Origin of the sequence: Streptomyces sp. AM8-1-1 (assembly GCF_032229325.1) — a bacterium.
GTDB classification, from domain to species: domain Bacteria; phylum Actinomycetota; class Actinomycetes; order Streptomycetales; family Streptomycetaceae; genus Streptomyces; species Streptomyces achmelvichensis.
This window is the reverse complement of the sequence record NZ_CP135086.1, coordinates 5,245,485-5,302,213: the sequence shown is the minus strand read 5'-3', so window position 1 is coordinate 5,302,213 and position 56,729 is coordinate 5,245,485. Positions and strand designations below refer to the sequence as shown.

Sequence of the window (56,729 nt, the reverse complement as noted above, 5' to 3'; positions counted from 1 at the left end):
GTAGGTGAGGACGTAGACGACGACGGCCGCGGCGATGAGCACACCGGTCCACACGGCGAGGGAGCGGGAGTGGTCCCCGATCACATCGTCGATGACGATCTTGGTGATGAGGGGGACGAGCGCCATGACGGCCATGCCGCCCAGGGACGAACCGAGCGCGAGCAGCACATTGCGCCGGTACCGCCAGGCGTAACCGGCCAGGCGCCGGGCCCACCCCTCATTCGCCGCCACGTAGTGCCTCCCGTTGAAATTGATCCACCGGAAGGCACCAACGCGGCGAGCAGCGGATTTCATCCCGCCGCAACAAACGGATACGGCTCCCGCGGGTCGGCGGGAGCCGGTGAGGCCGGTCAGCGGGGGGCCGGAATCGCTTCCTTCGCCGCGCGCTCCGGCGTGGCCGGGACGGCCTCGTGCGGCACGGCCGGGGGCACGAACGCGCTGCGCGCGGGCGCTGTCGGGTTGAGGTCCTTGTGGATCGCCCGGGCGACGGCCTGGATGGTGTTCACACCGTCGTTCATCGTCGCGTTGTCGTGGGTGAGAACGGTGATCTGGTAGTTGTGACCGGGGCCCGTGAAGGCACCGATGCTGTGCACGCGCCAGCCGTGCGTGGCCCGCTCGAGCCAGCCGTTCTTCACCTGGACGGTGGCGGTGGCGGGCGCCCCGGCGGGGGTGCCCCAGCGCTGCGAGGCGACGACGTTCCGCATCAGCTTGAGGGCGTAGGTCCGGTTGGCATCGCTGATCACGGTGTTCTTCGCGGTCAGCATGCCGAGCAGCTTCTGCTCGTCGCGGGCGTTGATCTGGGTGAGGCCCCAGTAGCCGTCGGCGCCCGGCACGGTCTTCGTCATACCGGCCGCGGTGAGGAAGCGCTTGATCTTGGTGAGGCCGAGCTGCTTCCACAGGGCGCTGGTGGCCGCGTTGTCCGACTTGGTGATCATGTCGCTGGCGAGGGTGAACTCGCGCTTCGTGAAGCCGCGCTTCTGGAACTGCACCTCCTGGAGGAGGGCGGCGAGCACGGTCACCTTGACGACGCTGGCCGAGTCGTACTGCTGGTCCGGACGCAGAGTGCAACTGGTCTTGGTGATGCGGTCGTTGAGCAGCACGGCCGTCGTCGACTTCCGGCCCTTGAGGGCGGCGGTGATGTCGGCGGTCAGCTTGGCGGCGAGACCGGCCTGCTGGGAGGTGCACGCGACCTGCGGCGGCGCGGCGGCAGCGGGCGCGGTGGCGGCGGCGAGCGGCACGAGTGTCGCGACGGCGACGACCCCGGCCGCGCTTCTCGCGCGACGCGACGGACGGCCGGTTGCGCGGCCGGATATTCGGTGGTGAGTCATGAAGCTTCCCCGTCCCCTGAATGCCTGTGCGGGGCGCCTCCCCGACGCCCCCGCAGCACTTGACTCACGGCGGGCGGAAAAGTTGTACGCCGTTACCGCACGGTGAGCAGGTCAGTGGCGGGGCAGCCGCGCGGTCAGCCGGTAGAAGCGGGTGATCTGGGCGGCGTTCTCGTTGTCGTCGCTCGCCAGCAGCAGCCGCAGCCGCCCGTCGCGGGTGTGCCCGGTGACGGCGAGGGCCTCGATGTTGTCGAGCAGCGGATTGGGCTGGGGCTGCTTGGCGGGCGCTCCGAGCGAGGGGCAGTCGGCGAGGTCGGCGAGGAGCGTCTTGTCCGCGAGGCGGACGTCCGGCCGGCCGGTCAGGTTCTCGACACCGCTCACATCGCGGGCCCGGGCGGTGTCGGCCAGATACAGCCGGACGGTGTTGCCGACGCCCGCGGTGAAGCCGCGCTCCAGCACGAGGAGCCGGCCGTCGCCGGTGGCCGTGATCTCGCTGACGCCGAGGGCGGTGTCGGTGCGGTAGCCGTACTGGGCGGCGAGCCGGAAGGCGTGCCGCGGGCCGTCCCGGTGCCAGCTCTGGAGCCGGACGATCCCGGGGGCGTCGCCGCTGATCGCCCCCTCCATCGCGGCGACGAGCCGCCGGCCGCCGCTGTCCAGGGTCAGCCCTTCGAAGGTGGCGTTCCGGGTGGCCCGCCCGGCGGGTGCGACCTGGAGGGCGTCCGGCACGGGCAGCCGGCCGAGGATCTTCCCGTGCCGGCTGTACCGGCGTACCGAGGGCTCGGTCTCACTGGCGACCAGCCGGCTGCCGTCCCGCTCGACGACGAGCCCTTCGGAGTCCAGCGGCGCCCCGCTCTCGTCCGCGAGCCGCACGACACCACTCGGCCGCAGCCCTGTCCCGCGCAGCCGGAACAGCTCGGACCGGTCGGAGAGCGCGGCGATCTGCCCGTCACGATCGACGGCGAGGGCGGAGAAGTTGCCGACGAAGGTGTCCCGGAAGCGGGTCTTGTCGAGGGCGTCGGAGTAGCTGTCGATCCCGACCCGCGGCGAACACCCCCGATCGGCCGGGCGGGCGAGGGCGGGCGCGGCGGCGGCGAGACAACCGGCGACGGCCACGGCGGCGGTGACGGAGGCGAGGAGCGGGCGCAGACGCATGGGGGACACGGTAGGGGGCGGGGATGGAGGCCGGGGGGACTCGATGTGAACTCCGGTCTTCACATCATCTCCTCATGCACCCCTCCTCGGCGCTACGGTTCATCACGTAGCAGGGAGTGCGACGTACGTCACAGATCGACGTCGTCCGGCAGCTCCGCCTGCGTGAAAACAGCTGCACGTCCTGGGGGGACAGCATGCGCGAGATGGTCAAGGGCGCGAACGTGGGCCTGTCGGACCTGAGTGACGACACCGGATCGGTGATCGTGAGCCTGCGCTGGAGCAGCGCGACCGGAGACGGGGACGCGGACGTCTCGGTGATGCTGCTCAACGGCGACGGGAAGGTACGCGGCGACACGGACTTCTTCTTCTACAACCACCCCGCCGCGCCCGACGGCAGTGTGCAGTTGCTGGGCAAGGCGCCCACCGACGGTGGCAGCGAGGACCGGATCAGTCTCGATCTGACGGCGGTGCCGCCGGACGTGGAGCGCATCGTGGTGGCGGCCAGCCAGTACGGCGGGGCCTGCTTCGGTGAGCTGGACGACCTGCGGGTGACCGTGGCCGACCGCGGCGGCGAGACGCTGCTCGGTTTCTCCATCGACGACGCCGGAGTGGAGAGCGCCTTCCTCTTCGGCGAGCTGTACCGGCGGGGCGAGGAGTGGAAGTTCCGGGCGATCGGCCAGGGGTACGAGTCCGGACTGGCCGGTCTCGCGACGGACTTCGGCATCGACATCGTCGACGACAGCGCCGACGAGGAAGCCGCCGAGGGCGACCCCGGATCCGGGCCGGCCGCGGTGGAGCAGGAGCCGGCGCCACAGGCATCACCCTCGGCGGCCGCCGAGCCGCGCGTGACGCTCCCCGCGCAGGACGCACGCGGGGAACAGCCCGGCGCGGGGACGACACCCAGGCGCACCCCTGGACCCCGGACCGCCAAGAAGAAGGTCACGCTGCCCAAGGTGGCGAAGAAGTCTCTCGCCGAGAACGAGGCGTGGAGGCCGGCACGGCTGTTCCCCGCACCGACGCTCAAGAGCGACAAGGAGCGTGAGTTGCGGGCGACATCCGTCCTGCTCTCGGTGATGGCCGAAGTTCCGGAGTTCGGGCGGCGGCTGACGGCGCCTTTCGGCGCACCTGCCGGTCGCATGCAGACGTTCACCGAGGTCACGCTGCCCTACGGAGAGACTCCCAGGCGTCCCGACGGGGTGATCCGCGTGGAGCGGGCCGGGAAGCTGTGGACGGGTCTGGTCGAGACGAAGACCAACGGGAACCCGCTGCGGCCCGAGCAGGTCCAGGACTACATGGACATCGCCGCACGGCGGGGCTACGAGGCCGTGATCACGCTGTCCAACGACGTCGCCCTCGAAGGGTGTCCCCCGGTGGCGGCCAAGACCGACGGACGGCGCAAGCACAAGGTGGCCCTCTGGCATCTCTCGTGGGCCGAAGTGGCGCACCAGGCGCAGATGCTGATCCGCCACGAAGGCGTCGGCAACGCCGCACACGCGTGGCTTCTCCAGGAGCTGCTGTCGTACCTCCAGCACGAGAACTCCGGCTGCCACGGATTCCAGAACATGGGGCCCGCCTGGGTGCCCGTGCGCAACGGCATCGACACGGAGACCCTCTGCCAGGGCGACCGGCGCGCCATCGAGGTGGTGGAGAGCTGGGAGCAGCTCATCCGCCAGGTCTGCCTGCGCCTCGGGGGTGAGCTCGGCCAGAAGGTCCTGCCGGTGCAGCGCGCCAGGCGGGGTGTCGATCCGCAGACCCGCCGCGCCGTGCTCGCCGACGGGCTCTGCGAGGACGGCCGGCTGACAGCCGAACTGCGCATCGACAGCACACCCGGTGTTCTCACGATCGTGGCCGACCTGCGGACCGGCAAGCTGCGGACCTCCATGGAGGTCCGGGCGCCCGAGGGCAGCTATCCCCTCACCTCGGCGAAACGGCTGCTGCGCATGCTGGCCGAGGCACCGGCGGATCTGCATGTGGAGACCCTGGTGGAGGGGGGCCACGGGCCGCGCGGCACGTTGGAGCGCCTGCGCCCGGAGCCGGCCGACATGCTGCCGAAGGACGGCACACGGGCGACGGGCTTCCGGCTGTCGCTGTTCAAGGGCATGGGAGTCACCCGAGGCAGTGCGGAAACAGGATTCATCCGCAGCGTCGACGACGTGGTGGACCGGTTCTACGCCCAGGTGGTCGCCCAGCTGGGCCCCTTCGAGCGCCGTCCGGCGGCCCGGTCGCAGCCCGCGGAACCGGCGGTCGCGGGGGCCGGGGCGTAGGAGGACGGGGCGGGGACCGCCGGCAGACCCTGGGGTCGGCGCCGGCACGGGACTGCGGGCCGGGGCGGTCGGCGGACGGGCCCCCAGGCCCTCGGGCGCACGCGCCTGCCGGGCTGGGGCCCTGACACCTGCGCGGCCGCCTGCGCGCGGCCCTGCCGCCGCGCCCGTCACCGCCCCGTCCCGCCCTCCCCGTCCCCCGACCAGACCCTCACCTGATGCCGGGAACGCGGGGACGCGGCAGGGTGGGCTCGGCAGGAACTTCCCGCACAGACGAGGATCATCCATGTCCGTGACCCACTCCCGGCGTCTCGCCGGTGCCGCCGGGGCGGCGTTCCTGGTTGTCGCCGTCGCGGGCTGCTCCGGCCTCGGCCGCAACGCCGCGGGCACCCTCGCCTACGAGACCGCCGACGAGCGGCATGTGAGCGTGTCGAACCCCCTGGTGACGGGCTGTCACCGGCTCGACGCGCCGGGGGCCGTCTCGGTCACCAACAACACGCTGGTGGACCTCGTGCTCTACCCGACCCAGGACTGCACGGGCGAGGACACGATCTATCTGCCCACCACCGTGTCGGACATCATCGCGCCCGGCGCCCGCCCGTGGCAGAGCTACACCATCGTCCACTGAGCCCGGGCGCCGTCTCCCGCTCCCGCATCCCGCCGGACGGGTGATCGCCCGCCGGCCCTCTCAGGCGTCCCGCCGCGCAAGGGACCGGCCGCCCGCCCACAGCGCCGCGCCCACCCACAGCGCCAGCACGCCGAGACCGCTCCACGGGCCCAGCGTGCCCGTCGCGTCCTGGAGCAGGATCTGCCGGCCCGCGCGGTCGGGAAGGAACTCCACCGCGCCCCCGACCTCAGAAATGTCGCCGACGACGAAGGACAGCATCAGCAGGAAGGGGATGAGGAGGCCCATCACCGCGGGCGCGCTGCGGAGGACGGCCGCGAGGCCCGCCGAGAACAGGGTGATGAGGCACAGGAAGATCCCACAGCCGATCACGGCGCGCACAGCGCCGGGGTCGGTGAGAGCGAGGCCGCGGTCGCCGAGGGAGGACTGCCCGGCGAGGAAGCAGGTCAGGCTGGTGAGGAGGCCGACCCCGAGGGACAGCGCTCCGACGACGGCGAGTTTCGACGCCCAGAACAGACCTCTGCGTGGCACGGCCGTCAGGGACACGCGGATCGCGCCGCTGCGGTACTCCCCCGCCACGGCCAGGGCTCCGAAGGAGATGGCCGCGATCTGTCCGAATTCGAGGCCGAAGAAGGACGTGCGCAGCGGGTCGAAGTCCGGCCGCGCGGACTCCTGCGGGTCGAGGGTGGCGCACGCCAGGACCGAGAAGGCGACGGTGGCCACGAAGACGGCGGCGAGCGTGGCGCACAGGGACCGCAGCGAGCGGATCTTCAGCCACTCGGCGTGCAGGACGGGCTTCGGGTTCACGGTCGTACCTCCTGGGCGGCCGGGCGGGTGGCGGCGAACTCGGTCCGGTCCGCGGTGAGGGCGAGATAGGCCTGTTCCAACGTGGCCTGCTCTCCGGCGAGTTCGAGGATCGGGATGCCTTCCCGCGCGGCGAGTGGGCCGATGTCCGTCACCCGTGCGCCGTCGACCGTCCAGGTGCCGTCCTCGCCGGCGACGGGGGTGAAGCCCTTGCCCGTGAGCACGGTCCGCAGCCGCTCGTCGTCGGTGGTGCGCAGCCGTACCCGTGGGGTGGTCCAGGCGTCGATGAAGTCCCGCATGCCGGTGTCGGCGAGCAGCCGTCCCCGGCCGAGGACCACGAGGTGGTCGGCGAACGAGGCCGTCTCGCCCATGAGATGGCTGGAGACGAGCACGGCCCGGCCCTCCGCGGCCTGCCGGCGCATCAGTTCGCGGATCCAGATGATGCCCTCGGGGTCGAGGCCGTTGGACGGCTCGTCCAGCATCAGGACCGCCGGGTCGCCGAGCAGGGCCGCGGCGATGCCGAGGCGCTGGCGCATACCGAGCGAGAAGGTCCTGATCCGGCGGTGTGCGGCGGAGGCGATCCCCGACTGCTCCAGCACCTCGTCGATGCGCCGGGGTCCGATCCGGCCCGCCGCGGCGAGGATGCGCAGATGGTCGCGGGCGGTACGGGAGCCCTGCGCGGCCCCCGCGTCGAGCAGCGCGCCGACGTGGCGCAGCGGTTCGTCGATCGCGGCGTAGGGCCGTCCGCCGATGGTGGCGGTGCCGGACGTGGGGCGGTCCAGGCCGAGGATCAGCCGCATGGTGGTCGACTTCCCGGCGCCGTTCGGCCCGAGGAAGCCGGTGACCCGGCCGGGGTGGACGGCGAACGTGAGCCCGTCCACGGCCCGGGTCGCCCCGTACCGCTTGGTGAGGTTGGTGACGTCGATGCTGGTCATGGGGCCAGCGTGGCCGCCGGCCACGGGCCGGGGCCTCCCCCGCCGGTGGAAAGAGGCTCCCCCGCACGGGGGAGCCGCCCCGGCCGGCGCGCTGGCACGATGACGGGATGCTCCTCGGCCTCCTGCGTCCGCTGATCCGCCCGGTCACCTACACCCGCTGGCTCCATCTGATCATCGGCACCGTCTTCTTCGGCATGTACCTGTTCGTCGACGAACACCGGCTGTACATCCCCTTCGTGCTGCTGGGACTGCTGGGGCTCGTTCCGGCGGTACGGCTCGCCGAAGGGCTCCAGGCGCGGCTGCTGCTGTCGCCGCACAGCTACAAGGACGCGTCCTCGGGCATCGCCGCCGCGTCGTCCGCCACCTGGGCAGACCGGGGGCGTACGGCGCTGTGGCTGGAGATCCGGCTCGGGCTGGGACTGCTCTGCGGTCTGGTCACGGTCCAGTTGCTGGGGGTGGTGGTGAATCTGGTCTCGGCGGCGTCCGGACCCGGCCCGGCACGGGTCCTGACGCTCCAACTGCCGGGCGGCCACGGGTGGTACGCGCTGCTGGTACCCCTGCCGCTCGCCGCGCTCGCGGCCTTCGTGGTGGGCGTCGGGGAGCTGATCACGGCGATCGCCCGGCGGCTGCTCGGCCCCTCCGCGGCGGAACGGCTGGCCGCGCTGGAGGAGCGCACCGAGCAGTTGCTGGAGCGCAACCGGATCGCGGGCGAGCTGCACGACTCGATCGGGCACGCGCTGACGGTGGCGGTGGTGCAGGCGGGGGCGGCCAGGGCCGCGGGGAACGCGGAGTTCACGGACCGCGCGCTCGGTGCCATCGAGGAGACCGGGCGGGCGGCTCTGGAGGACCTGGAGCGGGTCCTGCTGGTGCTGCGCGAGTCCGGGCAGCCGGTGGGCAGCCGCCCCACGCTGGCCGACGCGGACCGGCTGCTGGAGTCCGCGCGCGCGTCCGGCGCCGAGGTGGTGGCGGAGGTGAGCGGGCCGCTGGCACTCGTGCCCGGGCCGGTCTCCCGCGAGGGGTACCGCATCGTGCAGGAGGCGCTGACCAACGTCCTGCGGCACGCGGGCCCGGTGCCGACGCGGGTGCGGATCGAGGTCGCCGCCGGGCGGCTGGAGCTGGAGGTGAACAACTCCCTGGTGGAGCCCGCGACTTCAGGCGGCCGCGGCAGCGGGCTGCGCGGTATACGGGAGCGGGCCGCGCTGCTCGGCGGCCACGCCACGGCCGGTCCGCACGAGGGCCGGTGGAGGGTGCGGGTCGGCCTGCCGCTGGACGGCCTACGCTGACCGGGTGCCGATCTCCGTACTCCTCGTCGACGACGAACCCCTGGTCCGGGCCGGGCTGCGGGCCGTCCTGGAGGCGCAGCCGGACATCGAGGTGACCGGTGAGGCGGCCGACGGCGCGGCGGTGATACCGCTGGTGCGCCAACTGCGCCCCGATGTGGTGGCGATGGACGTCCGGATGCCCCTGCTCGACGGCATCGAGGCGACGCGCGCCGTGCTGCGGACGGTCGCCGATCCGCCGAAGATCCTGGTCATCACGACCTTCGAGAACGACGAGTACGTCTACGAGGCCCTGCGTGCCGGCGCCGCGGGCTTTCTGCTCAAGCGGGCCCGCCCCACCGAGATCGTGCACGCGGTCCGGCTCGTCGCGGAGGGCGAGTCGCTGCTCTTCCCGGCCGCGGTGCGTTCGCTGGCCGCGGAGTACGGCAGCGGCACCGCCCGTGCGGCGATGGAGCGCGCCGCGCTGACCGAGCGGGAGGCGGCGGTGCTGCGGCTGATGGCACGCGGTCTGACGAACGCGGAGATCGCCGCGCAGCTGGTCGTCGGCACGGAGACGGTCAAGACCCATGTCAGCGCCGTACTGGGGAAGCTGGGGGCCCGCGACCGTACCCAGGCGGTCATCGCCGCGTACGAGTCGGGGTTCGTCACGCCCGCCTGAGCGGCCGCGCACAGACCTGCGCCCCGCCGCTCTCGGGGGAGTGAACGGCGGGGCGCAGGGGTTCGGTACGGGCCGGTCCGGACGACCGGCCGTCAGGGACCGGCCCTCAGAGGTGGGTCGGCGCGAACATCCTCAGGACCGCCGGGAGGACGACCACCGACGGGCCGGGCTCCGCGAAGGACTTGGCGAGGTCCTCCGTCAGCGACTCGGGCGTCGTACGGACGGCCGGCACACCGAAGGACTCGGCGAGCGCCACGAAGTCCGGTCGGGCGAGCTCGGTGGCGGTCGCCTCGCCGAAGGCGTCGGTCATGTACTCGCGCAGGATGCCGTAACCGCCGTCGTCCACGATCAGCCAGGTGACGGGGAGTCCGTACTGCCGGGCGGTGGCCAGTTCGGCGATCGAGTACATCGCCCCGCCGTCGCCGGAGACCGCGAGGACCGGCCGGGTCGGGTCGGCGGCCGCCGCGCCGAGGGCGGCGGGGAAGCCGTAGCCGAGGCCGCCGGCGCCCTGAGCCGAGTGCATCGTGTTCGGGTGGCGGGCGTCGAACGCCGACCAGGCCCAGTACGCGAGGATCGTCATGTCCCAGAAGCTGGGCGAGGTGTCCGGCAGGGCTTCCCTGACGGAGGCCAGCAGCCGCTGTTCCAGGGTGAGTTCCTGGGCGTCGATGCGTTCGCGTACGGCGGCCAGGACCGTGCGCACCCGCTCGGGCGCGGTCTCGTCCTGACGGGGCTCCACCGTCTCCAGCAGGGCCGACAGCGCGAGCCGCGCATCCGCGTGGATGCCGAGGCAGTCGTGGTTGGAGCCGAGCTTGCCGGCGTCCGCCTCGATCTGGATCACCCGGCCGCGCGGGGCGAACGTGTGGTAGTTCGAGGACAGTTCGCCGAGTCCGGAGCCGACGACCAGCAGGACATCGGCGTCCTCCAGGAAGTCGGTGGTGTGCCGGTCCTCCAGCCAGGACTGGAGCGAGAGTGGGTGCTCCCAGGGGAAGGCGCCCTTGCCGCCGAAGGTCGTGACGACCGGGGCGTCGATCCGCTCGGCGAGCGCGAGCAGCTTGCCGCAGGCGTCGGAGCGCACGGCACCGCCGCCCGCGATGATCGCCGGGCGCCGGGCGTTCGCCAGCAGATGGGCCGCCACGGCGGTCAGTTCGGGCCGGGGCACGACCTCGTCGGGCGTCGCGTCCATCGCGGTGACGACCGGCAGTTCCGTCTGCGCGAGCAGGACGTCCTGCGGGATCTCGACCCAGACCGGGCCGTGCGGCGCGGTGAGCGCCGACTCCCATGCGGCGGCGATCGCCGAGGGGATCTGGGACTGGGTGCGGGCCGTGTGGACGGACTTCACCACGTCCCGGAACGACGCCTGCTGGTCGCGCAGTTCGTGCAGATAGCCGTGGCGTCCGCCGCCGAGTCCGGCGCTCGGCACCTGGCTGCCGACGGCGAGCACCGGCGCGGAGGCGGCGGCCGCCTCCTGCAGCGCGGCCAGCGACATCAGCGCACCGGGTCCGGTGGACAGCAGCAGCGGGGCCACCTCTCCGGTGATCCGGCCGTAGGCGTCGGCGGCGAAGCCGGCGTTGTTCTCCACGCGCAGCCCGACGTAGGAGAGCGACGAGCGGCGCAGGGCGTCGAACATGCCGAGCGCGTGCTGGCCGGGCAGCCCGAAGACGGTGGTGGCGCCGAGGCCCTGGAGCGTCTCGACGACGAGGTCACCGCCGTTGCGCCCGGCCGGCGGGTTGAGCGCGGCCTGCGTCTGCTGCGGTGTGGGCCGCAGGACGATGTCGTGGTCGTGCGTCACTTCGCCCCGCCCGTCTCGCGGGCGGCCGCGATCTGCCGGGACATGATCGTGGTCAGCTCGTACGCCGTGTGGGAGGCGGCGACGGAGGTGATCTCGGCGTGGTCGTACGCGGGGGCGACCTCGACGACGTCGGCGGAGACGAGGTTGCAGGAGGACAGGCCGCGCAGGATCTCCAGCAGCTCGCGGGAGGTCATGCCGCCGGCCTCGGGGGTGCCGGTGCCGGGGGCGTGCGCCGGGTCGAGGCAGTCGATGTCGATCGAGATGTACAGCGGGCGGTCGCCGATGCGGGCGCGCAGCTGGTCGGCGACCTCGTCGGCGCCCCGGCGGTAGACGTCGGCGGAGGTGACGATGCCGAAGCCGAGCTTCTCGTCGTCGGTGAGGTCCTGCTTGCCGTAGAGCGGCCCGCGGATGCCGACGTGGGAGAGCGCCTCGGTGTCGAGGATGCCCTCCTCGACGGCGCGGCGGAACGGCGTGCCGTGCGTGTACTCGGCGCCGAAGTACGTGTCCCAGGTGTCGAGATGCGCGTCGAAGTGCAGCAGCGCGACCGGGCCGTGCTTCTTGGAGACGGCGCGCAGCAGCGGCAGCGCGATGGTGTGGTCACCGCCGAGGGTCATCATCCGGGCGCCGGTGCCGAGCAGGTCGTCGGCGGCGGCCTCGATGGTCTCGACGGCCTCGTTGATGTTGAACGGGTTCGCCGCGATGTCGCCGGCGTCGGCGACCTGGGCGAGCGCGAAGGGCGAGGCGTCCTGCGCCGGGTTGTAGGGGCGCAGGAGCCTCGACGCCTCACGGATGGCGTTGCCGCCGAAGCGCGCGCCGGGACGGTAGGAGACCCCGGCGTCGAAGGGCACACCGACGACGGCGACGTCGGTGGTGCCGACCTCGTCGAGCCGTGGCAGCCGGGCGAACGTGGCGGGTCCGGCGTACCGCGGGATGCGGGACGAGTCGATCGGGCCGCGCGGCTGCTCGTTGCTGCTCATGTGAAATGCCTTCTTTCCTACGCTTCGTTGCGGTTACGACTTTAGCTGGGGACCGGAGCGGCCTCGGCCGGTGTCTCTTCCTCGCCGCCGCGGCCCGCCAGCCGCTCGCGCCAGTTCGCGAGCGTCGCCTCGTCGGTCGGCGGGGTCACGAGGCTCACGACGATGTAGACCGCAAGCGAGGCGAGCAGCCCGTAGTAGATGGGCTCGTTGGCGAGGATGCCGTACGTCGCCATCAGACCGATGACCGAGAGACCGCCGACGATCACCGCGGCCAGCGCGCCGGCGACCGTGCCGCGCTTCCACAGCAGCCCGCCGAGGATCGGCACCAGCAGCCCGCCGACGAGCAGGTTGTAGGCGACGGTGAGGGCCTCGACGACGTTGTTCAGGGCGATGGCGATACAGATGACCGCGATGCCCATGGCCAGGATGAACATGCGGTTGTCCTTGACCTCGTCGGCCTCGCCGTGTTCCTTGGCGCCGCGCGAGGTGAGCCCGCGCAGCCGCGACCAGATGTCGTTGTTGGCGACGGTGGCGCAGGCGATGAGCGCGCCGGACGACGTCGACATGACGGCGGCGAGGGCGGCGGCGAGCACCAGACCGCGCACACCCATGGGCAGTTCGTCCTTGACGATGGTCGCGAAGGCGTCGTCGGCGTTGGGCAGCTTCGGGTAGAGGACCTTGGCCGCGGTGCCGATCACGGCGCCGGCGAGGGCGTAGACGAGGCAGTAGGTACCGGCGACGGTGCCGCCGTAGCGGGCGACCTTGTCGCTGCGCGCGGTGAACACCCGCTGCCAGATGTCCTGGCCGATCAGCATGCCGAAGGTGTAGATCAGGACGTACGTGAAGATCGTCTCGCCGCCGATGCCCAGCGGGTCGAAGTACTCGGTGGGCAGCTTGGCCTTCATCTCGCTGAAGCCGCCGGCCTTGACCACCGCGATGGGCAGCAGGAGCAGCAGCACACCGATCGTCTTCACGACGAACTGCACCATGTCGGTGAGGGTGATCGACCACATGCCGCCGAGCGTGGAGTACGCGACGACGATCGCGCCGCCGAGGATGATCGACGCGGTGCGGTTGATGTCGAACAGGACGTCGAAGATCGTGGCGTAGGCGATGGTCGAGGTGACCGCCAGCATCAGGGTGTACGCCCACATCACGACACCGGAGATGAGGCCGGCCCGGCCGCCGTAGCGCAGGTCGAGCATCTCGGAGACGGTGTAGACCTTCAGCCGGGCGATCCGCGCGGAGAAGAACACGGAGAGCGCGAGCAGGCCGAGGCCGATGGTGAAGACCATCCAGGCGCCGGAGAGGCCGTACTTGTAGCCGAGGCCGACGCCGCCGATGGTCGAGGCGCCGCCGAGGACGATGGCGGCCATGGTGCCCGAGTACATCGTGGGGCCGAGGCGGCGGCCCGCGACCAGGAACTCACTCTTGGACTTGGCGCGGCGCATGCCCCACCAGCCCATGCCGAGCATGCCGGCCAGATAGACGACGATCACTGCGTAGTCGACAGCCATCGGCTTTCCCTCCGTCTCGTCCCCCGGGTCCTCAGGTCTTGTCGACAGCTGACGCTAGGTGGCCGGAAAGAAACGCTGAAGTGTACGTTTCATCCATTGTCGACCTCGTCTATGGATGGACTGTCCATGCCGGAGACCGCAGCGGCACCTCCCACCCCACCGGTCCCGCTGACCGCACTGCTGGCGCGTGAGGATCTCGGCCTGCGCCAGATCGCCGGGCCGCGGGAGCCCGGTGCGGTCATCCACATGGTGCACACCTCCGAGATGGCGGATCCCTATCCGTATCTGCTCGGCGGAGAACTGCTGCTCAGCGCGGGCGTACTGCTGGAGGATCCCGACCGCTACGTCTCGCGCATCGTCGCGGCGGGGGCGGCGGCGCTCGGTTTCGGCGTCACGCCGGTGTACGACACGGTGCCCGCCGAGCTGGTCGAGGCGTGCGACCGGCACGGCCTGCCGCTGCTGGAGGTGCCGCCGCCGACCACCTTCACGGCCGTGGCCCGGGCGGTGTGGCGGTTGATGGCGGAGGCACGCCATCGCGAGCTGCGGAGGGTGACACAGGCACAGCAGGGCCTGGCCGCGGCGGCCGCCCGCCCGGACCCGGTCCCGGCCGTCCTCACCCAGCTGGCGTCCCGGGTCGGCGGCCAGGCCGTGCTGCTGGCCGCGGACGGTACGGAGCTGTCGGCCGCCGGCCGCGCCCCGTCCCCGGGGGCCCGCCGGGCCCTGGCGCGGCTCGCCGGCGTGGTGGGCCCGGGCAGCCCGCCTGTGCCGGAGGCCGCGGAGGGCAGTGCACGGCCCGCGCCGAGCTCCGCCAGCGACACCGTCGACGGCATCCACCTCGCCGCGTACGCCCTCGGCGGCAGTCAGGGGCTCGTCCTCGGGCTCTGCGCCCCCGGGCGTGAGCCGGGTGACCACACCGTCGCCGGGGTCGCCGTCGTGCTGCTGTCCCTGCTCACCGCGCCCCACCAGGGCGTCGACGCGACGGGCCGCAGCGCGGCCCTCGTACGGCTGCTGCTGGGAGCCGGGCCCGCGGAGGCCGCGCCGCTGCTCGGGGCCGAGCGGTGGACCGTGGTGCACGCGCGCGGCGGGCGCGGCACCCCCTTCGACGCGTCCGCGCTGGGAGCCGCCCTCGGCAGCGCGCTCGTGGATCCGGCGGACGACGGCACGGTACGCATCCTGCTGCCGGCCGGCCGCGAGGTGACCGCCCAGCCGGGCTGGGTGCTCGGCGTGAGCGACCCCGTGGCCCCGCAGGATCTCGGAGCCGCCGACACCCGCGCGGCGCGGGCGCTGCACCGGGCCGTGGCCACCCGCAGCGAGCTGGTGCGCCATCGCGGCACCTCGCTCGCCGCACTGCTCTCCCCCGAGGAAGCGGCGACCCACGCCCGGCTGCGCCTCGCCCCGCTCGCGGACTCCCCCGCCCTGGTGGAGACCCTGCGCAGCTGGCTCTCGCTGCACGGCAGCTGGGACCGTACGGCCGCCGCGATGGAGGTCCACCGCAACACGGTGCGCCAGCGGATCAGCCGCTGCGCGGCGCTGCTGGACGAGGACCTGGACGACGCGGACGTACGGATGGAGCTGTGGTTCGCGCTGCGCTGGCTCTGAGGCGCGCCGGGCGGCGCGGTGTGTGATGTGCGCGACCACCGCGGGACCGCCCTGGACAGGCTTGACAACCGCCCGGTAACTTAGCCTGAGCAAGCGCTTAGACAATCGACGAAGGAGGGCGTCCCGTGCGCCGCACCGTTTTCAACGAGGACCACGAGGCGTTCCGGGAGACCATCCGGGCCTTCATCGAAGCCGAGGTCGTTCCGGTCTACGACGAGTGGTTCGCCGCCGGTCAGGCACCGCGCGACTTCTACCACAAGCTCGGTGAGCTGGGCGTCTTCGGCATCCGCGTCGACGAGGAGCACGGCGGCGCCGGCATCGAGTCACACAAGTACGAGGCCGTGATGTACGAGGAGACGGCCCGCGCGGGCGTCTCGTTCGGCGGCTCCGGTGTGCACGTGCTGCTCGGCCTTCCGTACATCAAGATGCTCGCCTCCGACGAGCAGAAGAAGCGCTTCCTGCCGAAGTTCGCCACCGGCGAGGAGATGTGGGCGCTGGCGATGACCGAGCCGGGCACCGGCTCCGACGTCGCGGGCATGAAGACCACCGCCAAGCTCTCCGAGGACGGCAGCCACTACGTCCTCAACGGCGCCAAGACCTTCATCACCGGCGGTGTGCACGCCGACCGTGTGATCGTCTGCGCCCGTACGTCCGCGCCCCGCGAGGACGACCGCCGCTTCGGCATCTCCCTGTTCGCGGTGGACGCCAAGTCCGCGGGCTACTCGGTGGGCCGCAAGCTCGACAAGCTCGGCCTGAAGGTCTCCGACACCGCCGAGCTGGCCTTCGTCGACGTCAAGGTCCCCGTCGAGGACCTCCTCGGCGAGGAGAACAAGGGCTTCTACTACCTCGGCCAGAACCTGCCGTCCGAGCGCTGGGGCATCGCCTTCGGTGCGTACGCGCAGGCCAAGGCCGCCGTCCGGTTCGCCCAGCAGTACGTCCAGGACCGCACGGTCTTCGGCAAGCCGGTCGCGTCCTTCCAGAACACCAAGTTCGAGCTGGCCGCCTGCCAGGCCGAGGTGGACGCCGCCGAGGCGGTCGCCGACCGCGCCCTGGAGGCCCTCGACGCGGGCGAGCTGTCCCCCGCCGAGGCCGCGTCCGCGAAGCTGTTCTGCACCGAGGTCGCGCACCGCGTGATCGACCGCTGCCTCCAGCTGCACGGCGGCTACGGCTACATGAACGAGTACCCGATCGCGCGCCTGTACGCCGACAACCGCGTCAACCGCATCTACGGTGGCACCAGCGAGGTCATGAAGTCGATCATCGCCAAGTCCATGGGCCTGTAGGGCAGTTACCTTCCTTCCATGAGCACAGCACTTGACGACCTGCTCGATCTGCTCGACCTGGAGCAGATCGAGCAGGACATCTTCCGGGGCCGGTCCCGTTCCGCGGTCGTGCCCCGGGTCTTCGGCGGACAGGTCGCGGCCCAGGCGCTCGTCGCCGCGGGCCGCACCGTCCCCGACGACCGCACCGCGCACTCCCTGCACGCGTACTTCCTGCGGATGGGCGACCCCGGCGCACCGATCGTCTACACGGTCGACCGCATCCGTGACGGCCGCTCCTTCACCACGCGCCGGGTCGTGGCCGTCCAGCACGGCCAGCCGATCTTCCATCTGTCGGCCTCCTTCCAGACGTACGAGGAGGGCCTCGACCACCAGTCGGAGATGCCGGACGCGCCCGCGCCCGAGACGCTTCCGACGGCGGCCGAGATCATGCCCGCGTACGCCGGGCACTTCGTCGACCCCGGCATCGTCGAGCGAATGCTGGAGGCACGGGCCGCGGTCGATCTGCGCTATGTCGACGCGCCGCCGTACGGCAGCGTGGGCAAGCCGAGAAAGCCCCGATCCCAGGTGTGGTTCCGCGCCAACGGCAAGCTGGCCGACGACCCCCTGCTGCACGTCTGCCTCGCGACCTACGTCTCCGACATGACGCTGCTCGACTCGGTGCTGCTGGCCCACGGCCGCGGCGGCTGGGCGGTCGGCGACGTGGTGGGCGCCTCGCTGGACCACGCGATGTGGTTCCACCGGCCGTTCCGCGCGGACGAGTGGCTGCTGTACGACCAGGAGTCCCCGTCGGCGTCCGGCGGCCGCGGCCTCGGCCAGGCCCGCATCTACACCCAGGACGGGCAGCTGGCCATCTCGGTCATCCAGGAAGGCGTGGTGCGGGTCCCCCGCTGACCTCGGGCAGCGGCTCCCGCGGACCGGCCCGGACGGCGGGGCCAGGACAGCCCGGGGTCGCCCTGCTGCTGACCGTCCTGCCTACCGGCCCGCCAGCCCCGCGGCGTCCAGCAGGTACTCGGTCATCGGGTCGTAGAACCGCGGGTCCGTGACGTGGTCGTCCAGCGGGACGGTCACCTGGAGGGTGCCCTCGGCCTCCCCGATGAACAGCGCGGGGTCGTTGCAGTCCGCGTACCCGACGGAGTCGAGCCCCCGCTGGCCCGCGCAGCCGGCCCAGCCGTGGTCGGCGACCACGAGGTCGGGCTGCGGGCTGCCCTCGCGCTCCAGGCCGTCGAGAATGGCGGCCATGGGCGCCGGGGAGTGGGTGTGCCACAGGGTGGCCCCGCGCTCCAGCATGGCGACGTCGGCGAACTGGAAGACCATGCCCTCGTCCGCGGTGAGCCCGCCGGGAATCCGGACGATCTCGCAGCCGGCCGCCCGCAGGGCGTCCGCGGTTCTCCGGTGCACATCGAGCAGCCCGCCCGGGTGCCCGGTCGCGAACAGCACGCGCTCCTGCCCGGCGACGGCCTTGCGCAGCCGCCCGGCCATCCGCTCCAGGGCGTCGACGGTCAGCTCCGGGTCGATGGTGTCCTGCCCGGTCCGGTGCTGCGGATCGTCGTTGACACCGCACCGCTCGGCCATGACGGCCAGCACGTCCTGCTCGTCCGTCCAGCGGTCGCCGAGCTCGAGACCCAGCCAGTAGTGACGGTCGCCGTTGGCGAGCTTGCGGTAGTGGGAGAGGTTGTTGTCGCGCGGTGTGGCGACGTCTCCGGCGATACGGGTGCGGACGAGATGATCGACAAGGGCGGCACGGCTGGGTATCGGCATACCTCCCATTGTGCCGTCAGCCGCCGTCGCCGCGCGGGCCGTCCCGTACCCCGGACGGCCGGGGCGCCCCGCGCGTCAGGCCGTGAGCGAGGCGAAGGCTCCGTGCGCGAGGCGCCGCAGCAGGGTCTCGGTCGCCGCCCGGCCGGGCAGACCGCTGCCGTACGAGCCGAGGTGCGGTGTCGAGTTGAGCAGGCCGAACACCGCGTGGACCGCGGCACGCGCCTCCGACTCGGCCACCTCCGGGTGCAGTTCGCGCACCGCCGTCACCCACAGCTCCACGTACTGCCGCTGCAACTGCCGCACCAGCTTGCGGTCGGTGTCGCGCAGCCGGTCCAGTTCGCGGTCGTGGAGGGTGATCAGCGGGCGGTCGTCCAGGGCGAAGTCGATATGGCCGTCGATCAGCGCGGCCAGCAGCACCTCGGGGTCCGCCGGCGACTCCTCGACCCGCAGCCGGCCCCCGCTCAGCAGCCGCTCGCTGATGCCCACCAGGAGCTCGGCGAGCATCGCGTCCTTGCCCGGGAAGTGGCGGTACAGGCCGGGACCGCTGATGCCGACCGCCGCCCCTATCTCGTCGACCCCCACGCCGTGGAACCCGCGCTCGGCGAAGAGGCGAGCGGCCTCTTTGAGGATCTGCTCGCGGCGGGTCGGCGCATCCATCCTGGTGCTCATGCAGCCGATTCTAGACAACACAGTTAGCGCTCGTTAACCTGAGGGAAACGCGTTAACGCTCATTAACCGAAAGTCGTACGGGCAAGGGGGCTCGACACGATGCAGCAGGCACCCGTGCTGACCAGCACGGCAGACCCCGCATCACCGGCCTGGCAGGCCAATGAGGTCGCACATCAGGAGCTCGCCGACGCCCTGCGCGCCAAGCTGGCCGCGGCCCGCCTCGGCGGCGGGGAGAAGGCCCGCGCCCGGCACACCGCACGCGGCAAGCTGTTGCCGCGCGACCGCGTGGACACCCTCCTCGACCCGGGTTCGCCCTTCCTGGAGATCGCTCCACTCGCAGCCGACGGGATGTACGACGGCCAGGCACCGGCCGCCGGTGTCATCGCCGGTATCGGCCGGGTCAGCGGCCGCGAGGTGGTGATCGTCGCCAACGACGCCACCGTCAAGGGCGGCACCTACTACCCGATGACGGTCAAGAAGCACCTCCGCGCCCAGGAAGTGGCGCTGGAGAACCGTCTGCCCTGCGTCTACCTCGTGGACTCCGGGGGCGCCTTCCTGCCCATGCAGGACGAGGTCTTCCCCGACCGCGAGCACTTCGGGCGGATCTTCTACAACCAGGCCCGGCTGTCCGGCGCCGGTGTCCCGCAGATCGCGGCCGTCCTCGGCTCCTGCACCGCCGGCGGCGCGTACGTCCCGGCGATGAGCGACGAGGCCGTGATCGTCCGCAACCAGGGGACGATCTTCCTCGGCGGCCCGCCGCTGGTGAAGGCCGCGACCGGTGAGGTCGTCACGGCCGAGGAGCTCGGCGGCGGCGAGGTCCACTCCCGCGTCTCCGGAGTCACCGACCATCTCGCCGAGGACGACGCGCACGCGCTGCGGATCGTGCGGAACATCGTGGCCACCCTCCCCGAGCGCGGCCCGCTGCCCTGGTCGGTCGAACCGGCCGAGGAGCCGAAGGCCGACCCGGCCGGGCTGTACGGCGCGGTGCCGGTCGACTCCCGCACGCCCTACGACGCGCGCGAGATCATCGCCCGGCTCGTGGACGGCTCCCGGTTCCAGGAGTTCAAGGCCGAGTTCGGGCAGACGCTGGTCACCGGCTTCGCCCGGATCCACGGTCACCCGGTCGGCATCGTCGCCAACAACGGCATCCTCTTCTCCGAGTCCGCCCAGAAGGGCGCGCACTTCATCGAGCTGTGCGACCAGCGCGGCATCCCGCTGCTGTTCCTCCAGAACATCTCCGGCTTCATGGTCGGCCGCGAGTACGAGGCGGGCGGCATCGCCAAGCACGGCGCCAAGATGGTGATGGCCGTCGCCTGCACCCGGGTGCCGAAGCTGACGGTCGTCGTCGGCGGTTCGTACGGAGCGGGCAACTACTCGATGTGCGGCCGCGCCTACTCCCCCCGCTTCCTGTGGATGTGGCCCAACGCCAAGATCTCGGTCATGGGCGGCGAGCAGGCCGCGTCGGTCCTCGCGACCGTCAAGCGCGACCAGTTGGAGGGCCGGGGCGATCAGTGGCCGGCCGAGGACGAGGAAGCGTTCAAGGACCCGATCCGCGCCCAGTACGACCAGCAGGGCAACGCCTACTACGCGACGGCCCGCCTGTGGGACGACGGCGTGATCGACCCGCTCGAGACCCGTCAGGTGCTCGGACTCGCCCTGACCGCCTGTGCCAACGCCCCGCTGGACCGTAACGACGGCACCCAGCCCGGCTTCGGCGTCTTCCGGATGTGAGGGGACCCCACACGATGTTCGACACAGTCCTTGTGGCCAACCGGGGCGAGATCGCGGTCCGGGTCATCCGCACCCTGCGCGCCATGGGCGTGCGCTCGGTCGCCGTCTTCAGCGACGCGGACGCGGACGCCCGCCATGTGCGGGAGGCGGACACGGCGGTCCGTATCGGCCCGGCGGCCGCCGCCGAGAGCTATCTGTCCGTGGAGCGCCTGCTGGAGGCCGCCGCGCGCACCGGTGCGCAGGCGGTCCACCCGGGGTACGGCTTCCTCGCCGAGAACGCGGGCTTCGCCCAGGCGTGCGAGGACGCGGGCCTCGTCTTCATCGGTCCGCCGGCCTCGGCCATCTCCCTGATGGGCGACAAGATCCGGGCCAAGGAGACGGTACGGACGGCGGGTGTCCCCGTCGTACCCGGCTCGTCCGGGTCCGGTCTGACGGATGATCAACTGGCCGACGCGGCCCGCGAGATCGGTATGCCCGTCCTGCTGAAGCCCTCCGCGGGCGGCGGCGGCAAGGGCATGCGGCTGGTGCGCGACGCGGCACAGCTGGCCGAGGAGATCGCGGCGGCCCGGCGGGAGGCCCGCTCCTCCTTCGGCGACGACACGCTCCTGGTGGAGCGGTGGATCGACCGCCCCCGCCACATCGAGATCCAGGTGCTCGCGGACGGCCACGGCCGGGTGATCCACCTGGGCGAGCGGGAGTGCTCGCTTCAACGGCGCCACCAGAAGATCATCGAGGAGGCGCCGAGCGTCCTGCTCGACGAGGAGACCCGTACGGCCATGGGCGAGGCGGCCGTCCAGGCGGCTCGCTCGTGCGGCTACCGGGGCGCGGGCACGGTCGAGTTCATCGTCCCGGGCAACGACCCGTCCTCGTACTACTTCATGGAGATGAACACCCGTCTCCAGGTCGAGCACCCGGTCACCGAGCTCATCACCGGGCTGGACCTGGTGGAGTGGCAGCTGCGGGTCGCGGCCGGCGAGCAACTGCCGTACGAGCAGAAGGACATCACCCTCACCGGGCACGCCCTGGAAGCGCGGATCTGCGCCGAGGACCCCTCGCGCGGTTTCCTGCCCTCCGGTGGCACCGTGGTGGCGCTGGACGAACCGCACGGCGACGGCGTGCGCACCGACTCCGGTCTGACCGCCGGGACGGACGTGGGCAGTACGTACGACCCGATGCTCTCGAAGGTGATCGTGCACGGCCGCGACCGGGCGGAGGCCCTCGCGCGGCTGCGCCGTGCCCTCGCGGACACGGTCATCCTCGGCGTCCCCACCAACACCGGTTTCCTGCGCCGGCTGCTGGCCCACCCCTCGGTGGTCTCCGGCGACCTGGACACGGGCCTGGTGGAGCGCGATCTCGCCACGCTGCTTCCCGAGGGCGTGCCGGACGAGGTCTGCGCGGCGGCGGCGCTGCTGTCGGCGGCCCCCGGCCCGGCGCCCACCGCGGCGGGCTGGGTGGACCCATTCGGCATCCCCGACGGCTGGCGTCTGGGCGGCGTACCCGCCTGGACCGTCCACCACTTCCGCCTCCCGGGCCACGACCCGGTCCGCATCCGCACCCGCGGGGCCGGCACGGGCACGGAGATCGCTCTGGGCGACGAGCCGGCCGGCCGGTCCGCGCGGATCGTGTCCCGTACGCCGGACCGCGTCACGGTGGAACTGGACGGTGTCACCCACACCTTCAGCTTCGCCACATCGCCGGACGGTGTCTGGCTCGGGCGGGACGGCGACTCCTGGCACGTCCAGGACCACGACCCCGTCGCGGCCTCCCTCAGCGGCGCCGCGCACGCCGGCGCCGACACGCTCGCCGCTCCCATGCCGGGGACGGTCACGGTGGTGAAGGTGGCCGTCGGGGACGAGGTCGCCGCGGGGCAGAGCCTGCTCGTGGTCGAGGCCATGAAGATGGAGCACGTCATCTCCGCCCCGCACGCCGGCATCGTCACCGAACTGGACGTCACCCCCGGGACCACGGTGGCCATGGACCAGCTGCTGGCCGTGGTCGCCCCGCACGAGGACGCCGAGCAGGCCGGAGAGGAGGCCGTCCGTGGCTGACGGACTGCCCATGGAGGTTCTCGCGCAGGATCTGCCGCCGCGGGTGCGCATCCACGAGGTGGGCGCGCGGGACGGGCTGCAGAACGAGAAGACGGTCGTGCCGACCGAGGTGAAGGCGGAGTTCGTCCACCGCCTCGCCGCCGCCGGCCTCACCACGATCGAGGCGACGAGCTTCGTCCACCCGAAGTGGGTCCCCCAACTCGCCGACGCGGAGCAGCTGTTCCCGCAGCTGGAGGACGTCCAGGGCGCGGGCGTCGCGCTGCCCGTCCTCGTCCCGAACGAACGCGGTCTCGACCGGGCCGTCGCCCTCGGCGCCCGTCGTATCGCCGTGTTCGGCTCGGCGACGGAGACCTTCGCGCGCAGGAACCTCAATCGCACGGTCGACGAGTCGCTCGCCATGTTCGAGCCGGTCGTCGCCCGCGCCAAGGACGACAAGGTCCATGTCCGCGGCTATCTCTCCATGTGCTTCGGCGACCCTTGGGAGGGGCCGGTCCCCGTCCATCAGGTCGTGCGGGTGGCGAAGGCGCTGATGGACCTGGGCTGCGACGAGCTGTCCCTCGGCGACACCATCGGCGTCGCGACCCCGGGCCATGTGCAGGCCCTGCTCGCCCAGCTCAACGAGGAGGGTGTGCCCACCTCCGCGATCGGCGTGCACTTCCACGACACCTACGGCCAGGCGCTCGCCAACACCCTCGCCGCGCTCCAGCACGGCGTGACCACCGTCGACGCGTCCGCGGGCGGCCTCGGCGGCTGCCCCTACGCGAAGAGCGCCACCGGAAACCTCGCCACCGAAGACCTCGTATGGATGCTTCACGGCCTCGGCATCGAAACCGGGGTCGATCTCGGCCTGCTCACCGCCACGAGCGTGTGGATGGCCGAACGGCTGGGCCGTCCCAGTCCGTCCCGCACCGTTCGCGCCCTCTCCCACAAGGAGTGACACCCATGTCCCTGGACCACCGGCTCACCGCCGAGCACGAGGAACTCCGCCGTACCGTCGAGCAGTTCGCGCACGACGTGATCGCGCCCAAGATCGGCGACTTCTACGAGCGCCACGAGTTCCCGTACGAGATCGTCCGCGAGATGGGCCGTATGGGCCTGTTCGGGCTGCCCTTCCCCGAGGAGTACGGCGGCATGGGCGGCGACTATCTCGCCCTCGGTATCGCCCTGGAGGAGCTGGCCCGCGTGGACTCCTCCGTCGCGATCACCCTGGAGGCGGGCGTGTCGCTCGGCGCGATGCCCGTCTACCGCTTCGGCACCGAGGAGCAGAAGCAGGAGTGGCTGCCGCGTCTGTGCGCGGGCGAGATGCTCGGCGCGTTCGGTCTGACCGAGCCCGGCGCCGGCTCGGACGCGGGCGGTACCCGCACGACGGCCGTCCGCGAGGGCGACGAGTGGGTGATCAACGGCTCCAAGTGCTTCATCACCAACTCCGGTACGGACATCACGGGTCTGGTCACCGTCACCGCGGTCACCGGCCGCAGCCCGGAGGGCAAGCCGCAGATCTCCTCGATCATCGTCCCGTCCGGCACGCCCGGCTTCACGGTCGCCCCGGCCTACTCCAAGGTCGGCTGGAACGCCTCGGACACCCGCGAGTTGTCCTTCGACAACGTCCGGGTGCCGCTGGCGAACCTGCTGGGCGAGGAGGGCCGCGGCTACGCGCAGTTCCTGCGCATCCTCGACGAGGGGCGCATCGCCATCTCCGCGCTGGCGACGGGCCTTGCCCAGGGCTGTGTGGACGAGTCGGTGAAGTACGCCAAGGAGCGGCACGCCTTCGGCCGCCCGATCGGCGCCAACCAGGCGATCCAGTTCAAGATCGCCGACATGGAGATGCGGGCGCACATGGCCCGCGTCGGCTGGCGCGACGCGGCCTCCCGGCTGGTGCTGGGCGAGCCGTTCAAGAAGGAGGCGGCGCTGGCGAAGCTGTACTCCTCGACGGTCGCGGTGGACAACGCCCGTGAGGCGACGCAGATCCACGGCGGCTACGGCTTCATGAACGAGTACCCGGTGGCCAGGATGTGGCGTGACTCGAAGATCCTGGAGATCGGCGAGGGCACGAGCGAGGTCCAGCGGATGCTGATCGCACGGGAGTTGGGCCTGACGGGCTGACGCACGGGCACCGGCCTCCTCCCCCGTTTCTCCCGGGGTGGGGAGGCCGCCCCATGTCCGGGCCACGGAGCCGGCCCGGTGCGCGCAGGGCCGTTCGCCGTCATCGGCCGGACCCGCCTCTGGACAGCTTGTGAGGTTAGGCTAACCTACCCTCGAACTGACCATGGCCGGATCGGCACATACGAAAGCGACACCATCATGCCCAACGCCCGAGCTTCCCACCTCTCCCGTCGTGGAGTCCTCGCCGCGGGCGGCGCCATCGGGCTCGGCGCCGCGCTCGTCGCCTGTGGCGGCGACGACTCGTCGGACGCGTCGGGCAAGGCCGCCGAGAAGGCCGGCCCCTGGAGCTTCACCGACGACCGCGGCACCAAGGTGGAGCTGAAGGCCGTTCCGAAGAACATCGTCGCCTTCACCGGCACCGCCGCCGCGCTCCACGACTACGGCGTCGAGGTCAAGGGCGTGTTCGGCCCGACGAAGACCAAGGACGGCAAGGCGGACGTCCAGGCCGGCGACCTCGATGTGAACAAGGTCAAGGTCATCGGCAACGTCTACGGCGAGTTCAACATCGAGCAGTACGCGGCCCTCGCGCCCGAGGTGCTCATCACCAACATGTGGGCCAAGAACGACCCGTGGTACGTGCCGCCGCAGTCCAAGGACAAGATCATGAAGGTGGCCCCCAGCGTGCTGCTGTGGGCGGCCGAGACCACCATGCAGAAGGCGCTGGAGCGGCACGCGGAGCTCGCGAAGTCCCTCGGCGGTGACACCACCGGCCCGAAGGCCGCCGCCGCCAAGACCCGCTTCGAGAAGGCCGCGGCCCGGCTGCGCGCCGCCGCCAAGTCGAAGCCCGGCATCAAGGTCCTGATCGGCTCCGGCAGCGCCGAGCTGTTCTACGTCTCGGTCCCCAAGACGAGCGCGGACACCCTGTACTTCCAGGAGCTGGGCGTGAAGTTCATCGAGCCCAAGGCGAACGCCCAGGGCTTCTTCGAGGAGCTCAGCTGGGAGAACGCCGACAAGTACGGCGCCGACATCATCATGCTGGACAACCGCTCCTCCGCCCTCCAGCCGGCCGCGCTCGCCGCGAAGCCGACCTGGGCCAAGCTGCCCGCCGTCAAGGCGAACCAGGTGATCCCGCGCGTCACGGAGCCGATCTACTCCTACGACAAGTGCGCGCCGATCCTGGAGGACCTCGCCAAGGCCATCGAGACCGCGAAGAAGGTCGCCTGACCATGACGACGACGGCCGGGACCGCCCCTTTCCGCTTCTTCCCCATGGAGGTGACCGGAACGAGGCGGCTCGGCCCGTCCCTGGTCCGCGTCAGCTTCGGCGGTGAGGAACTCAGGGACTTCGCCGCCGGGGGCCGCGACCAGTCGCTGTCCCTCTTCCTTCCGCACCCGGGACAGGACGCCCCGGTCGTACCGGTCGACGCGGGGGACGGCAGTGCGGTGTTCGCGGCCTGGCGCGCCCTGCCGGACGACGTACGCGCGGTGATGCGCTCATACACGGTGCGCGAACAGCGCCGGGCCGGCGACGGCAGCAGCGAGGTCGACATCGACTTCGCCGTCCACGAGGACGGCGGCCCGGCCTGCCGGTGGGCCGAACAGGCCGCGCCCGGACAGAAGGTGATGGTGCTGGGCCCGGCGGTCGCCGACAACACCTCGGTGCGCTGCCGTCCGCCACAGGACACCGACTGGGTGCTCATCTGGGGCGACGAGACGGCGCTGCCGGCCGCGGCGGCGATCCTCGAATGGCTGCCCGCCGGCACCCGGGCGCACGTCTGGCTGGAGGTTCCGCACGCGGGCGACCGTCTGGACCTCACCACCGCGGCGGACGCCGAGATCACCTTGCTGGTGCGGGAGGAGAACGCTCCGGCCGCCGTGGAGGCGGTCCGCGCGGCCGAACTCCCCGACGGCGTCGGGTACGCATGGATCGCCGGGGAGTCGGGCAGCGTCAAGGCGCTGCGCCGCCATCTGGTGGGTGAGCGCGGGATGGACCGCCGCCGGGTGACGTTCGTCGGCTACTGGCGCCGCGGCGTGAGCGAGGACGGACTGCGCGAGGAGCCCGCCGAGGCAGCCGACGAGGCGTGAGCAACGCCATAACTGGCGGGGCCCCTGAGGGGGGCGGGTCGGTTGGTGTCTGAAGTTAGGTTAGGCTAACCTTACTTCGACGTCGCCCACTCGCCCCCCTCGCCCGTTCCGAGGGGTGACCAAGTCCCCGCATCCAGAAGGACATTGCATGCGCTCGCACCTGCTCAACGACGCGACAGCCGAGAGCTACCGGCTCTCGGTCACCGAAGGAGTCGACCGGGTTGCGAGCCGACTGGCAAGAACCCGGCAGCCGTTCAGCGGAGTCACACCCGACGAACTCGCCCCGGTGATCTCGGCCGTCGACCTCGACCGGCCGCTCGGCGACACCTCCGCCGCCCTGGACGAGCTGGAGCAGGTCTACCTGCGGGACGCGGTGTACTTCCACCACCCCCGCTACCTCGGACACCTCAACTGCCCCGTCGTCATCCCGGCCGTCCTCGGCGAGGCCGTGCTCTCGGCCGTCAACTCCTCGCTGGACACCTGGGACCAGAGCGCGGGCGGCACGCTGATCGAGCGCCGTCTCATCGACTGGACCGCCCAGCGCATAGGTCTCGGTGAGGCCGCCGACGGCGTCTTCACCAGCGGCGGCACCCAGTCCAACCTCCAGGCACTGCTGCTCGCCCGCCAGGAGGCCAAGACCACGGACCTCGATCGGCTGCGCATCTTCTCCTCCGAGTGCAGCCACTTCAGCGTGCAGAAGTCCGCGACGCTCCTCGGGCTCGGCCCCGAGGCCGTCGTCTCGGTCCCCGTCGACCGCGACAAGCGCATGCAGACGTTCTTCCTCGCCGCCGAACTGGAGCGCTGCGCCCGCGAGGGACTCGTCCCCATGGCCATCGTCGCCACCGCCGGCACCACCGACTTCGGCTCCATCGACCCGCTGCCCGAGATCGCCGAGCTGGCCCAGCAGTACAGCACCTGGATGCATGTGGACGCGGCGTACGGCTGCGGCCTGCTGGCCTCCCCCACCCGGCGCCACCTGCTGGACGGCATCGAGCACGCCGACTCCGTCACCGTCGACTACCACAAGTCCTTCTTCCAGCCCGTGAGTTCGTCCGCGGTGCTGGTCCGGGACGCGGCCACGCTCAGCCACGCCACGTACCACGCGGACTACCTCAACCCCCGGCGCACCGTCGAGGAGAGGATCCCGAACCAGGTCGACAAGTCCCTCCAGACCACGCGCCGTTTCGACGCGCTCAAGCTGTGGATGACCCTGCGCGTGATGGGCGCCGACGGGGTGGGCTCGCTCTTCGACGAGGTCTGCGACCTCGCCGCGAAGGGCTGGGAGATCCTCGCCGCCGACCCGCGCTACGACGTCGTCGTCCAGCCGCAGCTCTCGACCCTGGTCTACCGCTACATCCCGGAGGCCGTCACCAGCCCCACCGAGATCGACCGCGCCAACCTCTACGCCCGCAAGGCGCTGTTCGCCTCCGGCGAGGCCGTGGTCGCGGGCACCAAGGTCAACGGCCGCCAGTACCTCAAGTTCACCCTGCTCAACCCCGAGACGACGGCCGACGACATCACCGCCGTACTCGATCTGATCGCCGGCCACGCCGAGCAGTACCTGGGAGAAAACCTTGTCCGTGTCTCATGAGCCCCGTGAGCCCCACGACTTCATCGGCATCGGGCTCGGGCCCTTCAATCTCGGCCTCGCCTGCCTGACCGAGCCGATCGACGAGCTCAACGGCCTGTTCCTGGAGTCCAAGCCGGACTTCGAGTGGCACTCGGGGATGTTCCTCGAAGGCGCCCACCTCCAGACGCCGTTCATGTCGGACCTGGTGACCCTCGCGGACCCGACCTCGCCCTACTCCTTCCTGAACTACCTGAAGGACAAGGGACGGCTGTACTCGTTCTACATCCGCGAGAACTTCTATCCGCTGCGCACGGAGTACAACGACTACTGCCGCTGGGCCGCGGCGCAGCTGAGCAGCATCCGCTTCAGCACCACCGTGACCCGTGTGGAGCACGAGGACGGGCTGTACGTCGTCCACACCGACGCCGGTGAGCGGCTGTACACCCGCCGCATCGTGCTGGGCACCGGCACCCCGCCGTACATCCCCGAGCCCTGCCAGGGCCTGGACGGCGACCTGCTGCACAACTCGCGCTACCTGGACCACAAGGAAGCGCTCCAGCGCAAGGAGTCGATCACACTGGTCGGCAGCGGCCAGAGCGCCGCGGAGATCTACTACGACCTGCTCTCCGAGATCGACGTGCACGGCTACCGGCTCAACTGGGTCACGCGCTCCCCGCGGTTCTTCCCGCTGGAGTACACCAAGCTGACGCTGGAGATGACCTCCCCGGAGTACATCGACTACTTCCACGCGCTGCCCGAGGCCACCCGCTACCGCCTGGAGTCCCAGCAGAAGGGGCTGTTCAAAGGCATCGACGGCGAGCTGATCGACGCGATCTTCGACCTGCTCTACCAGAAGAACCTGGCGGGCCCGGTCCAGACGCGACTGCTGACCAACTCGGCCCTGCACCGTGCCTCCTACGAGAACGGCGTCTACACCCTGGGGCTGCGCCAGGAGGAGCAGGGCAAGGACTACGACCTGCACACCGAGGGCCTGGTCCTGGCCACGGGCTACCAGTACGTCCAGCCCGCGTTCCTCGGCCCGGTCTCCGACCGCATCCGCAGGGACGGGCAGGGCCGCTTCGACGTGGCCCGCAACTACTCGGTCGACACCGCCGGCCGCGAGATCTTCCTTCAGAACGCCGCCGTGCACACGCACTCGATCACCTCGCCCGACCTGGGCATGGGCGCGTACCGCAACGCCTACATCATCGGCGAGATGCTCGGGTCCGAGTACTACCCCGTCGAAAAGTCCATCGCGTTCCAGGAGTTCTCCGTATGACGTTCACCGTCCGCCCGCTCGATCCTTTCGCCGACGCCGAACTGGTGCACGGCTGGGTGACCCATCCCAAGGCCGCCTACTGGATGATGCAGGACGCCAGACTTCAGGACGTCGAGCGCGAGTACATGGCGATAGCCGCCCATGAGCACCACGACGCCTTCATCGGGCTGAGCGACGGCGAACCCGTCTTCCTGATGGAGCGCTACGACCCGCGGTACGTGGAGCTCCAGGGCCTGTACGAGGCCGAGCCGGGCGATGTGGGCATGCACTTCCTGGTCGCGCCGACCGACACACCGGTGCACGGCTTCACCCGCGCCGTGATCACCGCGGTGATGGAGACGCTGTTCGCGGACCCGTCGACCCGGCGCGTGGTCGTCGAACCGGACGTGCGCAACACGGCCGTGCACGCGCTCAACGAAGCCGTCGGTTTCGTACCCGTACGAGAGATCAAGAAGCCGGAGAAGGACGCGCTGCTGAGTTTCTGCACCCGCGACCAGTTCATGGCTGCACGAGGAGTGACGGTATGACCCTGTCCGACGCCGTGGCACATCTGACGCCCGAACTGTGGGAAGAGGCGAACCGGCAGCTCGTCCGCAAGGCGCTCGCGGAGTTCTCGCACGAACGGCTGCTGACGCCCGAGGCGCTCGACGACGGAGCCGAGGGCGCGGGCGAGCGCCGCTACCGGGTCCTGAGCGACGACTCCGCGACCGAGTACCGCTTCGCCGCAGGCCGGTTCGCCCTCGACCACTGGCAGGTCCGCGCCGACTCGATCACCCGCCACCGCGACGGGGCCGAACAGCCGCTGGACGCGCTGGAGTTCTTCATCGAGCTGCGCACCTCGCTGGGGCTCAGCGACGAGATCCTCCCGGTGTATCTGGAGGAGATCTCCTCCACACTCTCCGGGACCGCGTACAAGCTCGCCAAGAAGCCGATGACCTCCGCCGAGCTGGCGGGCGCCGGGTTCCAGGCGATCGAGACGGGCATGACCGAGGGCCACCCCTGCTTCGTGGCCAACAACGGCCGGCTCGGCTTCGGTGTGCACGAGTACCTCTCGTACGCCCCGGAGACCGCGAGCGAGGTCCGTCTGGTCTGGCTGGCGGCCCGCCGCGACCACGCCACCTTCACGGCCGGCGCCGGGCTCGACTACGAGACCCTGGTGCGCGACGAACTCGGTGAGGCCCAGCTCGCCCGCTTCGCCGCGCAGCTGGACACCCTCGGTCTCGACATGGCCGACTACCTCCTGCTGCCCGTGCACCCCTGGCAGTGGTGGAACAAGCTCTCCGTCACCTTCGCCGCCGAGATCGCCCAGCAGCGGCTGGTGTGCCTCGGCAACGGCGACGACGCGTATCTGGCCCAGCAGTCGATCCGCACGTTCTTCAATGTGACCTCGCCGGCCAAGCACTATGTGAAGACCTCGCTCTCCGTGCTCAACATGGGCTTCATGCGCGGCCTTTCGGCGGCGTACATGGAGGCGACCCCGGCGATCAACGACTGGCTCGCGCACCTGGTCGACAGCGACGACGTCCTCAAGGCGGCGCGCTTCTCGATCATCAGGGAGCGGGCGGCGATCGGTTACCACCACCGCCAGTACGAGCGCGCGACGAACCGGTACTCCCCGTACCGCAAGATGCTTGCCGCGCTGTGGCGCGAGAGCCCGGTGCCGACGCTGCGGGACGGCGAGCGGGTGGCCACCATGGCCTCCCTGCTCCATGTCGACCGCGACGGCGCGAGCTTCGCGGGCGCGCTGATGGACGAGTCGGGCCTGGCGCCCGCGGAGTGGCTGCGCGGCTATCTGCACGCGTACCTCACGCCCGTGCTGCACAGCTTCTACGCCTACGACCTCGTCTACATGCCGCACGGCGAGAACGTCATCCTCGTCCTCGACGAGAACGGCGCCGTGCAGCGCGCGGTCTTCAAGGACATCGCCGAGGAGATCGCGGTGATGGACCCGGACGCGGTACTGCCGCCGGCGGTCGAGCGCATCCGCGCGGACGTCCCGGACGACATGAAGCTGCTCTCCATCTTCACGGACGTCTTCGACTGCTTCCTGCGCTTCCTGGCGCCGGCGCTGGTGTCGGAGAGGCGCCTGGACGAGGAGACGTTCTGGCGGGCGGTCGCGGACTGCGTGCGCGCCTACCAGGAGTCGGTGCCGCACCTCGCGGACAAGTTCCGCGAGTACGACATGTTCACCGACGAGTTCGCGCTCTCCTGCCTCAACCGCCTCCAGCTGCGCAACAACAAGGAGATGGTCGACCTCGCCGACCCGGCGGGGGCGCTCCAGCTGATCGGCACCCTGGAGAACCCGATCGCGCGTTTCTCCCGCTGAACCGGGCGGGCGCCCGTGTCGGGGTCCCCCCGGCCGGAGGCTGGGGGGAGGTCCCTCGCGGGCGCCCATCCCTCCTTCTCAGCCTCCCGTCGGCCAAGGCACCTGCGGCGAGCGGTAGTAGTCGATCCCCAGGGCCGTGAACCTCGGCCCCTGCGCCGCGAGGCGCACCTTGTACGTCTCCCAGTCGTGCGTGGACGCCGGTGACCAGCCGAGTTCGGCGACGCCGGGCAGCCGCGGGAACGCCATGTACTCGAGGTGGTCGCTGGTGGACAGCGTCTCCGTCCACAGCGGCGCCTCGACGCCGAGCAGCGCCTGCTGCGGCACTCCGTCCAGGTACGTCGCCGGGTCCCAGTCGTAGGAGCGCCGGACCTCCACCAGTCCCGCCCAGGCCAGGCCGAGCGGTGTGTCCTTGGTGTACTTCATGTCGAGGTAGACCCGGTCCGCGGGCGACAGGATCAGCCGGGTGCCGCTCTTCGCCGCGTCCGCGACCTGCTTGCGTTCGGCGGCGCCCGTCGCGTCGTAGCCCCAGTACTGCGCCACGGCCCCGGCGACCGGCTTCGCCCCGGTCAGCTGGTGCCAGCCGACCACGGTCTTGCCGTACTTCCCGACCACCGCCTGGGCCTTGTCCATGAACGTCACATAGTCCGCGTGGCTCGTGGAGTGCGCCTCGTCGCCCCCGATGTGGAGATAGCGGCCGGGGGTGAGCGCGGCCAGCTCGCGCACCACGTCGTCCACGAAGTCGTACGTCACCGCCTTCGGCGCGCACAGCGAGCTGAAGCCGACGGCCGTGCCGGTGTAGAGCGGGGGCGCGACGCCGTTGCAGTTGAGCTCGGCGTACGAGGCGAGCGCGGAGTTCGTGTGCCCGGGCATGTCGATCTCGGGGACGACCTCCAGGTGGCGGGAGGCGGCGTACGCGACGATCTCGCGGTACTGCGCCTTTGTGTAGTACCCGCCCGGCCCGCCGCCGACCTGGGTGGATCCGCCGTAGGTGGCGAGGCGGGGCCAGGAGTCGACGGCGATGCGCCAGCCCTGGTCGTCCGAGAGGTGCAGATGCAGCTTGTTGATCTTGTAGAGCGCCATCCGGTCGATGTAGAGCTTGACCTGGTCGACGGTGAAGAAGTGCCGGGCGACGTCGAGCATCGCGCCCCGGTAGGCGAACCGCGGGGTGTCGGTGACGGTTCCGCCGGCGACCTGCCAGGGGCCGCGCTGCCGGGTGTCCTTCTCCACGGCGGCCGGCAGGAGCTGACGCAGCGTCTGGACGGCGTGGAAGAGTCCCGCGGGCCTGCGGGCGGTCAGGGTGATCCCGCCGCGCGCGGACTCCAGCCGGTAGCCCTCCTCGCCGAGCGCCCGCTCCGAGGCGCGCAGCCGCAGCCGGATGCCGCCGGGGAGGTCGTCGCGGGTGACGGGCAGGGCGTAGCCGGTGGACGGCCGCAGCAGCCCGGCGAGGTAGTCCCCGATCCGGCGCGCGTCACGGGAGCCGTCGACACGGATGCGGGTGAGGGGGGTGAGCGTGTACGGCGACCCCGCGGGCCGCACCGACGCGGGCGCGGGGACGATCTGGCCGAGCGGTCGGGCGTCGGGCGCGTGGCCGGCGGGGGCCGGTGCGGGACGGGCGCCGATGCAGCCGAGGCCGGCCGCGCCGACGAGGAGCAGTGCACCGAACAGACGGGGGAACGTTCCGGGCAGTCTCACGGGCTGGATCCCTTCTCCGGGCGTCGCAACTGTGGTGCCGCACCTCAACTGCACCGAGGTGTAGACCACTTACTACCCATCAAGGCGGTGACTCCACCCCGCACCGCCCCGGCCGGATGGAACAATCCGCATATGAGCATGGCGGAAATCATCCAGAAGGACGGCACCTGGACCTTCGACGGGGACACGGTGCGGATCGTGCCCGGCTCCGACAAGAGCGTGAGCCTGCTGCGCAAGACCCTCGGGGAGATCGCCGTACCGCTGGAGGCGCTCGCCGGGATCTCCTTCGAACCGGGCAAGAAGTCCGGCCGGCTGCGGCTGAGGCTGCGGGACGGGGCGGACCCGCTGCTCCAGATCACCGGCGGCAAGCTGGACGACGGCTCCGACCCCTACCGGCTGACCGTGGAGAGCGACCGCGGGGGCGTCGCCGAGTACTTCGTGGACGAGGTGCGTAACGCCCTGCTCCTGGACCAGGTCGCCAACGGACCGGTGCAGCGCTATCTGCTGGCCGGCCCCGCGCTGCCGATCACCGTCGGAGCGGGCGACGGCACCGCCACCTTCGACGGCGAGGCGGTCCGCCTCGCGTGGAACTGGAAGACGGAGGAGTCGAAGTCCTCCGGCGGCGCCCGGACCATCCCGCTGGACGACATCGAGTCGGTGGAGTGGCTGCCGTCCGCCGGACTGGAGAACGGCTACCTGCGCTTCTCCGTGGCGAAGGCGCCGACCAAGGCCCCGCCGAAGTACGACCCGCACGCCGTCGAGCTGTGGGGCTTCCGCAAGGATCCGCTGATGGCCCTGGTGGCCGCGGCCGTGGTGGCCCGTCTGCCGCACCCCTACGCCCCCGCTCCCGCCCGTCCGGCGCTCGTGGGGGCCGTCCCCGCTCCCGGCGGCGACGATCACGACGCGCTGCTGAGACGACTGCGCGAGCTGGCCGATCTGCATCAGGCCGGAATACTGACCGATGACGAGTTCACGACCGCCAAACAGGCCGTTCTGAAGCGTCTGTAACGGGCCCCTGCCCGGAATCGGGCAGGATTCTTGCAATAACGGGGAGCGACCCCCCAATATCTACGGGTGCTCGAACCTCGCCAGCCCGGCCGTCTGTCCCACGACGACCTCATCGACCACCTGGTGCGCAGCACCGCGCTCCAGCGCGGTGAGGCGGCCCGGGTGATCCTCGACGTGCTGGCGTACTTCGACGAGAAGACGGAGGAGTTCGTCCGCCGCCGCCACCGTGAGCTGCAGTCGGGTGGCATGGCGAACACGGAGATCTTCGAGCGGATCGCGGCCGAGCTGCCGCACCGCGCCGTGGCGCCGCCGGAGCTCTCGCTCCGCCAGCTGCGCCGCATCGTCTATGGCTGACCGCCGGGCACACGGATCTATGGAGGGGCAAGAAGTCTATGTGCGGAATTGTCGGATACATCGGCAAGCGTGATGTGGCACCGCTGCTGCTGGAAGGCCTGCAGCGGCTGGAGTACCGGGGTTACGACTCCGCGGGCATCGTGATCACGAGCCCCAAGGCGACCGGTCTGAAGATGGTCAAGGCCAAGGGCCGGGTCCGCGACCTGGAGGCCCGCGTCCCCAAGCGCTTCGCCGGCACCACCGGCATCGCCCACACCCGCTGGGCGACCCACGGCGCCCCCAGCGACATCAACTCGCACCCGCACCTGGACCCCGAGAACAAGGTCGCGGTCGTCCACAACGGCATCGTCGACAACGCCGCCGAGCTGCGCGCGAAGCTGGAGGCGGACGGCGTCGTCTTCGCCTCCGAGACCGACACCGAGGTGCTCACCCACCTGATCGCCCGCTCCCAGGCCGAGACGCTGGAGGAGAAGGTCCGCGAGGCGCTCAAGGTCGTCGAGGGCACGTACGGCATCGCCGTCATGCACGCCGACTTCAACGACCGCATCGTGGTGGCCCGCAACGGCTCCCCGGTCGTCCTCGGCATCGGCGAGAAGGAGATGTTCGTCGCCTCGGACGTCGCCGCGCTGATCTCCCACACCCGCCAGATCGTCACCCTCGACGATGGCGAGATGGCCACGCTCAAGGCCGACGACTTCCGCACGTACACGACCTCGGGCACGCGCACCACCGCCACCCCCGAGACCGTCGAGTGGGAGGCCGCCTCGTACGACATGGGCGGCCACGACACGTACATGCACAAGGAGATCTCGGAGCAGTCCGACGCGGTGGACCGTGTCCTGCGCGGCCGCATCGACGAGAAGTTCTCCACCGTGCACCTCGGCGGCCTGAACCTGGACGCCCGCGAGGCCCGCGGCATCCGCCGGGTGAAGATCCTCGGCTGCGGCACCTCGTACCACGCCGGCATGATCGGCGCCTCGCTGATCGAGGGCCTGGCCCGGATTCCCGCGGACGCCGAGCCGGCCTCCGAGTTCCGCTACCGCAACCCGGTCGTGGACCCCGACACCCTCTACATCGCCGTCTCCCAGTCCGGTGAGACGTACGACGTGCTGGCGGCCGTGCAGGAGCTCAAGCGCAAGGGCGCCCGCGTCCTCGGCGTGGTCAACGTGGTGGGCTCCGCGATCGCCCGCGAGGCCGACGGCGGCGTGTACGTGCACGCGGGCCCCGAGGTCTGCGTCGTCTCCACCAAGTGCTTCACCAACACCGTGGTCGCCTTCGGGCTGCTCGCCCTGCACCTGGGCCGCATCCGTGACCTGTCCGTCTCCGAGGGCAAGCGGATCATCGAGGGCCTGCGCAAGCTGCCCGAGCAGATCAGCGAGATCCTGGAGGGCGAGGCGGAGATCAAGAAGCTCGCCGAGGAGTACGCGGGCGCCCAGTCGATGATGTTCATCGGCCGGGTGCGCGGCTACCCGGTGGCGCTCGAGGCCTCGCTGAAGCTCAAGGAGATCTCCTACATCCACGCCGAGGCCTACCCGGCCTCCGAGCTCAAGCACGGCCCGCTGGCGCTCATCGAGCCCGCGCTGCCGACGGTCGCGATCGTCCCCGACGACGAGCTGCTGGAGAAGAACCGCGCGGCCCTGGAGGAGATCAAGGCCCGCAGCGGCAGGATCCTCGCCGTGGCCCACCGCGAGCAGGAGAAGGCCGACCACACGATCATCGTGCCGAAGAACGAGAACGAGCTGGACCCGATCCTGATGGGCATCCCGCTCCAGCTCTTCGCGTACCACACGGCGCTTGCCATGGGCCGGGACATCGACAAGCCGCGCAACCTGGCGAAGTCCGTCACGGTCGAGTAGTCGAGCGGTCGGGACCGGCTCCGTCCGGTCCCCGACACAGGCGGTCCCCCCGCGCAGTCACTGCGCGGGGGACCGCTCTTTCGTCAGCCGGCGCTGCCCTGACGCCGGCCTGCGCGGCCTCAGCCGGTGGCCGTCACTCCCCGGCCGGCAGCGCGTCCCGAGAAGGCCGGCCACTTGGCGAGCGCTGCCGTCGCGCCGTACCAGGCCGCGAGGCCCGCCACCGCGCCGACCCAGCCGCCCGCCTTGGCGAGCCCTCCGTTCTCGGCGAACGACGCGATGCCGAGCAGCAGCAGCGTGACCGTGAGCAGTCCGTAGACGCCCTGGACGAAGAGTCCGCTGCCCGCGGACGCGACGGTGAGGGTCAGCGCCAGCAGCGCCCACAGCAGCAGGAACAGGCCCGCCGCCTCCGCCGACACCTCGGTGCCGACGCCGGTGCCCCAGGTGAACCAGAAGGCACCGAGACCGGCGAACGCCGTGCCGGTACCGGCGCTGCCCGCGCGGAATTCCAGCAGTCCGGCGATGAAGAGGGCGACGCCGCCCACCCAGGTCGCGACGGCCGAGGCGTCGGCCGCCGTCACGTTGTCGATCACGCCGGTGTGGCCGACGCCGAAGGCCAACAGGGTCAGTCCGAGGGCGAGATGACCGAGAGTCGAGGTCGAGGTCGAGGAGGTGGCGGTGCTTCCCGCGGGAACGACGTTGTCCACGGCGGGCTCCCTTCGTGTCCATGTGCAGTTGTGCTGCTACCCAGCGATCGAGAGATACCCTTCACAAGCGCACAATCCACCTCTACGCACGGGTAGTTTCCGTACAGGCAGGGCGAATTGACCTGGCGTCAGGGTCAAGAGGAAGGCGCGGGACCGGCGTTACGGGATGACGATGACGGGGCGCTGCGCACGCCGCGCGAGCCGCCCGGCCACCGAACCGAAGATGCGGCCGACGATCCCGTGGGTGGAACCGACGACGATGGCGTCGGCCGAGTACTCCCGGCCGACCTCCTCCAGTTCATGACAGATGTCGCCGCCGCGCTCGACGAGGATCCACGGGACCTCGGTGAGATAGTCGGCGCAGGCCAGCTCCAGGCCGAGGACCTCGGTGCGGTGATCGGGGACGTCCACGAAGACCGGGGGCTCGCAGCCGGCCCAGACGGTGGTCGGCAGCCGGTTCGCCACATGGACGATGATCAGCCCGGATCCTGAACGTCTGGCCATGCCGATCGCATAGGCGAGCGCGCGCTCACTGGAGGTCGATCCGTCGAAGCCGACGACGACTCCGTGCCGGAAGGCCGGATCGCAGGCATGGCGTGACTGTTCCGCCGCTTGCAGATCCGACGAGGGGTCGGCTACCTGCTTGCGGTCCGCGGGTTCGGGGATTTCGTGACCGGCCATCGGTGTCTCGGCGAAGAAGGTCCTCATCGGGAGGGAACGACATGGCGACGGAGCTGTGTCCGGGAATCATCTTCCCTGGCCCATACCCCCAAGGGTACGGCGACACTCCTCTCCTGCCCAGGCCCTGCCGCCCCAATCGGGCGTTCCAGGGAGCATGCCCGAGGCCGCCCCGTATGGCAATGCCGCTTGGCGTCTACAGCCGTCTGGGCGGGCCTGCGCGGCCGGGTGCGGAAACCGCGCCCGCCACCGGGGTCCGGGGACCGGGTCCGGAGTCCGAGGACCGGGTCAGGGGCGGGACCCGCCGCTCGGACGGCCGCCGGGCACCGGGTGCCGCAGTGACCGGAATGGTTCGTTCCTCGTTGGCACCGCGGTCACCCCGCAGCCTCGAGGGAGCTTCCGTGCCCGCACGCCCGTCCACTCCGTCCGCCCGCGCTCCGCACCGCTCGTCCGAGTCGGCGAGCGACGTGGTCCGCTGGGCCGCGTTCAGCTGCTTTCTCGTCCCCGTCGTCCTCGTCGTCTACGGAACGTCCGTCGGCGGGGCCGCCGCGGCCGCCCTCGGCCTCGCCGCCGTCACCGCGGCCTGCCGGATCCTTCTGCGGCACTCCGAGCGCAACGCGGCCCGGGCGCGCGCCGAGAGCCCGGCGCCGGCCCCCTCGCGGCGCGGGCGGCCGGCCGCGGGGGCGCACCGGGGCGCTCGCCACGGCGGAGGTTGTGCGACCGAAGACTGACCCGTTCGCACGCTCACACCCGTATGATTTCAGCCAACTTCACGTCAGTGGCCCCTCCTTGGGGAAATGGCCTGCCAACCCCCTTGCCACCAGGCAAGAAAGGACCATTCGCGGCGCTTGCACCCTACGGGGACGGGCCATGCGCGTGAGGCGCACTTCCCTGGGCGGCCGTCGAGTGGAACGCTTCGTGATCGAATGCTTCGCGCCAAGTTGCCATGTCGACATAGCGGGGCATGCCGAACTTGTCACGTCGGCGCCACGGGACACAGTAGATTCGATCATGAGTATCGAAGGCTCGGGACTCGTGCAAAACCGAGGGGAAACGTGCAGGAGCGAAAGGCCCGAAAAGAACGGGGAGACGCGAACACCGAGGGGGGCTTAGCGTCATGAGTCAGGACTCCGCCGCGCCGGAGGCAGCACGAAAGCTCTCCGGGCGCCGGCGCCGGGAGGTCGTCGCGGTACTGCTGTTCAGCGGCGGCCCCATCTTTGAGAGTTCCATCCCGCTCTCGGTGTTCGGAATTGACCGTCAGGACGCCGGAGTTCCTCGCTATCGACTGCTCGTCTGCGCAGGCGAGGAAGGCCCGCTGCGGACCACCGGCGGGCTCGAACTGACCGCGCCGTACGGCTTGGAAGCCATCGGCAGAGCAGGAACCGTCGTCGTACCGGCCTGGCGGTCGATCACCTCACCGCCACCGCCGGAAGCGCTCGACGCGCTGCGGCGCGCGCATGAGGAGGGAGCCCGCATCGTCGGACTGTGCACCGGTGCGTTCGTCCTGGCCGCGGCCGGTCTGCTCGACGGCCGTCCGGCGACCACGCACTGGATGTACGCGCCCACGCTGGCGAAACGGTATCCGTCCGTCCATGTGGATCCGCGCGAGCTCTTCGTCGACGACGGCGATGTGCTCACCTCCGCGGGCACGGCGGCCGGAATCGATCTCTGCCTCCACATCGTGCGCACCGACCACGGCACCGAGGCGGCCGGAGCACTGGCCCGCCGGCTGGTGGTGCCACCACGGCGCAGCGGCGGGCAGGAACGCTATCTGGACAGGTCTTTACCTGAGGAAATCGGGTCGGACCCGCTGGCCGAGGTCGTCTCGTGGGCGCTGGAGCATCTCCATGAGCAGTTCGACGTGGAGACACTGGCGGCCCGGGCGTACATGAGCAGGCGCACGTTCGACCGGCGATTCCGTTCCCTGACCGGCAGCGCGCCGCTGCAGTGGCTGATCACCCAGCGGGTGCTCCAGGCGCAGCGGCTGCTGGAGACGTCCGACTACTCGGTCGACGAGGTGGCGGGCCGCTGCGGCTTCCGCTCCCCCGTCGCACTGCGCGGCCACTTCCGGCGGCAGCTGGGTTCGTCCCCGGCCGCGTACCGGGCCGCCTACCGGGTGCGCCGGCCGCAGAGCGAGCCCTCGCCACCGCCGTCGATGGTGGAGTCGGTCGTTCCTGCCCAGGCCAGGCGTGCGGCAGCGGCGACGGGGCACTCCGGCCCCAGCGCCACCTCGCCCGCGCCGCCGGAACTGGGCAAGCCGCCGTCGGAGGCGTACGCGGGTGGCCACGGCCGCCCGAGCCTGCCCGGCCAGCGGAGCGCGCCATAAGGTAGGACGCATGAACGATCGCATGGTGTGGATCGACTGCGAGATGACCGGGCTCTCGTTGACGGACGACGCACTCATCGAGGTGGCCGCACTGGTCACCGACTCGGAACTGAACGTGCTCGGCGACGGGGTGGACATCGTGATCCGCCCGCCGGACGCTGCGCTGGAGACGATGCCCGAGGTGGTGCGCCAGATGCACACCGCCTCGGGTCTCCTCGACGAGCTCGCGGGCGGCACCACGCTCGCAGACGCCGAGGAGCAGGTCCTGGCGTACGTCCGGGGGCATGTGAAGGAGCCCGGCAAGGCCCCTCTGTGCGGCAACTCGGTCGGCACGGACCGCGGCTTCCTGCTGCGCGACATGCCGACGGTGGAGCAGTACCTGCACTACCGGATCGTCGATGTGTCCTCGGTCAAGGAGCTGGCGCGCCGCTGGTACCCGAGGGCGTACTTCAACAGTCCGGAGAAGAACGGCAACCACCGGGCACTGGCCGACATCCGCGAATCCATCGCGGAGCTGCGCTACTACCGGGAGGCGGTCTTCGTGCCGCAGCCCGGACCGGACTCCGACACGGCGAAGACGATCGCCGCGAAGTACGTCCTGCCTGCGGAGTAGAAGGGATGGCGAGCCCCGGGTGAGCGCCCTCACACGGCGCAACAACCCGGGCGCGAGCACCCTGCCGGACCCTGTACACTTTTTCTCGGCCGGTCGGAAAGACCGGTCGTGGTGGGTATAGCTCAGATGGTAGAGCACCTGGTTGTGGTCCAGGATGTCGCGGGTTCGAGTCCCGTTACTCACCCTTCTCGATCAAGGCCCCGGTCCTCGGACCGGGGCCTTGATCGTTTCCGGCGTCCGCCGCCGGGCCCCGGCGGCGCCCGGACCGCGCCTACGACGAGTCGCGCACGATCAGCTCCGTGGGGAGCACGACCTGCGGACACCGGCCCGTCCGGCCGGTGATCTCCTGGAGCAGCAGCTCGGCCATCGTGCGGCCCATCTCCTCGATCGGCTGGCGCACGCTGGTCAGCGGCGGGTCCATGTGGCGGGCCACGGCCGAGTCGTCGAAGCCCACCAGCGCCACGTCGTCCGGAACCCGGCGGCCGGCTTCCCGCAGCACCTGACGGGCACCCGCCGCCATCACGTCGGAGGCCGCGAAGACCGCGTCCAGGTCGGGGCAGCGCCGCAGCAGCTCCGCCATGGCGCGGCGGCCGCCCTCCTCGGTGAAGTCGGCCGGCGCCGTCAGCGCCGGGTCCGGTGCCAGACCGGCCGCCTCCAGCGCCGCGCGGTAGCCCGCCTGGCGGCACTGGGCTCCGTACACGTCCAGTCGCCCGGTGATCGTCGCGATCCGGCGGCGGCCACGGCCGGCCAGATGGGTCACGGCGGTGCGGGCGCCCCCGAAGTTGTCGGAGTCCACCGCGACCAGCGTCTCGTCGGCCGACCGGCGGCCGCTGATCACGGCCGGCATGGAGAGCTGCTCCAGCATGTCGGGGATCGGGTCGTCGGCGTGCACGGAGACGAGCAGGACGCCGTCGACCCGGTGGGCGGCCAGATACTGCGCGAGCCGGCGGCGCTCGCGGTCACCGGCGGCGAGCGTCAGCAGGAGCTGCATCTCGGTCTCGGCGAGCGCCGCCCCCACCCCGCGCACCATGTCGGAGAAGTACGGCTCGGCGAAGAAGCGGGCCTCGGGCTCCGGGACGACCAGGGCGATGGAGTCGGTGCGATTGGCGGCCAGGGCGCGGGCCGCACGGTTGGGCACATAGCCCAATTCGGCGACGGCGGCCTCGACGGCGGCCCGGGTGGTCTCGCTGACCCGGGGCGAACCGTTGATCACCCGGGAGACCGTGCCCCGTCCCACTCCGGCGCGAGCCGCGACCTCTTCGAGCGTGGGCCGGCCGGTGCCCCGCCCGCCGTTCCGCGTACGGATCATCCGAGACACCATGTCCGCCTCCCCAGGGCTGCCTGGTCCGAAAACATAACGGGTCGGGTGTCTTGACACCCCCTCAGGGAGCCGCGACCCTTCAACACATCACGCATGGGAGCGCTCCCACCGTACCGGACTCATACACAACCCGCACCTTCCCCGCCCGGGCCGCTCGGCATCAACGGGACTGCTTCGCAGGCTGGTTGACCGGCGGGTCGGCGCGTCAGGGCACAAGGAGGACGCAATGCGCAGGGCAGTCATCCTCGCGGTCGTCGCCGCGCTCGGGGCCGGTCTGTTGGCCGGCTGTGCCGAGGACAGCGACGATCCCGCCGGCAGCTCGTCCGACGACGGCGGCGGGGGCAAGGGCAGGACGACTCTGACGGTCGGGGTCTTCGGGGCCTTCGGTCTCAAGGAGGCCGGGCTCTACGACGAGTACATGAAGCTCAACAAGAACATCGTGATCAAGCAGACATCGATCGAGCGGAACGAGAACTACTACCCGCAGCTCCTCACCCACCTCGGCAGCGGCAGCGGACTGGCCGACATCCAGGCGGTCGAGGTCAACAACATCGCCGAGATCACCGCGACGCAGTCCGGCAAGCTGGTCGACCTGGGCAAGGCGGCGGGCGTGCAGAAGGACGCCTTCCTGCCCTGGAAGTGGGAGCAGGCGACCAAGGACGGCAAGACGATCGCCCTCGGTACCGACATAGGCCCGCAGGGCATCTGCTACCGCAAGGACCTCTTCGCCAAGGCCGGACTGCCCAGCGACCGTGAGGCGGTCGGCAAGCTGTGGGCGGGCGACTGGAACAAGTACCTCGCCGCGGGCAAGCAGTTCAAGGCCAAGGCACCCAAGGGCACGTCCTTCGTCGACTCCGCCTCCGGGGTGATGGCGGCGATCACCGGCAGCAACGAGAACCGCTTCTACGACAAGGACGGCAAGATCGTCTACAAGACGAACCCGGCCGTGAAGGAGGCCTGGGACATCGCGGCGGAGTTCGCCTCCGCGGGACTGACCGGCAAACTCCAGCAGTTCACCCCCGCCTGGGACCAGGGCTACGCCAACGGCACCTTCGCGACCGTGTCCTGCCCGGCCTGGATGCTCGGCTACATCCAGGACAAGGCGGGAGCCGCGGGCAAGGACAAGTGGGACGTGGCAGCGGCGCCCAAGCCCAGCAACTGGGGCGGCTCCTTCCTCACCGTCCCCTCGGCCGGCAAGAACACCGAGGAGGCCGCCAAGCTCGCGGCCTGGCTGACCGCACCGGCCCAGCAGGCGAAGCTGTTCGCCAAGCGCGGCAGCTTCCCGAGCGCCCAGGCGGCGTACTCCCTGCCGGAGGTCGCGGGCGCCAAGCACGCCTACTTCGGCAACGCGCCCATCGGGCAGATCTTCTCCAAGGCCGCCGAGGGTGTGCCGGTCCAGATCCTGGGGCCGAAGGACCTGATCATCGCGCAGAACCTGGCCGACATCGGAATGCTCCAGGTCGACCAGAAGGGCCGTTCCTCGCAAGCGGGATGGGACGCGGCCGTCAAGGCGATCGACAACGCGCTGGACCAGTGACCGGTATGGCAAGTGACGCACCGGCCGCCGCGCCCTCCCTGGGGGAGGAGGGCGCGGCTCTGCGCCCGCCCGAAAAGGCGGGGCACGACGAGCGACGGCGGGCCAGACGCAGCCGCCGCTACCGGCAGGACGTGCGGTGGAGCCCGTACGCCTTCGTCGCGCCGTTCTTCCTGTTCTTCCTGGCCTTCGGGCTCTTCCCGCTCCTCTACACCGGCTGGGCCTCGCTGCACCGGGTGGAGCTGACGGCGCCCACCGACATGGAATGGGTGGGGCTGCGGAACTTCTCGCGGCTGCTGGAGGACGAGTTCTTCTGGAACGCGCTCCAGAACACCGTCACGATCGGGCTGATCTCCACGGTGCCGCAGCTGCTGATCGCGCTCGGCATCGCGCATCTGCTCAACTACCGGCTGCGCGGCTCGATGTTCTTCCGGGTGGCGGCGCTGACGCCGTACGCGACCTCGGTCGCCGCGGCCACCCTCGTCTTCGTGCTGCTCTTCGGGCGCGACTACGGAATGATCAACTGGGCGCTGGGCATGGTGGGTTTCGACCACATCGACTGGCAGAACGGCCGGTGGACCTCGCAGCTCGCCGTGTCCACCATCGTGATCTGGCGCTGGACCGGGTACAACGCGCTGATCTATCTGGCCGCGATGCAGGCCATCCCGAACGACCTGTACGAGTCGGCGGCACTGGACGGGGCCTCGCGCTGGCAGCAGTTCCTGCATGTCACGGTCCCCTCGCTGCGGCCGACGATCCTGTTCACCTGTGTGGTCTCGACGATCGGCGCGACACAGCTGTTCGGCGAGCCGCTGCTGTTCAACGGCGGTGCGGGCGCCACCGGCGGCGCCGACCACCAGTTCCAGACCCTCGGCCTGTATCTGTACGAGCAGGGCTGGGTGAATCTGCATCTGGGCCGTGCCTCGGCGATCGCCTGGGCGATGTTCCTGATCCTGTTGGTGATCGGCGCGGTGAACTGGCTGCTCGCCCGGCGTCTGAGCAAGAGTGCGTAGGGGGACGGCCATGACGAATCCGCTGAGCGCCAAGCGTGCCGGACGCCAGTTCCACGGCGGCCGGATCACCCATGCCGTCCTGATCCTCTTCACCATCGGCTCGCTGTTCCCGCTGGTGTGGACGGCGGTGGCGGCCTCCAGGAACAACTCCCGTCTCGCGCAGACTCCCCCGCCCTTCTGGTTCGGCGGCAATCTCTTCAAGAACCTGGAGATCGCCTGGACCGACGCCAACATGGGTGCGGCCCTGCTCAACACCACCATCGTCGCGGGCTCGATCGCCGCGGGGACGGTCCTCTTCTCCACCCTCGCCGGCTTCGCCTTCGCCAAGCTGCGGTTCCGGTTCAAGAACCTCCTGCTGCTGCTGGTGATCGGCACGATGATGGTGCCGCCGCAGCTCAGCGTCGTACCGCTGTACATGCTCATCGCCGAACTGTCCTGGACCGACCAGCTGCAGTCCGTCATCCTGCCCACGCTGGTGAGCGCCTTCGGGGTGTTCTTCATGCGCCAGTACCTCGTCGGGGCGCTGCCCACCGAGCTGATCGAGGCGGCCCGGGTGGACGGCGCGAACAGCTGGCGCGTGGTGTGGCACATCGTCTTCCCCGCGGCGCGGCCGGCCATGGCGGTGCTGGGGATGCTGACCTTCGTGATGGCCTGGAACGACTTCTTCTGGCCGATCATCGCGCTGACCCAGAACGGCAGTCCGACCGTGCAGGTCGCGCTGACCGGGCTCGGCCGCGGCTACATCCCCGACCAGTCGGTGATCATGGCGGGCGCGCTGCTGGGCACGCTGCCGCTGCTCATCGCCTTCGTCGTGTTCGGCAAGCACATCGTCGGCGGCATCATGCAGGGCGCCGTCAAGGGCTGAAGCCGGGGCCGGGCCCCGTCGCTCCCCTCTGCCGTCCTCTCGTTCCTACATCCATGTTGGGAGCTCATCCATGTCCGTCAGCTTTCCGCCCGGATTCCTGTGGGGCACCGCGACCGCCGCGTACCAGATCGAGGGCGCCGTACGTGAGGGCGGCCGTACGGCGTCGATCTGGGACACCTTCAGTCACACCCCGGGCCGGACCGAGAACGGGGACACCGGCGACATCGCCACCGACCACTTCCACCGCCGCGCCGCGGACGTGCGGCTGATGGCGGACCTGGGGGTGGGCGCCTACCGCTTCTCGGTGTCCTGGCCGCGTGTGCAGCCCACCGGCCGCGGCCCCGCCGTCCAGCAGGGCCTCGACTTCTACCGGGGCCTGGTCGACGATCTGCTCGACCACGGCATCCGGCCGGTGCTCACGCTCTACCACTGGGACCTTCCCCAGGAGCTGGAGTCGGCGGGCGGCTGGCCCGACCGGGAGACGGCGTACCGGTTCGCCGAGTACGCCGGGATCGTGGCCGGCGCGCTCGGCGACCGGGTGGACCTGTGGACCACCCTCAACGAGCCCTGGTGCAGCGCCTTTCTGGGCTACGGCTCCGGTGTGCACGCCCCCGGCCGCACCGACCCGGTGGCAGCCCTGCGGGCCGCGCACCATCTCAATCTGGGCCACGGCCTCGCCGTCCAGGCGCTGCGCGCCTCCCTGCCCGCCGACGCGCAGCTCTCCATCAGCCTCAATCCGAGCGTCGTCCGGCCGCTGAGCCAGAGCCCCGGGGACCTGGACGCGGCGCGCCGTATCGACGCGCTGGCGAACCGGGTGTTCGCCGATCCGCTGCTCCGGGGCTCCTATCCGGAGGACCTCTTCACGGACACGGCACGGCTCACCGACTGGTCCTTCGTCCACGACGGCGACACGACGGCGATCCGGCAGCCGCTGGACTGGCTGGGGCTGAACTACTACGCGCCGGCGCTGGTGTCGGCCGCCGACGGTGGCACCGCCGAGCGCAACGACGGCCACGGAGCGAGCGAGCACTCCCCCTGGCCGGGCGCCGACGCGGTCACCTTCCACCAACCACCCGGCGAACGCACCGAGATGGGCTGGTCGATCGACCCGACGGGACTGTACGACCTGCTGATGACCTATACGCACAAGGCGTCGGGCGTGCCGCTGATGATCACCGAGAACGGGGCCGCCTGCGACGACAAGCCGGCCGCCGACGGCACGGTCCACGACCCGGAGCGCATCGCCTATCTGCACGGCCATCTCGCGGCGGTCCACCGGGCGATCGCCGACGGAGCCGATGTGCGCGGCTACTTCCTCTGGTCCCTGCTGGACAACTTCGAGTGGTCCTACGGGTACAGCAAGCGCTTCGGGGCGGTGTACGTGGACTACGAGACCCAGGTCCGTACGCCCAAGTCGAGCGCGCGCTGGTACGCGGAGGTGGCACGGACGGGTGCGCTGCCGGGTGCGTCCCCGGCCTGACCGTCCGGGGGTTGTCCCCACCCCCGAGTGACCTGTGGGCGCCATGTCCCCGGCCGGGCTGTCCGGCCGAGGATGGGCCGAAGAGATCAACGGCCCACGGGGAAGGCACGACATGCGGTTCGGAATCGGTTCGGGAGCACGGCGCGGGACCGTGGTGGCAGCCGCGTTGCTGGCTGTCACCGCGGGCACGGCCCTGCCCCTCACACAGGCCGAGGCATCGCCGGGCGGGACACCGAGCGGGATCTGGCAGGTCGACGGGTACGGCGCCGTCCTCTCCCTGGACGGCGGCCGGCTCCAGGAGTACCAGGTCACCTCCGTCAGCTGCATCAAGGGCACCTCGGCGGCGCGGACCGGCAGTGGGCACGGCACCACCCGGTATCTGACCCCGGGCGGCGATGTGTTCACCGTGCGGCCCCAGGAGCGGCCGGGGCGGGCATGGATGCACATCGACGGCTCGCCCGGCGACCGCGGGTTGCGGCGCATCGATGCTCTGACCGCCGCCTGCCGGACGGCGCCACCGACCGGACCCGTCGCCACCTTCGACGTCCTGTGGCAGAGCTTCGAGGAGAACTACCCCTTCTTCGCCGCCAAGGGGATCGACTGGGACGCCGTACGCGAGCGCTACCGTCCCCGGGTCCACGCGGGGACGACGGACTCCGAACTCTTCGCCCTCTTCCGCGAGATGCTCACCCCGCTGCATGACGCCCATGTCGGTCTGGCCGAGGGTGACACCCGCTGGGGCAGTGTCCGTCCGGGCACGGTCATGCCCGACGAGGATCTGGACGCCAAGGTCATCTCGCATGTCGAGGAGCACGATCTCGGGGGCGCGAAGCTGCGTATGTTCGCCGGCGGCAGGATCGGCTACGCGGAACTTCCCGGAAATCGCGGGTACTTGCGGATCTCGGGCTTCGGCGGCTACAGCGGGACGAACGACTTCGCCGCCAACAGCGCCGCTCTGGACGAGACGCTCGATGCCGTTCTCACTCCCGCGCACACGGCACGGCTGCGCGGGCTGGTCATCGATCTGCGGATCAACGGCGGCGGCTCCGACGCCCTCGGGCTCCAGCTCGCCGGGAGGCTGACCGACCGGCCCTACTACGCCTACGCCAAGCGGGCCCGCAACGACCCCGCCGACCCGGCGCGGTTCACCCGTCCCCAGCCGCTGTACGTCCGGCCGGCAGACGCGCCCCGCTACACGGGCCCGGTCGCGGTACTGACCGGTGGGTCGACGATCAGCGCCGGCGAGACGTTCACCCAGGCGCTGATGGGCCGCCCGGGCACGACGGTCCGGATCGGGCAGCACACCCAGGGCGTGTTCTCCGACGCACTGCCGCGCACGCTCCCGAACGGTATGACCGTCCTGCTGCCCAACGAGGAGTTCCTGACCCGCACCGGGCAGACCTTCGACGGCGCCGGCATCCCGCCGCATCTGACCGAACCGGTCTTCACCGACGAGGAGTTCGCGAAGGGACGCGACTCCGCGTTCGACCGGGCCGTCGCCGTTCTCGGCCGCCGGGACTGACCCTCCGGCCCCTGGGGAAAAGCGCGTCCCGGCCGGGTGGGGGGAAGTCCGGCCGGGACGCGGGTGGGGGCGGAGCGGCTACTGGTAGGCGGCGAACGCCTTGGTGAAGGCCAGCGGCTGCTGGAGGATCGAGCTGCAGGTCGCGTCGGCGGCCGGCTTCTCGCCGCCGGGGCACTGCTTGTCACGGGTCGAGGACCACATCGACAGCCAGCCCATGTCCTTGGACGTGGCGAACTCCACCAGCTGCGTCGCGTCCTCGACCGTGAAGATCTCGGTCACGACGTCGTTGACGCCGATCATCGGGGTGACGGCGACGGCCTTCCAGGCAGCGGCGTCGGAGAGCCCGAGGACACCCTTGATCTGCGCCTGGGTGGCGGTGGCCGCCTGGATCGCGTAGTCACCCATGTCGTCGCTGAAGGCCGGCCCGTAGTCCATCGCCATGATGTTGACCGCGGAGACCTTCACCCCGTTCTTCTTGGCGTCGGCGACCAGGTCCACGCCCGGCTGGGTCAGCCCGGTGGGCATCACCGGCAGCGTGAAGGAGACATCCAGACCGGGGTGGGCCTTCTGGAGCTGCGCGATCGCCTGCGAGCGGCGGGTGTTGGCCGCTGTGTCCGGCAGCGCGGCGCCTTCGATGTCGAAGTCGACCTTGGTCAGCTCGTAGGTGTCGATGACCTTGCCGTACGCCTTCGCGAGCTCGTCGGCCGAGGAGCAGTTCAGGCCCAGTTCGGAGCCCGCGGCGCCGCCGAAGGAGACGCGGACGTCGCCGCCCTTGGCGCGCAGGGCGCCTATCTGGTTGGCGACAGCGTTGTCGCCGAGCCCGGTGACGCCGCCCCACAGCGGGGCGCAGCTGCCGCCGGAGGTGATGAAGGCGAGGTTGAACTCCTTGACGCCCGTCTTGGTGACCGTGTCGAGCATGTCGTACGACGGGAAGAGCGAGGTGTCGATGTACGGGGCGTAGCCCGCGGCCGCCTTGGTGCCGTTGCCCGGGGTCTCACTCGGCGTCGGGGTGGGCGTGGCCGTCGTGGTGGGGGTCGCCGGCTTGGTGGGCGTGGCCGTGGGGGTGGGCTTCGGCTGCTCGGTGGGCCGGCCGGTGGGCTGCGGGGTGGCGCCGGTGTCGAGGGAACACGTGGCGTCGTTGATGAGACAGGACGTGGGGTCGGCGGCCGTGGATGTACCGCTCGCGGAGGTGACGAAGCCGACGGTCACCGACGCGCCGGGCGCGAGCTCCTTGTTCCAGCTCGTGGGCTTCACGGTGACGTGCTGCCCCTCGACCGTGTGCTCCCCGTTCCACAGGGAGCTGATCGTGGTCCCGGCCGGGAGGTCGAATTCGAGCGTCCAGCCCGACTGGGCCTTCTCGGTGGCGTTGGTGACGACGTACTGACCGGTGTAACCGCCCGTCCAGGAGCTCGTCTTGGTGTACGCGGCGCCGACGGCGGCGGCCTGGGCCGTCCCCGTCAGGGCGAACGCGGCGCCGCCGGCCACCGCGGCGGCGACGAGCGCGCCGATCGCCTTGGTCTTGCCGCTCGCCGTGCGCCGGTGCGTACTACTGCCCATTGCGTGCCTGCCTCTGTCTTACGGAAGTGGGGGGTGTGGCAGCACGCTAGCGAGACCGGAACGGACAAATGACCGGTTCAGGGCGGGGTTCGACCTTCTTATGACGCCGTTAAGGAAGGCATCGGAGCCGGTTAATGGTCGGGGCCGCCGACCCGGGAGTGCGAGCGGGAAAGGCGTCCGCGCCGCCGTTCGGTGCCGCGGTGACCCCGGCGGCGCTCGCCCTGCGCGCCCTGGCGGGGGCCGAGGCCGAGCCACAGCCGTACCTCCGTGCCGCCGAGCACCGAACTGCCTATCCGTACGTCCCCGCCCGTCGACTCGGCGACCCTGCGCACGATGTCGAGGCCGAGGCCCGTCGAGCCGTCCCTGCCACCGCTGTTGCCCCGGGCCATCGCGGCCTCCGGGTCGGTGATGCCCGCCCCGGCGTCGGAGACGAGCACGATCACGGCGTCGTCGCCGTTGTGCACGTCGACCGAGAAGGCCGTGCCCTCGGGGGTGTGACGGAAGACGTTGCCGAGCAACGCGTCGAGGGCAGCGGCCAGTTCGGGACGGGCGACCGGGATGCGTACGGGACGGTCGACGCCCGCGACCCGCACCTTGCGGCCCTCGTCCTCCGCCAGCGCGGACCAGAAGTCCATGCGTTCGCGGACGACTTCGGAGGCGTCGCAGCCGGCTCCCGGGCCGTTGGCGACGGTCTGCGGCTTGGCCTCGCGCGCGGTGCGGATGATCGTGTCGACCTCCCGCTCCAGCTGCTCGACGGCGGTCCTGGTCTGCTCGGCCGCCGGGCCCTCGCCCAGCGAGGCAGCGTTGAGGCGCAGCACGGTCAGCGGGGTGCGCAGCCGGTGCGAGAGGTCGGCCGCGAGCTCCCGCTCGTTGGCGAGAAGCTGGACGACCTGGTCGGCCATGGCGTTGAACGCGATCGCGGCCGACCGCAGTTCGGTCGGCCCCTCCTCGGGGACCCTCGCCCCCAGCCTGCCCTCGCCGAGGTCGTGGGCCGCGCCCGCGAGCCGCTGCGCGGGCGTCACCATCCGGCTGCCGAGGCGGTCGGCGACCGCGACCGAACCGATGATCAGGGCGATGCCGACGCCACCGAGGACCAGCCAGGCGGTGCCGACGCCGTTGGAGACCTCGCCCTCGGGCACGAACACCTCGACGACCGCGATCTGGCCGGTGCCGATGGCGGTGGGCTGCAACAGGGCGGAGCCGCCGCGCACTTCGGTGACGGAGGCGCGGCCGAGGCGCTGGGTGGTGGCGAGGTCGGCCGTCGCGGCCCGGCGGATGCCGATGTCGACGGGCACGCTGCCGGGTTCACCGGAGGCCGGGACGTGCACGGCCATCCGGCCCGCCGCTCCGGCCTGGGTCGACATCACGGCCCGCTCCAGCGGGTCACGCTCGGCGGTGATGGAGAGGGTGGGGCCGATGGCGGCGGCCTGGCGCTCGGCGTTGGAGAAGGCGCGGTCGCTGGCCATCTCCTTGATGACGAGCCCGAGCGGTACGGCGAAGGCCACCACGACCATCGCCGTGACGGCCAGCGAAACCTTGACGAGTGCCCATCTCATCTCATGTGTCCGTTCGGCGGTTCCAGCTTCACTCCGACTCCCCGCAGCGTGTGCAGATAGCGGGGCCGTGCCGCGGTCTCACCGAGCTTGCGCCGCAGCCAGCTCAGATGGACGTCGATCGTCTGGTCGTCGCCGTAGCTCTGCTGCCAGACCTCGGCGAGGAGTTCCTTGCGCGGGACGACGACTCCGGGGCGGCCGGCCAGAAAGGCCAGCAGGTCGAACTCCCGGCGGGTCAGGTCCAGTGCCGTGCCGTCCAGCTCGGCCTGGCGGCGCAGCGGGTCGATGGACAGACCGCCGACCTGGATGACGCGCGAGGGCGGTACGTCGCCGGCGGCGACGCGCGAGCGGCGCAGGACGGCGGCCATGCGCGCGGACAGGTGCTCCACCGAGAAGGGCTTGATGAGGTAGTCGTCGGCACCGTCGTTGAGCAGCCGGACGATCTCGGTCTCGTCGTCCCGCGCGGTCGCGATGATCACCGGTACATCCGTGATGCCCCGCAGCATCTTCAGCGCCTCGGCCCCGTCCAGGTCCGGCAGACCGAGGTCGAGAATGACCACGTCGAACCGGAAATGGGCCACCTCACGCAGCGCCTCCAGGGCCGTGCCGACGCTCCGTACGGTGTGGGAGGCCTCGGTCAAGTGCCGGATGAGGGCGGAGCGCACGAACTGGTCGTCCTCGACCACGAGCACACTTGCCATGGGCGGCACCGTACGCCATACGGAGTACCGCGGTCGCCATCCGGAGCAGGTCGCTCACGATCCGGAACGGCTCGGTCCTCTCCGGGACACGGGTGGGGCGCGTGGTGCAGTATGGGCAACGATGCGTAGAGGACTTGTACATGCCATGGCGTGGTCGCTGTCCACCGGGGCGGCGGTCACGCTGTCGTGGTGGGGCGTCCACACGGTGATGTCCGGGACCGCTTACGACCGGCCGCGCGCGCTGCCGATCAGTGCGGACACGGCGACCACGCAGGGCTCGAAACCGCAGGCCTCGTCGACACAGGAGCCGCCCGCACCGCCGTCGAGCCCGAGCCCGTCGAAGGAGCGGAAGCGGAGCCCGTCGACCACACCGTCGACGGGAAAGTCCGACAAGTCCGAAGCGCCCTCGTCCGCTTCGCCGCCGCAGCAGTCCGCCCCGGCGGGCAGCGTGAAGGGCTACACGGTCGACGGCGGCCGGGTCGTGTTCGACATCCGCGACACGTACGCGGAGCTGGCGTCGGCGACGCCCGACGCGGGCTGGCAGATGCAGGTGTGGAAGCAACCGGAATGGATCCGGGTCACGTTCACCAAGGACGGGCGGGAGTCGTCGGTGTTCTGCACCTGGAACGGCCATCCGCCGATGGTGCAGTTCGACAAGCGTTGAGCGCGGTGCGCGGGTGCGCGATGCGTTGGATGCCGTGAGTGCGTTGGATGCCGTGAGTGCGTTGGACGCCGTGGCGAGCGGGTCTGCCGTGCGCGCCCCGCGGTCAGCGCGGTCACCGCGTCAGCGGAAGACGGCGGGCGGAGGCGCCGGTGAGGGCTTCGCGCTCGCGTCGGTGACCGCGGCCGCGCCCCCCGTGAAGTCCATGAGCGCCTTGCCGTGCTCGACCCGGCCGGGATGCGGGTCGCTCGCGACGCGCCGGGTGAACTCGGCGACGGGCAGCGGCACGTCCGAGGCCAGCAGCACGGCGTTGCCGAACCGGCGGCCGCGGAAGACGGTGGGGTCGGCGGCGAGCGCCAGCTCGGGGAACAGGCCCGCCGCGGTGGCCACTTGGGCGCGCAGATGCGCGAGGGGCGGACCGTCGGCGAGGTTCGCGGCGTAGTGCCCGCCGGGCCGCAGGACACGGCGGACATCGGCGAGGAACTCCGTACTGGTCAGATGCGCGGGGGTACGGGCACCGCCGAACACATCCGCGATGACGAGATCCGCCCAGCCGTCCGGCACCTTGGCGAGCCCCGCGCGGGCGTCGCCGGACCGTACGCGTATACGGGCGCCCGGGTCCAACGGCAGATGTGAGCGCACCAGTTGGACCAGGGGTCCGTCGAGCTCCACCACCTGCTGGGTCGACCGGGGGCGGGTCGCCGCGACATAGCGGGCGAGCGTGAAGGCCCCGCCGCCGAGGTGGACGACCTGAAGGGGCCGGCCCGGGGGCGCCACGAGATCGACGACATGGCCGAGGCGGCGCTGGTACTCGAAGGACAGGTGCGCCGGATCGTCGAGGTCGACATGCGACTGGGGCGCACCGTCGATGAGCAGCGCCCAGGCACGCGGACGCTCGCGGTCCGGTATCAGCTCCGCGAGTCCGCCGTCGACCTGCGCGACGACGGGCTCGGGGCCGCCGACACCGCCACCGCCCTTGTTCCGCCTGCTCTTCGCCATCCCTCCATTATCGGGCCCGGCGGGAGGGCGGCGCCTGCGGTGCGGTGGCGGCCGCGATGGGATGCGTTCGGTTGCGGTGCCGGTGCGGTGCCGGTGCGGCCGGCCGGCCGCGGGGGCCGCTACCGGCGGCTGTCCGCCGCTTCGATCAGCCGGGCCGCCTCGCCCAGCGCCTCGCGCAGCACCTCCGGGTCCGTGACCTCGTCCGCGCCGCCCGGCGGCAACAGCCAGCCACTCCCGCGCACCGGCGGTTCGGCGGGGATCCGCAGCCCCCGGCCGGCGGTCTGCGTGCACGCGCTGCCCGGCATGTCCCAGCCGTCGGCCGTGCCCGGCGGAACCAGAAAGCCCAGGGTGTCGCACTCACCGTCGTGGAGCACCGGCCCGACGGCCGGGGCGGCGGTGCGGCGCAGGATGTCGACCGCTTCCAGCCCCTGGCGCGCCGGGACCGTCACCAGGTCACAGCCGCCGTCCGGGCCGTCGCCGCCCGGTGGTGCGCTGCAGTCCTGGCTGGGCAGGTGCCGAGCCGTCGTCGCCGATGTCGCAGGCGCCCGGACGCCGCCGTTGGCGCTGGTCTCCATGCCGACCTCCAACAAGGGGATCGCCTCCTCGCTCGAGTGGAAGCACATACCGAGCCTCCATGGAGTTCAACGCCCGTACGCGTCAAGGGCTACGGCGGCACGCCGCCGCAAAGGGTGGCACTTCATGGCAGATCGCGGGTGAGTTATCCCTTTTGTAGGCAAACCCTGCGTGTGCGGGTCGTCACAGCAGGTACGTTCTTGCTCCGCCGGAACACGGCTGCACCAAGAGAGGGCTCGGCCATGGCGTCGTCGTCACAGGCAGCACGGGCAGTTCCCAACCTCGCCTTCCGGCGGTTGCGCGGGCAGCGATCGCCGGGGGAGTTCGCCGCGGCCGTACGCAAGGCGGCGCGGGAGATCGGCGAGCAGGTCTCCTGCGACGCCCGCTACATCGGGCGCGTGGAGGCGGGCGAGATCCGCTGCCCCAACTACGCGTACGAGCGGGTCTTCCTCCATATGTTTCCCGGTCTCGCTCTGGGGGACCTGGGGTTCACGGCACGGGAGCAGGTGCGGGGCGGGGCCCGGTGCCGGCCGCGCGAACAGGCTCACGAACGGGCTCACGAACAGGCTCTGGACACAAGGGCGTTCGGCTTCGCCGCCACGACTCACACCGACACCGACAGCGACGAGGAGAGCGACGTGCTGCGTCGCGCATTCATGACGAGCGGCACCGCCACGGCGGCGGCCGCGTCCCTGGGGCTGAGCTCCATGGCCGTGCCCTCGCAGGGCCGCCGCAGGGTCGGCGAGCCGGAGGTGAAGGCCGTCGAGGAGGCGGTACGGCGGATCCGGCTGCTCGACGACCGGCACGGCGCGGACGGCCTGTACCGGCGTGCCGCGCAGCCGCTGCGGGCGGCCTACGCGTTGCTCGACGCGGGGATCGCCGCCCGGCGCTCGACCACGGACCGGCTCCACTCCGGCGCCGGTGAACTGGCCATCTCCGTGGGGTGGCTGGCGCACGACTCGGGCCGGTTCGACGACGCGCGGTCGCACTACGCGGAGGCGCTGGCGACGGCGCGGGTGGCCGGGGACGCGGCGCTGGAGGCGCACGCGTTCTGCAACACGTCGTTCCTGGCGAGGGATACGGGCCGGCCCCGTGAAGCCGTCCGCTCCGCGCAGGCCGGCCTGCGCGCGGCCGGGCACCTGTCGTCCCCGCGGCTGCTGGCGCTGCTCGCACTGCGGGAAGCGGGGGGCTGGGCGGGGCTGGGGGACCGTGCGGGCTGCGAACAGTCACTGGCGCGGGGGCACACGTACTTCGACCGGGGGGCGGGGGCGGCGGACCCGGAGTGGATGTCGTTCTTCGGCGAACCGGAGCTGGAGTCTCTCCAGGCGCAGTGCTGGGCGACGCTGGGCGACTGGCCGCGCGCGATCCGCCACGCACGGCGTGCGGCGACGCTCCAGGACCGGCGCTTCACCCGCAACCTCGCGCTGTACCACGCGGAACTGGCGACGGACCTGGCCCACGGAGGCGCCCCGGACGAATCGGCCTCGGCGGCGGAGGAGGCGCTGGATCTGCTGGACGGGGTCCAGTCGGCGCGCATCCAGGCACTGCTGTCCTCGACGGCGAGGACGTTGAGGGGGCATCGGGGGGTAAGGGGGGTGGGGGCGTTCTTGCGGCGGTACGAGGAGGTGCGGGTGTAGGGGGTGCGGGTCCTTGGGGCGGGGCCAGGCGCTCGGGGCGCGGGTTCCTGTCCGGCGTCGGGCGCTTGGGCCTGGGGCAGCTGCTTGAGCCTCGGGTCCTTGTCCGGCGTCGGGCGCTTGGGCCTGGGGCAGCTGCTTGAGCCTCGGGTCCTTGTCCGGCGTCGGGCGCTTGGGCCTGGGGCAGCTGCTTGAGCTTCGGGTCCTTGTCCGGCGTCGGGTCCGGGGGCCCTCCGGGCTCGACTCCTCGGGGTCGGCGGCCTACAGGTCCCTTGCGTTGGTCACCCAGGTCTTGCCGCCGATCCCCTGCGG

General features: G+C 71.2%; 49 protein-coding genes and 1 tRNA gene (1 of these 50 only partly in view). 31 read left to right on the top strand and 19 right to left on the bottom strand.

Annotated elements, in window-relative coordinates; translation table 11 throughout:
* The 3 genes from RPQ07_RS23900 to RPQ07_RS23890 form a co-directional block, all read right to left on the bottom strand.
* Positions 1-231: the start of an ABC transporter ATP-binding protein gene (locus RPQ07_RS23900; RefSeq protein WP_313946222.1), read on the bottom strand. It extends 3,486 nt beyond the left edge of the window; 231 of the gene's 3,717 nt are visible here — the first part of the coding sequence; the start codon lies at positions 229-231; its stop codon lies off the left edge, out of view.
* A gap of 119 nt (positions 232-350) precedes the next feature.
* The gene (locus tag RPQ07_RS23895; protein ID WP_313946221.1) at positions 351-1,328 is read right to left on the bottom strand and encodes a serine hydrolase; all 978 of its coding nucleotides are present in this window, start codon (positions 1,326-1,328) and stop codon (positions 351-353) included.
* Between the two features lie 111 nt (positions 1,329-1,439).
* Positions 1,440-2,477, bottom strand: a complete 1,038-nt coding sequence (locus RPQ07_RS23890; protein WP_313946220.1) for an esterase-like activity of phytase family protein — start codon at positions 2,475-2,477, stop codon at positions 1,440-1,442.
* Positions 2,478-2,671: 194 nt separating this feature from the next.
* On the opposite strand from RPQ07_RS23890, the gene RPQ07_RS23885 reads away from it, so the two are divergent.
* The gene (locus RPQ07_RS23885) at positions 2,672-4,741 is read left to right on the top strand and encodes a TerD family protein (RefSeq protein ID WP_313946219.1); all 2,070 of its coding nucleotides are present in this window, start codon (positions 2,672-2,674) and stop codon (positions 4,739-4,741) included.
* 283 nt (positions 4,742-5,024) lie between these two features.
* On the top strand, positions 5,025-5,366 hold the full coding sequence (locus tag RPQ07_RS23880) for a hypothetical protein (RefSeq protein WP_313946218.1): 342 nt from the start codon (positions 5,025-5,027) through the stop codon (positions 5,364-5,366).
* 60 nt (positions 5,367-5,426) lie between these two features.
* Here RPQ07_RS23880 and RPQ07_RS23875 read toward each other — a convergent pair whose 3' ends face one another.
* On the bottom strand, positions 5,427-6,170 hold the full coding sequence (locus RPQ07_RS23875) for an ABC transporter permease (protein ID WP_313946217.1): 744 nt from the start codon (positions 6,168-6,170) through the stop codon (positions 5,427-5,429).
* Positions 6,167-7,102 (bottom strand): ABC transporter ATP-binding protein, encoded by a 936-nt coding sequence (locus RPQ07_RS23870; protein ID WP_313946216.1) that lies wholly within the window; start codon positions 7,100-7,102, stop codon positions 6,167-6,169. The genes RPQ07_RS23875 and RPQ07_RS23870 overlap by 4 nt, the downstream gene beginning before the upstream one ends.
* 107 nt (positions 7,103-7,209) lie before the next feature.
* On the opposite strand from RPQ07_RS23870, the gene RPQ07_RS23865 reads away from it, so the two are divergent.
* Positions 7,210-8,385, top strand: a complete 1,176-nt coding sequence (locus RPQ07_RS23865) for a sensor histidine kinase (protein ID WP_313946215.1) — start codon at positions 7,210-7,212, stop codon at positions 8,383-8,385.
* 4 nt (positions 8,386-8,389) lie between these two features.
* The gene (locus tag RPQ07_RS23860; RefSeq protein ID WP_313946214.1) at positions 8,390-9,040 is read left to right on the top strand and encodes a response regulator transcription factor; all 651 of its coding nucleotides are present in this window, start codon (positions 8,390-8,392) and stop codon (positions 9,038-9,040) included.
* A gap of 106 nt (positions 9,041-9,146) precedes the next feature.
* On the opposite strand, the gene RPQ07_RS23855 is transcribed toward RPQ07_RS23860, so the two are convergent.
* Genes RPQ07_RS23855 through RPQ07_RS23845 form a run of 3 tightly spaced genes read right to left on the bottom strand, consistent with a single transcriptional unit; the run spans position 9,147 to position 13,323 of the window.
* Positions 9,147-10,829, bottom strand: coding sequence for a thiamine pyrophosphate-binding protein (locus RPQ07_RS23855; RefSeq protein ID WP_313946213.1), 1,683 nt, complete (start codon positions 10,827-10,829; stop codon positions 9,147-9,149).
* A complete protein-coding gene (gene speB, locus RPQ07_RS23850) occupies positions 10,826-11,806 on the bottom strand; it encodes an agmatinase (RefSeq protein ID WP_313946212.1) in 981 nt (326 codons plus the stop codon). The genes RPQ07_RS23855 and speB overlap by 4 nt, the downstream gene beginning before the upstream one ends.
* Before the next feature lie 41 nt (positions 11,807-11,847).
* Entirely contained in the window at positions 11,848-13,323 is a 1,476-nt protein-coding gene (locus RPQ07_RS23845) for a sodium:solute symporter (protein ID WP_313946211.1), read from the bottom strand.
* Between the two features lie 126 nt (positions 13,324-13,449).
* On the opposite strand from RPQ07_RS23845, the gene RPQ07_RS23840 reads away from it, so the two are divergent.
* The 3 genes from RPQ07_RS23840 (at position 13,450) to tesB (ending at position 17,096) form a co-directional block, all read left to right on the top strand.
* On the top strand, positions 13,450-14,922 hold the full coding sequence (locus RPQ07_RS23840; RefSeq protein WP_313946210.1) for a PucR family transcriptional regulator ligand-binding domain-containing protein: 1,473 nt from the start codon (positions 13,450-13,452) through the stop codon (positions 14,920-14,922).
* A 125-nt stretch (positions 14,923-15,047) separates the two neighbouring features.
* Positions 15,048-16,205 (top strand): acyl-CoA dehydrogenase family protein, encoded by a 1,158-nt coding sequence (locus RPQ07_RS23835; RefSeq protein ID WP_313946209.1) that lies wholly within the window; start codon positions 15,048-15,050, stop codon positions 16,203-16,205.
* Between the two features lie 18 nt (positions 16,206-16,223).
* Positions 16,224-17,096 carry an acyl-CoA thioesterase II gene (gene tesB / locus RPQ07_RS23830; RefSeq protein ID WP_313946208.1) on the top strand — a complete coding sequence of 291 codons (873 nt, stop codon included), beginning with the start codon at positions 16,224-16,226 and terminating at the stop codon, positions 17,094-17,096.
* Positions 17,097-17,177: 81 nt separating this feature from the next.
* Here the strand turns inward: tesB and RPQ07_RS23825 are convergent, their stop codons facing one another.
* Positions 17,178-17,963 carry a phosphatase gene (locus tag RPQ07_RS23825; protein ID WP_313946207.1) on the bottom strand — a complete coding sequence of 262 codons (786 nt, stop codon included), beginning with the start codon at positions 17,961-17,963 and terminating at the stop codon, positions 17,178-17,180.
* Positions 17,964-18,038: 75 nt separating this feature from the next.
* Complete coding sequence (locus tag RPQ07_RS23820) at positions 18,039-18,632, bottom strand: TetR/AcrR family transcriptional regulator (RefSeq protein ID WP_313946206.1); 594 nt, start codon at positions 18,630-18,632, stop codon at positions 18,039-18,041.
* Positions 18,633-18,731: 99 nt separating this feature from the next.
* Between RPQ07_RS23820 and RPQ07_RS23815 the strand changes: the two genes are divergently transcribed.
* The 10 genes from RPQ07_RS23815 to RPQ07_RS23770 all read left to right on the top strand — a co-directional run bounded on the left by RPQ07_RS23815 (position 18,732) and on the right by RPQ07_RS23770 (position 31,773).
* Complete coding sequence (locus RPQ07_RS23815) at positions 18,732-20,363, top strand: carboxyl transferase domain-containing protein (RefSeq protein WP_313946205.1); 1,632 nt, start codon at positions 18,732-18,734, stop codon at positions 20,361-20,363.
* 14 nt (positions 20,364-20,377) lie between these two features.
* Positions 20,378-22,411, top strand: coding sequence for an acetyl/propionyl/methylcrotonyl-CoA carboxylase subunit alpha (locus tag RPQ07_RS23810; RefSeq protein WP_313946204.1), 2,034 nt, complete (start codon positions 20,378-20,380; stop codon positions 22,409-22,411).
* Between the two features lie 10 nt (positions 22,412-22,421).
* On the top strand, positions 22,422-23,348 hold the full coding sequence (locus tag RPQ07_RS23805) for a hydroxymethylglutaryl-CoA lyase (protein ID WP_313949004.1): 927 nt from the start codon (positions 22,422-22,424) through the stop codon (positions 23,346-23,348).
* 5 nt (positions 23,349-23,353) lie between these two features.
* Positions 23,354-24,514 (top strand): acyl-CoA dehydrogenase family protein, encoded by a 1,161-nt coding sequence (locus tag RPQ07_RS23800; RefSeq protein WP_313946203.1) that lies wholly within the window; start codon positions 23,354-23,356, stop codon positions 24,512-24,514.
* Positions 24,515-24,712: 198 nt separating this feature from the next.
* Complete coding sequence (locus RPQ07_RS23795) at positions 24,713-25,738, top strand: ABC transporter substrate-binding protein (protein WP_313946202.1); 1,026 nt, start codon at positions 24,713-24,715, stop codon at positions 25,736-25,738.
* Positions 25,739-25,740: 2 nt separating this feature from the next.
* Positions 25,741-26,598, top strand: a complete 858-nt coding sequence (locus tag RPQ07_RS23790) for a siderophore-interacting protein (protein ID WP_313946201.1) — start codon at positions 25,741-25,743, stop codon at positions 26,596-26,598.
* A gap of 148 nt (positions 26,599-26,746) precedes the next feature.
* A complete protein-coding gene (locus RPQ07_RS23785; protein ID WP_313946200.1) occupies positions 26,747-28,189 on the top strand; it encodes an aspartate aminotransferase family protein in 1,443 nt (480 codons plus the stop codon).
* A complete protein-coding gene (locus RPQ07_RS23780) occupies positions 28,173-29,447 on the top strand; it encodes a lysine N(6)-hydroxylase/L-ornithine N(5)-oxygenase family protein (protein WP_413777771.1) in 1,275 nt (424 codons plus the stop codon). Before RPQ07_RS23785 ends, RPQ07_RS23780 begins: the two co-directional genes overlap by 17 nt.
* Positions 29,444-29,974, top strand: a complete 531-nt coding sequence (locus RPQ07_RS23775; protein WP_313946199.1) for a GNAT family N-acetyltransferase — start codon at positions 29,444-29,446, stop codon at positions 29,972-29,974. The genes RPQ07_RS23780 and RPQ07_RS23775 overlap by 4 nt, the downstream gene beginning before the upstream one ends.
* On the top strand, positions 29,971-31,773 hold the full coding sequence (locus tag RPQ07_RS23770; RefSeq protein ID WP_313946198.1) for an IucA/IucC family siderophore biosynthesis protein: 1,803 nt from the start codon (positions 29,971-29,973) through the stop codon (positions 31,771-31,773). The genes RPQ07_RS23775 and RPQ07_RS23770 overlap by 4 nt, the downstream gene beginning before the upstream one ends.
* Positions 31,774-31,851: 78 nt before the next feature.
* On the opposite strand, the gene RPQ07_RS23765 is transcribed toward RPQ07_RS23770, so the two are convergent.
* Positions 31,852-33,465, bottom strand: a complete 1,614-nt coding sequence (locus tag RPQ07_RS23765; protein WP_313946197.1) for a beta-N-acetylhexosaminidase — start codon at positions 33,463-33,465, stop codon at positions 31,852-31,854.
* 138 nt (positions 33,466-33,603) lie between these two features.
* Between RPQ07_RS23765 and RPQ07_RS23760 the strand changes: the two genes are divergently transcribed.
* The 3 genes from RPQ07_RS23760 to glmS all read left to right on the top strand — a co-directional run bounded on the left by RPQ07_RS23760 (position 33,604) and on the right by glmS (position 36,683).
* Complete coding sequence (locus RPQ07_RS23760; protein WP_313949002.1) at positions 33,604-34,473, top strand: DUF4429 domain-containing protein; 870 nt, start codon at positions 33,604-33,606, stop codon at positions 34,471-34,473.
* Positions 34,474-34,539: 66 nt separating this feature from the next.
* Positions 34,540-34,827, top strand: coding sequence for a hypothetical protein (locus RPQ07_RS23755; protein ID WP_313946196.1), 288 nt, complete (start codon positions 34,540-34,542; stop codon positions 34,825-34,827).
* Positions 34,828-34,865: 38 nt separating this feature from the next.
* Complete coding sequence (glmS, locus tag RPQ07_RS23750) at positions 34,866-36,683, top strand: glutamine--fructose-6-phosphate transaminase (isomerizing) (RefSeq protein ID WP_313946195.1); 1,818 nt, start codon at positions 34,866-34,868, stop codon at positions 36,681-36,683.
* A 119-nt stretch (positions 36,684-36,802) separates the two neighbouring features.
* On the opposite strand, the gene RPQ07_RS23745 is transcribed toward glmS, so the two are convergent.
* The gene (locus tag RPQ07_RS23745; protein WP_313946194.1) at positions 36,803-37,387 is read right to left on the bottom strand and encodes an acetate uptake transporter; all 585 of its coding nucleotides are present in this window, start codon (positions 37,385-37,387) and stop codon (positions 36,803-36,805) included.
* A gap of 159 nt (positions 37,388-37,546) precedes the next feature.
* Complete coding sequence (locus RPQ07_RS23740; RefSeq protein WP_313949001.1) at positions 37,547-38,068, bottom strand: universal stress protein; 522 nt, start codon at positions 38,066-38,068, stop codon at positions 37,547-37,549.
* A 344-nt stretch (positions 38,069-38,412) separates the two neighbouring features.
* Between RPQ07_RS23740 and RPQ07_RS23735 the strand changes: the two genes are divergently transcribed.
* The 4 genes from RPQ07_RS23735 (at position 38,413) to RPQ07_RS23720 (ending at position 41,188) form a co-directional block, all read left to right on the top strand.
* The gene (locus RPQ07_RS23735; protein WP_413777849.1) at positions 38,413-38,796 is read left to right on the top strand and encodes a hypothetical protein; all 384 of its coding nucleotides are present in this window, start codon (positions 38,413-38,415) and stop codon (positions 38,794-38,796) included.
* A gap of 386 nt (positions 38,797-39,182) precedes the next feature.
* Positions 39,183-40,391 (top strand): GlxA family transcriptional regulator, encoded by a 1,209-nt coding sequence (locus RPQ07_RS23730; RefSeq protein ID WP_313946192.1) that lies wholly within the window; start codon positions 39,183-39,185, stop codon positions 40,389-40,391.
* A 10-nt stretch (positions 40,392-40,401) separates the two neighbouring features.
* Positions 40,402-41,004: an oligoribonuclease gene (gene orn / locus RPQ07_RS23725; RefSeq protein ID WP_313946191.1), complete on the top strand. Its 603-nt coding sequence runs from the start codon at positions 40,402-40,404 to the stop codon at positions 41,002-41,004.
* 111 nt (positions 41,005-41,115) lie between these two features.
* A tRNA-His gene (locus RPQ07_RS23720) sits at positions 41,116-41,188 on the top strand.
* A gap of 87 nt (positions 41,189-41,275) precedes the next feature.
* Here the strand turns inward: RPQ07_RS23720 and RPQ07_RS23715 are convergent.
* Entirely contained in the window at positions 41,276-42,313 is a 1,038-nt protein-coding gene (locus RPQ07_RS23715; RefSeq protein ID WP_313946190.1) for a LacI family DNA-binding transcriptional regulator, read from the bottom strand.
* Between the two features lie 238 nt (positions 42,314-42,551).
* On the opposite strand from RPQ07_RS23715, the gene RPQ07_RS23710 reads away from it, so the two are divergent.
* From RPQ07_RS23710 to RPQ07_RS23690, 5 genes are all read left to right on the top strand, one after another.
* Positions 42,552-43,862 carry an ABC transporter substrate-binding protein gene (locus tag RPQ07_RS23710; RefSeq protein ID WP_313946189.1) on the top strand — a complete coding sequence of 437 codons (1,311 nt, stop codon included), beginning with the start codon at positions 42,552-42,554 and terminating at the stop codon, positions 43,860-43,862.
* Between the two features lie 5 nt (positions 43,863-43,867).
* Positions 43,868-44,872 carry a sugar ABC transporter permease gene (locus RPQ07_RS23705; protein ID WP_313946188.1) on the top strand — a complete coding sequence of 335 codons (1,005 nt, stop codon included), beginning with the start codon at positions 43,868-43,870 and terminating at the stop codon, positions 44,870-44,872.
* Between the two features lie 10 nt (positions 44,873-44,882).
* Positions 44,883-45,737 carry a carbohydrate ABC transporter permease gene (locus RPQ07_RS23700; RefSeq protein ID WP_313946187.1) on the top strand — a complete coding sequence of 285 codons (855 nt, stop codon included), beginning with the start codon at positions 44,883-44,885 and terminating at the stop codon, positions 45,735-45,737.
* Positions 45,738-45,807: 70 nt separating this feature from the next.
* On the top strand, positions 45,808-47,217 hold the full coding sequence (locus RPQ07_RS23695) for a GH1 family beta-glucosidase (RefSeq protein WP_313946186.1): 1,410 nt from the start codon (positions 45,808-45,810) through the stop codon (positions 47,215-47,217).
* A gap of 112 nt (positions 47,218-47,329) precedes the next feature.
* A complete protein-coding gene (locus RPQ07_RS23690) occupies positions 47,330-48,739 on the top strand; it encodes a S41 family peptidase (protein ID WP_313946185.1) in 1,410 nt (469 codons plus the stop codon).
* Positions 48,740-48,817: 78 nt separating this feature from the next.
* Here the strand turns inward: RPQ07_RS23690 and RPQ07_RS23685 are convergent, their stop codons facing one another.
* The 3 genes from RPQ07_RS23685 to RPQ07_RS23675 all read right to left on the bottom strand — a co-directional run bounded on the left by RPQ07_RS23685 (position 48,818) and on the right by RPQ07_RS23675 (position 52,550).
* Positions 48,818-50,296, bottom strand: a complete 1,479-nt coding sequence (locus RPQ07_RS23685) for a cellulose binding domain-containing protein (RefSeq protein ID WP_313946184.1) — start codon at positions 50,294-50,296, stop codon at positions 48,818-48,820.
* A gap of 131 nt (positions 50,297-50,427) precedes the next feature.
* Positions 50,428-51,852: a HAMP domain-containing sensor histidine kinase gene (locus RPQ07_RS23680; protein ID WP_313946183.1), complete on the bottom strand. Its 1,425-nt coding sequence runs from the start codon at positions 51,850-51,852 to the stop codon at positions 50,428-50,430.
* Positions 51,849-52,550 (bottom strand): response regulator transcription factor, encoded by a 702-nt coding sequence (locus RPQ07_RS23675; protein WP_313946182.1) that lies wholly within the window; start codon positions 52,548-52,550, stop codon positions 51,849-51,851. Before RPQ07_RS23675 ends, RPQ07_RS23680 begins: the two co-directional genes overlap by 4 nt.
* A 121-nt stretch (positions 52,551-52,671) precedes the next feature.
* Between RPQ07_RS23675 and RPQ07_RS23670 the strand changes: the two genes are divergently transcribed.
* Positions 52,672-53,214: a hypothetical protein gene (locus tag RPQ07_RS23670; protein WP_313946181.1), complete on the top strand. Its 543-nt coding sequence runs from the start codon at positions 52,672-52,674 to the stop codon at positions 53,212-53,214.
* Between the two features lie 120 nt (positions 53,215-53,334).
* Here RPQ07_RS23670 and RPQ07_RS23665 read toward each other — a convergent pair whose 3' ends face one another.
* Both RPQ07_RS23665 and RPQ07_RS23660 read right to left on the bottom strand, forming a co-directional pair.
* A complete protein-coding gene (locus RPQ07_RS23665; protein WP_313946180.1) occupies positions 53,335-54,210 on the bottom strand; it encodes a fused MFS/spermidine synthase in 876 nt (291 codons plus the stop codon).
* Between the two features lie 119 nt (positions 54,211-54,329).
* Positions 54,330-54,785, bottom strand: coding sequence for a hypothetical protein (locus RPQ07_RS23660; protein WP_313949000.1), 456 nt, complete (start codon positions 54,783-54,785; stop codon positions 54,330-54,332).
* A 240-nt stretch (positions 54,786-55,025) separates the two neighbouring features.
* Here RPQ07_RS23660 and RPQ07_RS23655 point away from each other — a divergent pair, with 240 nt between their 5' ends.
* Positions 55,026-56,420 (top strand): tetratricopeptide repeat protein, encoded by a 1,395-nt coding sequence (locus RPQ07_RS23655; protein WP_313946179.1) that lies wholly within the window; start codon positions 55,026-55,028, stop codon positions 56,418-56,420.
* Positions 56,421-56,729: the final 309 nt, after the last annotated feature.

Bases quoted from the DNA above. Each gene is read 5' to 3' on its own strand.
- RPQ07_RS23895 (WP_313946221.1), bottom strand. From the start codon at position 1,328: ATGACTCACCACCGAATATCCGGCCGCGCAACCGGCCGTCCGTCGCGT.
- RPQ07_RS23730 (WP_313946192.1), top strand. From the start codon at position 39,183: ATGAGTCAGGACTCCGCCGCGCCGGAGGCAGCACGAAAGCTCTCCGGG.
- RPQ07_RS23700 (WP_313946187.1), top strand. From the start codon at position 44,883: ATGACGAATCCGCTGAGCGCCAAGCGTGCCGGACGCCAGTTCCACGGC.
- RPQ07_RS23685 (WP_313946184.1), bottom strand. From the start codon at position 50,296: ATGGGCAGTAGTACGCACCGGCGCACGGCGAGCGGCAAGACCAAGGCG.
- RPQ07_RS23660 (WP_313949000.1), bottom strand. From the start codon at position 54,785: ATGGAGACCAGCGCCAACGGCGGCGTCCGGGCGCCTGCGACATCGGCG.
- RPQ07_RS23865 (WP_313946215.1), top strand. From the start codon at position 7,210: ATGCTCCTCGGCCTCCTGCGTCCGCTGATCCGCCCGGTCACCTACACC.
- RPQ07_RS23690 (WP_313946185.1), top strand. From the start codon at position 47,330: ATGCGGTTCGGAATCGGTTCGGGAGCACGGCGCGGGACCGTGGTGGCA.
- speB (WP_313946212.1), bottom strand. From the start codon at position 11,806: ATGAGCAGCAACGAGCAGCCGCGCGGCCCGATCGACTCGTCCCGCATC.
- RPQ07_RS23735 (WP_413777849.1), top strand. From the start codon at position 38,413: ATGGTTCGTTCCTCGTTGGCACCGCGGTCACCCCGCAGCCTCGAGGGA.
- RPQ07_RS23870 (WP_313946216.1), bottom strand. From the start codon at position 7,102: ATGACCAGCATCGACGTCACCAACCTCACCAAGCGGTACGGGGCGACC.
- RPQ07_RS23815 (WP_313946205.1), top strand. From the start codon at position 18,732: ATGCAGCAGGCACCCGTGCTGACCAGCACGGCAGACCCCGCATCACCG.
- RPQ07_RS23715 (WP_313946190.1), bottom strand. From the start codon at position 42,313: ATGATCCGTACGCGGAACGGCGGGCGGGGCACCGGCCGGCCCACGCTC.
- RPQ07_RS23880 (WP_313946218.1), top strand. From the start codon at position 5,025: ATGTCCGTGACCCACTCCCGGCGTCTCGCCGGTGCCGCCGGGGCGGCG.
- orn (WP_313946191.1), top strand. From the start codon at position 40,402: ATGAACGATCGCATGGTGTGGATCGACTGCGAGATGACCGGGCTCTCG.
- RPQ07_RS23710 (WP_313946189.1), top strand. From the start codon at position 42,552: ATGCGCAGGGCAGTCATCCTCGCGGTCGTCGCCGCGCTCGGGGCCGGT.
- RPQ07_RS23785 (WP_313946200.1), top strand. From the start codon at position 26,747: ATGCGCTCGCACCTGCTCAACGACGCGACAGCCGAGAGCTACCGGCTC.
- RPQ07_RS23810 (WP_313946204.1), top strand. From the start codon at position 20,378: ATGTTCGACACAGTCCTTGTGGCCAACCGGGGCGAGATCGCGGTCCGG.
- RPQ07_RS23680 (WP_313946183.1), bottom strand. From the start codon at position 51,852: ATGAGATGGGCACTCGTCAAGGTTTCGCTGGCCGTCACGGCGATGGTC.
- RPQ07_RS23840 (WP_313946210.1), top strand. From the start codon at position 13,450: ATGCCGGAGACCGCAGCGGCACCTCCCACCCCACCGGTCCCGCTGACC.
- RPQ07_RS23890 (WP_313946220.1), bottom strand. From the start codon at position 2,477: ATGCGTCTGCGCCCGCTCCTCGCCTCCGTCACCGCCGCCGTGGCCGTC.
- RPQ07_RS23820 (WP_313946206.1), bottom strand. From the start codon at position 18,632: ATGAGCACCAGGATGGATGCGCCGACCCGCCGCGAGCAGATCCTCAAA.
- RPQ07_RS23695 (WP_313946186.1), top strand. From the start codon at position 45,808: ATGTCCGTCAGCTTTCCGCCCGGATTCCTGTGGGGCACCGCGACCGCC.
- RPQ07_RS23775 (WP_313946199.1), top strand. From the start codon at position 29,444: ATGACGTTCACCGTCCGCCCGCTCGATCCTTTCGCCGACGCCGAACTG.
- RPQ07_RS23885 (WP_313946219.1), top strand. From the start codon at position 2,672: ATGCGCGAGATGGTCAAGGGCGCGAACGTGGGCCTGTCGGACCTGAGT.
- RPQ07_RS23790 (WP_313946201.1), top strand. From the start codon at position 25,741: ATGACGACGACGGCCGGGACCGCCCCTTTCCGCTTCTTCCCCATGGAG.
- RPQ07_RS23795 (WP_313946202.1), top strand. From the start codon at position 24,713: ATGCCCAACGCCCGAGCTTCCCACCTCTCCCGTCGTGGAGTCCTCGCC.
- RPQ07_RS23705 (WP_313946188.1), top strand. From the start codon at position 43,868: ATGGCAAGTGACGCACCGGCCGCCGCGCCCTCCCTGGGGGAGGAGGGC.
- RPQ07_RS23740 (WP_313949001.1), bottom strand. From the start codon at position 38,068: ATGGCCGGTCACGAAATCCCCGAACCCGCGGACCGCAAGCAGGTAGCC.
- RPQ07_RS23770 (WP_313946198.1), top strand. From the start codon at position 29,971: ATGACCCTGTCCGACGCCGTGGCACATCTGACGCCCGAACTGTGGGAA.
- RPQ07_RS23805 (WP_313949004.1), top strand. From the start codon at position 22,422: ATGGAGGTTCTCGCGCAGGATCTGCCGCCGCGGGTGCGCATCCACGAG.
- RPQ07_RS23760 (WP_313949002.1), top strand. From the start codon at position 33,604: ATGGCGGAAATCATCCAGAAGGACGGCACCTGGACCTTCGACGGGGAC.
- RPQ07_RS23800 (WP_313946203.1), top strand. From the start codon at position 23,354: ATGTCCCTGGACCACCGGCTCACCGCCGAGCACGAGGAACTCCGCCGT.
- RPQ07_RS23675 (WP_313946182.1), bottom strand. From the start codon at position 52,550: ATGGCAAGTGTGCTCGTGGTCGAGGACGACCAGTTCGTGCGCTCCGCC.
- glmS (WP_313946195.1), top strand. From the start codon at position 34,866: ATGTGCGGAATTGTCGGATACATCGGCAAGCGTGATGTGGCACCGCTG.
- tesB (WP_313946208.1), top strand. From the start codon at position 16,224: ATGAGCACAGCACTTGACGACCTGCTCGATCTGCTCGACCTGGAGCAG.
- RPQ07_RS23670 (WP_313946181.1), top strand. From the start codon at position 52,672: ATGCGTAGAGGACTTGTACATGCCATGGCGTGGTCGCTGTCCACCGGG.
- RPQ07_RS23845 (WP_313946211.1), bottom strand. From the start codon at position 13,323: ATGGCTGTCGACTACGCAGTGATCGTCGTCTATCTGGCCGGCATGCTC.
- RPQ07_RS23655 (WP_313946179.1), top strand. From the start codon at position 55,026: ATGGCGTCGTCGTCACAGGCAGCACGGGCAGTTCCCAACCTCGCCTTC.
- RPQ07_RS23825 (WP_313946207.1), bottom strand. From the start codon at position 17,963: ATGCCGATACCCAGCCGTGCCGCCCTTGTCGATCATCTCGTCCGCACC.
- RPQ07_RS23665 (WP_313946180.1), bottom strand. From the start codon at position 54,210: ATGGCGAAGAGCAGGCGGAACAAGGGCGGTGGCGGTGTCGGCGGCCCC.